At 69.0% G+C, this 44,248-nt stretch carries 46 protein-coding genes, 1 pseudogene and 1 riboswitch; of the genes and pseudogenes, 23 read left to right on the top strand and 24 right to left on the bottom strand.

Annotation, left to right across the window (positions count from 1 at the left end; genetic code table 11):
* Positions 1–856: glycosyltransferase (locus ACE3P2_RS08295; RefSeq protein ID WP_374263293.1), on the bottom strand; the 856-nt coding region annotated here is incomplete at its 3' end.
* A 195-nt stretch (positions 857–1,051) separates the two neighbouring features.
* Here ACE3P2_RS08295 and ACE3P2_RS08290 point away from each other — a divergent pair.
* Positions 1,052–1,231: a hypothetical protein gene (locus ACE3P2_RS08290; protein WP_374263291.1), complete on the top strand. Its 180-nt coding sequence runs from the start codon at positions 1,052–1,054 to the stop codon at positions 1,229–1,231.
* Between the two features lie 45 nt (positions 1,232–1,276).
* Complete coding sequence (locus ACE3P2_RS08285) at positions 1,277–3,460, top strand: phosphocholine-specific phospholipase C (protein WP_374263288.1); 2,184 nt, start codon at positions 1,277–1,279, stop codon at positions 3,458–3,460.
* A 269-nt stretch (positions 3,461–3,729) separates the two neighbouring features.
* Here the strand turns inward: ACE3P2_RS08285 and arfB are convergent, their stop codons facing one another.
* Complete coding sequence (gene arfB / locus ACE3P2_RS08280; protein ID WP_374263285.1) at positions 3,730–4,131, bottom strand: alternative ribosome rescue aminoacyl-tRNA hydrolase ArfB; 402 nt, start codon at positions 4,129–4,131, stop codon at positions 3,730–3,732.
* A 353-nt stretch (positions 4,132–4,484) separates the two neighbouring features.
* Here arfB and ACE3P2_RS08275 point away from each other — a divergent pair, with 353 nt between their 5' ends.
* The gene (locus ACE3P2_RS08275; protein ID WP_374263281.1) at positions 4,485–5,510 is read left to right on the top strand and encodes an RNA methyltransferase; all 1,026 of its coding nucleotides are present in this window, start codon (positions 4,485–4,487) and stop codon (positions 5,508–5,510) included.
* A gap of 125 nt (positions 5,511–5,635) precedes the next feature.
* Positions 5,636–6,172, top strand: coding sequence for a hypothetical protein (locus ACE3P2_RS08270; protein WP_374263278.1), 537 nt, complete (start codon positions 5,636–5,638; stop codon positions 6,170–6,172).
* 225 nt (positions 6,173–6,397) lie between these two features.
* Here the strand turns inward: ACE3P2_RS08270 and ACE3P2_RS08265 are convergent, their stop codons facing one another.
* The 5 genes from ACE3P2_RS08265 to ACE3P2_RS08245 form a co-directional block, all read right to left on the bottom strand.
* Positions 6,398–7,405, bottom strand: coding sequence for a nucleoid-associated protein (locus ACE3P2_RS08265; protein ID WP_374263275.1), 1,008 nt, complete (start codon positions 7,403–7,405; stop codon positions 6,398–6,400).
* 62 nt (positions 7,406–7,467) lie between these two features.
* Positions 7,468–7,665: a hypothetical protein gene (locus ACE3P2_RS08260; RefSeq protein ID WP_374263273.1), complete on the bottom strand. Its 198-nt coding sequence runs from the start codon at positions 7,663–7,665 to the stop codon at positions 7,468–7,470.
* A gap of 256 nt (positions 7,666–7,921) precedes the next feature.
* Complete coding sequence (locus ACE3P2_RS08255) at positions 7,922–8,293, bottom strand: diacylglycerol kinase (protein ID WP_374263270.1); 372 nt, start codon at positions 8,291–8,293, stop codon at positions 7,922–7,924.
* 32 nt (positions 8,294–8,325) lie between these two features.
* A complete protein-coding gene (locus tag ACE3P2_RS08250; RefSeq protein WP_374263268.1) occupies positions 8,326–9,132 on the bottom strand; it encodes an alpha/beta fold hydrolase in 807 nt (268 codons plus the stop codon).
* 14 nt (positions 9,133–9,146) lie between these two features.
* Entirely contained in the window at positions 9,147–9,638 is a 492-nt protein-coding gene (locus ACE3P2_RS08245) for a flavin reductase family protein (RefSeq protein ID WP_374263265.1), read from the bottom strand.
* Positions 9,639–9,761: 123 nt separating this feature from the next.
* Here ACE3P2_RS08245 and mutY point away from each other — a divergent pair, with 123 nt between their 5' ends.
* On the top strand, positions 9,762–10,820 hold the full coding sequence (mutY, locus tag ACE3P2_RS08240; protein ID WP_374263263.1) for an A/G-specific adenine glycosylase: 1,059 nt from the start codon (positions 9,762–9,764) through the stop codon (positions 10,818–10,820).
* A gap of 4 nt (positions 10,821–10,824) precedes the next feature.
* On the opposite strand, the gene ACE3P2_RS08235 is transcribed toward mutY, so the two are convergent.
* Positions 10,825–11,532, bottom strand: a complete 708-nt coding sequence (locus ACE3P2_RS08235) for a uracil-DNA glycosylase family protein (RefSeq protein ID WP_374263260.1) — start codon at positions 11,530–11,532, stop codon at positions 10,825–10,827.
* Positions 11,533–11,551: 19 nt separating this feature from the next.
* Positions 11,552–12,811, bottom strand: a complete 1,260-nt coding sequence (locus ACE3P2_RS08230) for an AmpG family muropeptide MFS transporter (RefSeq protein WP_374263257.1) — start codon at positions 12,809–12,811, stop codon at positions 11,552–11,554.
* Between the two features lie 146 nt (positions 12,812–12,957).
* On the opposite strand from ACE3P2_RS08230, the gene ACE3P2_RS08225 reads away from it, so the two are divergent.
* The 14 genes from ACE3P2_RS08225 (at position 12,958) to ACE3P2_RS08160 (ending at position 25,799) form a co-directional block, all read left to right on the top strand.
* On the top strand, positions 12,958–13,272 hold the full coding sequence (locus ACE3P2_RS08225) for a hypothetical protein (protein WP_374263254.1): 315 nt from the start codon (positions 12,958–12,960) through the stop codon (positions 13,270–13,272).
* Between the two features lie 39 nt (positions 13,273–13,311).
* Entirely contained in the window at positions 13,312–14,577 is a 1,266-nt protein-coding gene (locus ACE3P2_RS08220) for a glycerate kinase (protein ID WP_374263251.1), read from the top strand.
* A 139-nt stretch (positions 14,578–14,716) separates the two neighbouring features.
* Positions 14,717–15,298: a peroxidase-related enzyme gene (locus tag ACE3P2_RS08215; RefSeq protein ID WP_374263249.1), complete on the top strand. Its 582-nt coding sequence runs from the start codon at positions 14,717–14,719 to the stop codon at positions 15,296–15,298.
* A gap of 231 nt (positions 15,299–15,529) precedes the next feature.
* Positions 15,530–16,030 carry a ferredoxin-type protein NapF gene (gene napF / locus ACE3P2_RS08210; protein WP_374263247.1) on the top strand — a complete coding sequence of 167 codons (501 nt, stop codon included), beginning with the start codon at positions 15,530–15,532 and terminating at the stop codon, positions 16,028–16,030.
* Positions 16,027–16,326: a chaperone NapD gene (locus tag ACE3P2_RS08205; protein ID WP_374263245.1), complete on the top strand. Its 300-nt coding sequence runs from the start codon at positions 16,027–16,029 to the stop codon at positions 16,324–16,326. Before napF ends, ACE3P2_RS08205 begins: the two co-directional genes overlap by 4 nt.
* Positions 16,323–18,884, top strand: a complete 2,562-nt coding sequence (gene napA, locus ACE3P2_RS08200; protein ID WP_374263243.1) for a nitrate reductase catalytic subunit NapA — start codon at positions 16,323–16,325, stop codon at positions 18,882–18,884. Before ACE3P2_RS08205 ends, napA begins: the two co-directional genes overlap by 4 nt.
* Positions 18,885–18,940: 56 nt before the next feature.
* The gene (napG, locus tag ACE3P2_RS08195) at positions 18,941–19,864 is read left to right on the top strand and encodes a ferredoxin-type protein NapG (RefSeq protein ID WP_374263240.1); all 924 of its coding nucleotides are present in this window, start codon (positions 18,941–18,943) and stop codon (positions 19,862–19,864) included.
* A gap of 3 nt (positions 19,865–19,867) precedes the next feature.
* A complete protein-coding gene (napH, locus tag ACE3P2_RS08190) occupies positions 19,868–20,743 on the top strand; it encodes a quinol dehydrogenase ferredoxin subunit NapH (protein WP_374263237.1) in 876 nt (291 codons plus the stop codon).
* Entirely contained in the window at positions 20,743–21,222 is a 480-nt protein-coding gene (locus ACE3P2_RS08185; protein WP_374263234.1) for a nitrate reductase cytochrome c-type subunit, read from the top strand. Before napH ends, ACE3P2_RS08185 begins: the two co-directional genes overlap by 1 nt.
* 25 nt (positions 21,223–21,247) lie before the next feature.
* Positions 21,248–21,898 (top strand): NapC/NirT family cytochrome c, encoded by a 651-nt coding sequence (locus ACE3P2_RS08180; RefSeq protein WP_374263232.1) that lies wholly within the window; start codon positions 21,248–21,250, stop codon positions 21,896–21,898.
* Between the two features lie 91 nt (positions 21,899–21,989).
* Positions 21,990–23,267, top strand: a complete 1,278-nt coding sequence (locus tag ACE3P2_RS08175) for a hypothetical protein (protein WP_374263229.1) — start codon at positions 21,990–21,992, stop codon at positions 23,265–23,267.
* Positions 23,268–23,428: 161 nt separating this feature from the next.
* A complete protein-coding gene (locus tag ACE3P2_RS08170; RefSeq protein WP_374263226.1) occupies positions 23,429–23,854 on the top strand; it encodes a cytochrome c in 426 nt (141 codons plus the stop codon).
* 28 nt (positions 23,855–23,882) lie between these two features.
* A complete protein-coding gene (locus tag ACE3P2_RS08165; RefSeq protein WP_374263223.1) occupies positions 23,883–25,259 on the top strand; it encodes a cbb3-type cytochrome c oxidase subunit I in 1,377 nt (458 codons plus the stop codon).
* 228 nt (positions 25,260–25,487) lie between these two features.
* The gene (locus ACE3P2_RS08160) at positions 25,488–25,799 is read left to right on the top strand and encodes a hypothetical protein (RefSeq protein WP_374263220.1); all 312 of its coding nucleotides are present in this window, start codon (positions 25,488–25,490) and stop codon (positions 25,797–25,799) included.
* Here ACE3P2_RS08160 and ACE3P2_RS08155 read toward each other — a convergent pair.
* The 8 genes from ACE3P2_RS08155 to ACE3P2_RS08120 are packed head-to-tail and all read right to left on the bottom strand — an operon-like array spanning position 25,778 to position 34,282.
* On the bottom strand, positions 25,778–27,226 hold the full coding sequence (locus ACE3P2_RS08155) for an AAA family ATPase (RefSeq protein WP_374263217.1): 1,449 nt from the start codon (positions 27,224–27,226) through the stop codon (positions 25,778–25,780). The two genes, ACE3P2_RS08160 and ACE3P2_RS08155, sit on opposite strands and share 22 nt — an antisense overlap.
* A gap of 16 nt (positions 27,227–27,242) precedes the next feature.
* A complete protein-coding gene (locus ACE3P2_RS08150) occupies positions 27,243–28,184 on the bottom strand; it encodes a phosphatidate cytidylyltransferase (protein ID WP_374263214.1) in 942 nt (313 codons plus the stop codon).
* 4 nt (positions 28,185–28,188) lie between these two features.
* On the bottom strand, positions 28,189–28,812 hold the full coding sequence (locus ACE3P2_RS08145; protein WP_374263212.1) for a lysophospholipid acyltransferase family protein: 624 nt from the start codon (positions 28,810–28,812) through the stop codon (positions 28,189–28,191).
* A gap of 5 nt (positions 28,813–28,817) precedes the next feature.
* Entirely contained in the window at positions 28,818–29,276 is a 459-nt protein-coding gene (locus ACE3P2_RS08140; RefSeq protein ID WP_374263209.1) for a hypothetical protein, read from the bottom strand.
* Complete coding sequence (locus ACE3P2_RS08135; RefSeq protein WP_374263207.1) at positions 29,269–30,609, bottom strand: phosphatase PAP2/dual specificity phosphatase family protein; 1,341 nt, start codon at positions 30,607–30,609, stop codon at positions 29,269–29,271. The genes ACE3P2_RS08140 and ACE3P2_RS08135 overlap by 8 nt, the downstream gene beginning before the upstream one ends.
* A complete protein-coding gene (locus tag ACE3P2_RS08130) occupies positions 30,606–32,357 on the bottom strand; it encodes a bifunctional alpha/beta hydrolase/class I SAM-dependent methyltransferase (RefSeq protein ID WP_374263204.1) in 1,752 nt (583 codons plus the stop codon). Before ACE3P2_RS08130 ends, ACE3P2_RS08135 begins: the two co-directional genes overlap by 4 nt.
* A gap of 9 nt (positions 32,358–32,366) precedes the next feature.
* Positions 32,367–32,981, bottom strand: a complete 615-nt coding sequence (locus ACE3P2_RS08125) for a CDP-alcohol phosphatidyltransferase family protein (RefSeq protein WP_374263202.1) — start codon at positions 32,979–32,981, stop codon at positions 32,367–32,369.
* Positions 32,982–33,034: 53 nt separating this feature from the next.
* Complete coding sequence (locus ACE3P2_RS08120; protein ID WP_374263199.1) at positions 33,035–34,282, bottom strand: DUF805 domain-containing protein; 1,248 nt, start codon at positions 34,280–34,282, stop codon at positions 33,035–33,037.
* A 156-nt stretch (positions 34,283–34,438) separates the two neighbouring features.
* Between ACE3P2_RS08120 and ACE3P2_RS08115 the strand changes: the two genes are divergently transcribed.
* The 3 genes from ACE3P2_RS08115 (at position 34,439) to ACE3P2_RS08105 (ending at position 39,137) form a co-directional block, all read left to right on the top strand.
* The gene (locus ACE3P2_RS08115) at positions 34,439–34,678 is read left to right on the top strand and encodes an oxidoreductase-like domain-containing protein (RefSeq protein ID WP_374263197.1); all 240 of its coding nucleotides are present in this window, start codon (positions 34,439–34,441) and stop codon (positions 34,676–34,678) included.
* Between the two features lie 9 nt (positions 34,679–34,687).
* A riboswitch (S-adenosyl-L-homocysteine riboswitch) is annotated at positions 34,688–34,760 on the top strand.
* A gap of 62 nt (positions 34,761–34,822) precedes the next feature.
* Positions 34,823–38,524 carry a methionine synthase gene (gene metH, locus ACE3P2_RS08110; protein ID WP_374263195.1) on the top strand — a complete coding sequence of 1,234 codons (3,702 nt, stop codon included), beginning with the start codon at positions 34,823–34,825 and terminating at the stop codon, positions 38,522–38,524.
* Between the two features lie 31 nt (positions 38,525–38,555).
* Complete coding sequence (locus tag ACE3P2_RS08105; protein WP_374263192.1) at positions 38,556–39,137, top strand: GIY-YIG nuclease family protein; 582 nt, start codon at positions 38,556–38,558, stop codon at positions 39,135–39,137.
* A 37-nt stretch (positions 39,138–39,174) separates the two neighbouring features.
* Here the strand turns inward: ACE3P2_RS08105 and ACE3P2_RS08100 are convergent, their stop codons facing one another.
* The 4 genes from ACE3P2_RS08100 to ACE3P2_RS08085 form a co-directional block, all read right to left on the bottom strand.
* Positions 39,175–39,645 carry a hypothetical protein gene (locus tag ACE3P2_RS08100; protein WP_374263189.1) on the bottom strand — a complete coding sequence of 157 codons (471 nt, stop codon included), beginning with the start codon at positions 39,643–39,645 and terminating at the stop codon, positions 39,175–39,177.
* Positions 39,646–39,760: 115 nt separating this feature from the next.
* On the bottom strand, positions 39,761–40,567 hold the full coding sequence (locus ACE3P2_RS08095; RefSeq protein ID WP_374263186.1) for a CbbQ/NirQ/NorQ/GpvN family protein: 807 nt from the start codon (positions 40,565–40,567) through the stop codon (positions 39,761–39,763).
* Positions 40,568–40,622: 55 nt separating this feature from the next.
* A complete protein-coding gene (locus ACE3P2_RS08090) occupies positions 40,623–40,883 on the bottom strand; it encodes a cytochrome C oxidase subunit IV family protein (RefSeq protein ID WP_374263185.1) in 261 nt (86 codons plus the stop codon).
* 10 nt (positions 40,884–40,893) lie between these two features.
* Positions 40,894–41,493 (bottom strand): cytochrome c oxidase subunit 3 family protein, encoded by a 600-nt coding sequence (locus ACE3P2_RS08085; protein WP_374263182.1) that lies wholly within the window; start codon positions 41,491–41,493, stop codon positions 40,894–40,896.
* 150 nt (positions 41,494–41,643) lie between these two features.
* Here ACE3P2_RS08085 and ACE3P2_RS08080 point away from each other — a divergent pair, with 150 nt between their 5' ends.
* The gene (locus ACE3P2_RS08080) at positions 41,644–42,582 is read left to right on the top strand and encodes a diguanylate cyclase domain-containing protein (RefSeq protein WP_374263180.1); all 939 of its coding nucleotides are present in this window, start codon (positions 41,644–41,646) and stop codon (positions 42,580–42,582) included.
* Positions 42,583–42,591: 9 nt separating this feature from the next.
* Here ACE3P2_RS08080 and ACE3P2_RS08075 read toward each other — a convergent pair whose 3' ends face one another.
* The 3 genes and pseudogenes from ACE3P2_RS08075 to ACE3P2_RS08065 all read right to left on the bottom strand — a co-directional run.
* A complete protein-coding gene (locus tag ACE3P2_RS08075) occupies positions 42,592–43,083 on the bottom strand; it encodes an isoprenylcysteine carboxylmethyltransferase family protein (RefSeq protein ID WP_374263177.1) in 492 nt (163 codons plus the stop codon).
* A 4-nt stretch (positions 43,084–43,087) separates the two neighbouring features.
* A complete protein-coding gene (gene nudC, locus ACE3P2_RS08070; RefSeq protein WP_374263175.1) occupies positions 43,088–43,912 on the bottom strand; it encodes an NAD(+) diphosphatase in 825 nt (274 codons plus the stop codon).
* Between the two features lie 120 nt (positions 43,913–44,032).
* Positions 44,033–44,248, bottom strand: a pseudogene (locus ACE3P2_RS08065) (hypothetical protein); the annotation flags it as partial.

The raw sequence follows: 44,248 nt of genomic DNA, 5'->3' as shown, positions 1-44,248 counted from the left end.
GCTCGGCCAGCGGCGCGCCGGTGCGTGGGCCGGCACAGATCGCCCCCGGCTGGCGCGCGCGCAGGGCCGGCAACGCGGGGCCGTCGCCCACCAGCACCAGACGCGCCCGCGGCTGGCGCGCGCGGATCGCCTCGAAGGCCTTTTCGAGCAGGGCGAGGTTTTTCTCCGGCGCCACCCGGCCCACGTACAGCACCGCCAGATCGTCGGGCGCCAGGCCCCACTGGCGACGCAGGGACTCGCTGCGGCGCGCCGGATCGAACAGCGTCGTGTCGACACCCCGCGACACCACCTCCACCCGCGGGATGCCCTGCCCGACCAGCTCGTCGCACAGGGCACGGGTCGGCACCAGGGTCAGGTCGGCGCGGTTGTGGAACTTGCGCAGGTAGGCGGCGATGGGGCGCTTGAGCCAGCCCACGCCGTAATGGCCGGTGTAGCGGTGGAAGTTGGTGTGGAACTCGCTGATCACCGGCAGCCGGAGCTTGCGCGCGGCGGTCAGCGCCGACCAGCCCAGCGGCCCCTCGGTGACCACCTGCACCACGTCCGGACGCTGAATAGACCAGCGTCGCAGCAGCACCTTCTGGGCCGGCAGACCGAGTTGCAGATTGGCGTAGCGGGGCAGCGGAATCCCCCGCGCGAGCATCTGCTCGACGCCCTCGGCGATCACCGCGCCCTCGTGGGCCTGACGCGGGCGGATCAGATCCACCCGGTGGCCGGCGGCCACCAGCCCGTCCACGACGCGCCCAGTGCTCATGGCGACGCCATTGATTTCGGGCGGATAGGTCTCGGTCACCACGGCCACCCGAAGGGCGCCCTGCTGGCTGACGATTTCCTGGCAGATGAGTCCGGCACGGTCCATGCCGGCAGTGTTGCGGGCCGATGCTGCAGCGATGTGACGGTCAGGTGATGGCTCGGTGACGGCGCCCCCCGCACGCCGGCGGGGTCACACGCCCTTCACGGAAGCGCCTTAATTCGTTCATCCGGGCGACCTAGCATTTTCGGCTTTCCGCCATCCGCCCGACGGATTTTTCCCCTTCCACCCAGGAGCTCCCGCTTGAAATCCCCTCTCACCGCCCGCCCCATCGCCGTGGCGCTGCTGCTGTCCGCCCTGCTCGCCGGTTGCGGCGGCAGCAGCAGCAACAACGACGGCGCCAGCAGCGCCCCCGCCGACGAGAAGACCCCGCAGATGCGCTGCGCCCCGGCGCCCGCCTCCGGCCAGAGCTGCGCCTCCTGAGCCAGCCGCTTCCGCCCATCGACCCTTGAAGACCGAAAACCCAAAATGACCCGACTCAGCAGACGCGACTTCCTGCACAGCGCCGGCACCACCGCCGGCGCCGGTGCCGCCCTCTCGATGTTTCCCCCGGCGATCCAGAAGGCCCTCGCCATCTCCGCCAACAACCAGACCGGCACGATCAAGGACGTCGAGCACGTCGTGATCTTCATGCAGGAGAACCGCTCCTTCGACCACTACTTCGGCACCATGGCCGGCGTGCGCGGCTTCGGCGACCGCTTCCCGATCCCGGTCAAGGACGCCCTCGGCAACACCGGCAAGACCGTCTGGTACCAGGTGAATGACGCCGACCCCGCCAACCCGCGGGTGATCGCCCCGTTCCGCCTCAACACCGTGCAGACCTTCGACTACATGCGCGTCAGCGGCACCCCCCACGCCTGGCTCGACGCCCAGGCCGCCTGGGACAACGGGCGGATGAACGTGTGGCCGAAGTACAAGAACAACCACTCGATGGGCTACTTCGCCCAGGACGACATGCCCTTCCAGTTCGCGATGGCCAAGGCCTTCACGATCTGCGACGCCTACTTCTGCTCGGCCCAGGCCGGCACCAACACCAACCGCCTGTTCCAGTGGACCGGCACCAACGATCCGCTGGGCAAGGGCAACGGCCCGGCCACCTACAACGACTACGACTGGTTCGACGCCGACCACGGCGACGGCGGCTACACCTGGACGACCTACCCCGAACGCCTCGAGGCCGCCGGCATCACCTGGCAGGTCTACGAGAACATGGCCGACAACTACACCGACAACCCGCTGGCCGGGTTCCAGCGCTTCCGCGACGCCTGGTACCAGCGTCCGGGCTACTCCCAGGCCCTGCGCGACCGCGGCGTCAGCACCCGCGACCTGGACAAGCTCAAGGAAGACGTGCTCGCCGGCACCCTGCCGCAGGTCACCTGGATCGTCGCCACCGCCGAAGGCTCCGAGCACCCCGGCCCGTCCAGCCCGGCCCAGGGCGCCGACTACACCGCCAAGGTGCTCGACGCCCTCACCGCCAACCCCGCGGTGTGGAGCAAGACCGTGCTGTTCCTCAACTTCGACGAGAACGACGGCTTCTTCGACCACGTCCCGCCCCCGGCCGCCCCCGCCTACACCACCTGGGACGCCGACCCCGCCAAGGCCGTGCTGGCCGGCGCCTCCACCGTCGACACCACCGGCGAATACCACGAGATCCTGGTCTCGTACCACAACAACGCCCAGGAGCAGCTCGCCCTGCACCGCCCCTACGGGCTCGGGCCGCGGGTGCCGATGTACGTCATCTCGCCGTGGTCGAAAGGCGGCTGGGTCAATTCGCAGGTGTTCGACCACACCTCGCCGATCCGCTTCATCGAGCAGCGCTTCGGCGTCATGGAGCCCAACATCAGCGCCTGGCGCCGCGCCGTCTGCGGCGACATGACCAGCGCCTTCAACTTCAAGGACCCGGACAACACCGAGTTCTTCAAGACCTTCCCCGACACCGTCGCCCTGGCCAACCGTGCCCGCGCCCTCACCAAGCGCACCACCCCGCCGACCCCGGCGCTGCCCACCCTGCCGGTGCAGGCCGTCGGCACCCTGCCGTCCCGCGCCCTGCCCTACGAGCTGCACACCACCGCCAGCGTCAAGTCGGCCAGCCGCATCGAGCTGGTGTTCGCCAACACCGGCGAGGCCGCCGCGGTCTTCCACGTGTACGACCGCAAGCACCTCGACCAGTACCCGCGCCGCTACACCGTCGAAGGCGGCAAGCAGCTCACCGGCGGCTGGGATCTCGCCGCCGACGCCGGCGCCTACGACCTGTGGGTGCTGGGCCCCAACGGCTACCACCGCCACTTCACCGGCAACGCCGCGGCCAAGGCCACCGAGCCGACCCCCGAAGTGCAGGTGTGCTACGACGTGGCCAACGGCAGCGTGTACCTGAAGATTTTCAACACCTGCGGCGTCGCCGCCAGCTACACGGTGGTCGCCAACGGCTACTTCGCCACCGGCCCGTGGACCGGCACCGTCGCCGCCCGCAGCCAGGCCGAGCTGCACTGGCCGCTCAAGAGCAGTGGCCGCTGGTACGACTTCACGCTGACGATCAAGGCGCTGCCCGGCTACGCGCGGCGCTTTGCCGGCCGCGTCGAAACCGGCGAAGCCTCGATCAGCGACCCGATGATGGGCGGCACCGCCATCGGCGAGCAGGCAAAACTCGGCTGATCGCCCCTTCCGTCGCAGCAAGACGGCCCGCCGCTCGCCCGGCGGGCCGTCGTGTTTCCAGCGCCCGATCTGGCGAATGGGGGCCGCGGCGGCGCATCGGGCGGAACAGTGGAATCGTTGCTGACGACGGGCATTGATTCGGGGGACATCCCGTTGGTCGGAACGGACGCGTCTGGCAATCCGGCCACCCGGCTGAAAACGTCACTCAGGATGGAATGAGCCTGCGGAGCCCCGATCCGGACCTGGGCGGCCCCCGATCTCGTCCTACTCTATTCCACCCGCCCGCGCCCGGCCTTCACGGCGCTGCGGCGAGCCTTGCCGTCGAGGCGGCGGGTCACCGACGCGCGGGTCGGCCGCGTCGCACGGCGCGCCTTCGGCACGTGGGCAGCGGCGTCCACCATCTCCTGCAGGCGCCGCAGCGCCTCGGCGCGGTTCTTGTCGAGGCTGCGGAAGGTCTGCGCCTTGATGACGATCACCCCGTCCTTGCCCACCCGCTGATCCCCCAGCGCCAGCAGCCGCGCCTTGACCGCCTCCGGCAGGCTCGACGCACGAACGTCGAAGCGCAGATGGGCGGCGTTCGACACTTTGTTCACGTTCTGCCCCCCGGCCCCCTGGGCGCGGATGGCGGTGAACTCGACCTCGGATTCGGAAACGATGGGAGCGGGGTGCATGGGTGGCACTGTACACCGCCTCCCGGCCCCCGGTTCGGCCTGGACCTGAACAAGTTCAGTTCTGAGCTGCACTTATGCGCCTCCAACCTGAACCTGTTCGCCTCCGACCTGAACTTGTTCGCCTCCGACCTGAATCTGTTCGCTTCCGACCTGAACCTGTTCGCCCTAGACCTGAAAAAGTTAACCTCCAGGCCGAGCCGGTTCCCCCCAAACCTGAGGCACTTCGAATCCCGAGGGAACCTGGCGCCTCGCCGAGACGATCCAGCGCCCTGGCGCCGCAGGCGGCTTCGGTTGGGGGCGCTGAACCTGCCGACTACCCCCTGCCCTGCCCCGGTGCTAGGATTCGCCCCCTCATGCGCATCGAACATCTCCGCCAGCGCCTTGCCGACCTGGGCGCCAAACCCGTGCACATCCAGCGCATTCTGCGCGCCTGGACGCACGCCCTGCCGCTGTCCGCGGGCCCCGCGAAGCGCGGACCGATGCTGCCCCAGCCGGTACTCGACGCCCTGCCCGCGCTCACCGCCGAGCTGGACGGCCTCGCCCGGCTGCGCTCGACGCATCCCGCCGACGACGGCTCCGCCCGGCTGCTGGTCGAACTGCCCGACGGCCAGACCGTCGAGAGCGTGCTGCTGCCCCGCGACGGCCTGTGCGTGTCGAGCCAGGTGGGCTGCGCGGTGGGTTGCGTGTTCTGCATGACCGGCCGCGACGGCCTGCTGCGTCAGGTGGGCAGCGCCGAGATCGTCGCCCAGGTGGTGCTGGCGCGGCGCCAGCGGACGGTGAAGAAGGTGGTCTTCATGGGCATGGGCGAGCCGGCCCACAACATGGAAAACGTCCTCGAGGCGATCGAGTTGCTGGGCACCGAAGGCGGCATCGGTCACAAGAACCTGGTGTTCAGCACGGTAGGCGACCTGCGCGTCTTCGAGCGCCTGCCCACCCTCGCCGTGAAGCCCGCGCTGGCCCTGTCGCTGCACACCAGCCGCGCCGACCTGCGCGCCGAGCTGCTGCCGAAAGCCCCGCGCATCGCGCCGGACGAACTGGTCGAGCTGGGCGAAGCCTACGCCCGCCGCACTGGCTACCCGATCCAGTACCAATGGACGCTGATCGAGGGCGTGAACGACACGCCGGAAGAACTCGACGGCATCGTGCGCCTGCTCACCGGCAAGTACGCGATCATGAACATGATCCCGTACAACACCATCCCCGACCTGCCCTTCCGCCGCCCGGCGTGGGACAAGGCCGCCGACATCGCCCGCCAGCTCCACCGCCGCGGCATCCTCACCAAGCTGCGCAACTCGGCGGGGCAGGATGTGGAAGGCGGCTGCGGGCAATTGCGGGCGCGGGTGCTGGGGGAGCTGCCGGTAAGAATCGTGCCCAGATAGTGCGTTCAGCCAATTCTCAGGAGATGACAGCCATGGACACTCACTTCTGCTTGACGTGCGGAACCCCACGACAGCAAGAAGCCCCCACCGAACGCACTCCATGCCCAACCTGTGGCGGAACAGCCTTGACGTCCACTTCCACCTTGCAGGTATCGTTTGGCCTCTCAAATCAGCTGACGAGCGGGCTGTATCCAGCAACGCAGACCCGAGACTGGCGAGTCCGCTGGAACACAGTTCAAGAAGAGCTTCGCAAGATCGAAGCTCCTCACGTCGGAGTCATGAGTGGACCTGCAATCCACGGCGGCGCCCAGCAACTTTTCTCATTTTTTATTCAGGTATTTCACCTCAGAGACGCACTCATTGCAGTGGAAAAGCTAGCGGGAATGCCAAGCGCCAAGGACGTCAACGAGGCAATCCGCTCCGACCCGCGCCTCAGTTTGATGGCCGACTTGGCTAACTCCGACAAGCACGTGGAATTGACAAGAAAGCCATGGAGTGGACTTAAGCCGTCGGTCGAGAGTTTGTCAGGCGAGGATTGCGATGGTGGATGGAGGCTCCGCGTCAAAATCCTTCATGGCGACAAGCACCTGGACGGGCTCTCGGTCGCGCGTGACGCCATCAACGCTTGGGCGGAAAAACTCAGGAGCTGGGGCCTCGTTTAGTTCGCGTAGGTCGGGTTCGCGCAGCGCACCCGACATCCCCTGCGACAGCCTGCCACCGATCCGTTCCAGTATCGGTTGAGTTCGTCGACGTACTGCACCAAACCGGCCGACTCTGGTCGTGGGCTGGGCTGATCCTGCGCTGTCGTGTTGCGCCCTTCGGGCTAACCCGACCTACCCGACTGCGCCACTCCTGACGCCTCACGCCTTACTCCTCACAGACCTTCCTCAGCCCTCCAGCAGCACCTTGCGCAGGCTCTCCGGCACGTTGGTCAGCACCAGGGTGTTGTTGGCTTCGTCGTATTGAACGGTGCCGGCGCGCAGGCCGCTGCGTTCGAACTCCAGCTTCCAGTCCTCGGCCGCGGCCTTGAAGCGGATCAGCGGGCGCAGGGCGCGCTTGTCGGGGACGAAGCCGGAGGCGAGATCCAGCGCTTCGTCCTGCAGGGTTTCGGCGAGCTTCTGCGGGGCGTCGGGGAAGACCTCGCCGGCGACGGCGGCCAGGTCGAGGGGCGCGCCGCTCTCGTGCATCTGCTCGAGCACCAGGTGGGCGCGCTGCAGCAGTTCGTCGCGGGCCGGGGCCTCGAGCTGCTGGGTGTCGGCGAAGTGGGCCAGCGTCTCGACGAGCTTCTTGGTTTCCTTGAGGGCGATGACCACGTCGGTGCAGCCCAGGAAGCGCTTGAACCAGCCCGCCACGTCGCCGCGGCCCTTGAGGAAGGCGATGTAGCGCTCGGCGCCGGCCTGCCAGGCGGTGATGTCGATGCGCCCGGCCACCTGCAGGCCGCCGAAATCCAGGTGCGGGCTGTCGTGGATCGCCAGCCCGTCGCCGATCACCGAACCGAGGGTTTCCTGCAGCAGGGCCACGTAAAGGCAATCGGCGCCGAACACCGTGGCGCGGGCGATCAGCACGTAGCCGCCCTCCTCCACCTTGTCCTCGTCCACCCGCTGCTGCAGGTGGGCCAGCATCTCGGCCGACAGGGCGGCGAAATCCAGGCTGCCCTCGACCACGTGGCGACGCACCAGCGCCGGCATCGGGAAGTTGCGCTCGTCCTGCTCGAAGTGGCCGTAGCCCTTGCCGGGGCGCTCGGCGAAGTGGCGGCACAGGCGCTCCATCAGACGCACCGCCGCGTCGTCCACCGGGTTGGGCGCCGGGCGCAGGTCGAGCCGCGACGGGCCTTCGGCCTCGCGGATCAGGCGGTGGATGACAAGGGCGGTGATGGCGTGGGTCGACTCGGTCATGGAAGCGTCCGGGCGGAGGAAAGGGCGCGATTGTCGCACGGCAGGCGGGCGCCGGCCGCGCCTCAGAAGCGCATCTTCCGGCGGTTGCCGGGCAACTGCGCGAGCTGCGCGCGGCGCAGCTGGTTGGCCGACGGGCGCGGCACCTTGGCCGGGCGCTCGGCGGCGGCGAGTTCGGGTGGAATGTTGGCGCCGACGCCGCGCGGGCAGAAGCCGGTGGTGGCGCAGGTGCAATTGACGCAGGGTTTGCGGTTGCTTTTCATTCGAGTCGCTCGGGGTGGGTCACTGTCCTTCACGATAGCGGGAGTCGCTGCAGAAATGCGAGCCATTTGTCGAACAGGCGGCTGCGGGAGCACAGCGCGGGCAGGGCAGACGCCGCGCCGAGGGCGCCCCATATGAGGGCCCCTGCCACATCGCCGTTTAAGAACACAAGCGCAGCGAGGGCCAACGCAGCCAGCCCGATGACCGCGAAGGCAATGCGCGCCGCCACCGGTGCGCTCCGCTTACCCGGCCGCGTGCTCATCCGAACAGGACCAGTCCCCAGACGACCACCGCATTCACCAGCGCGACGAACACCGCGGCGCTGCCGATGTCCTTGGCACGCTTGGCGAGGTGGTGGTGTTCCAGCGAGATGCGGTCCACCGCCGCCTCGACGGCCGAATTGACCAGCTCGACGACGATCACCAGCAACACGCAGGCGATCATCAGCGCCTTGCCGGTGCCACTGGCCGGCAGCCACAGGGCAAGGGGGATCAGCAGCACGGCCAGCCAGACTTCTTGGCGGAACGCGTCTTCGTTGCGGTAGGCGGCGGCGAGACCGGCCATCGAGTAGTGGAAGGCGTTCCACACCCGGGTGAGGCCGGTCTTGCCCTTGAAGGGGCTCTCGTTCATGGGACGGGCAAAAATCGGCAAGCCTGCGCGGTTCAAATGACAGGGGTGTGATCGGACGCCAGCCCGGCCAGGAAGGCCCGCACCAGGGCGGCGAACTCGGCCGGCGCCTCGTGGGGCGCGAAATGCCCGGCCTCCACCTCGGCGTAGCGGGCGTCGGGCATACGCGCGGCCATCCGCCGCAGCACCTGCGGGGTGGACACCCGGTCGTGGCGGCCGGCGACGACCAGCGCCGGCAGGGTGAGCGTGGGCAGCGCGGCGCGCGCATCGAAGCCCACCAGCGCCCGCATCGCGGCGCGGTAGGTGGCCGGCGCGATGTCGGCCATCAGGGCCACGGCGTCGCCCACCAGTTGCGGGTCGGCGCCGGGGCCGACCATGCTCGGGATGAGCTCCACCGCCACTTCGCGCATCGTGGCGCCCTCGTCGAGGGGGCCGAGCCGGCGCGCCAGGAAAGCCTGCTGCAGCGCGCCGTCGGTGGCGCCGAAGGCCGGCGTGCAGCACGCCAGCACCAGGCCGGCGAGCCGCCCGGGGTAACGGGCGGCGGTGTGCAGCGCGACCATGCCGCCCATGCTGTGTCCGACCAGCACCGCCTGGCGCAGCCCGGCCAGGTCGAGCAGGCTCCGCAAGGCGTCGGCGTAGCCGTCGAAATCCACCGGATCGATGGGCGCGCTGGCACCGTAGCCGGGCATGTCCCAGGCCAGCGCCCGCCAGCCGGGCGCCGCCAGGCCGGGCAGGATGTCGATGGCGCCGTTGGCGCCGCCGCTCACGCCGTGGAGGAACACCAGACCGCGCGCTGCGTCGGCGCCCGCAGGGCTGAACTCGATCCAGTGGGGGACGGGCATCGCGGGCGATCCGCTCAGGCCAGCCGACGGTAGGCGCCGCCCTGGAAGACCAGCGGCCGCTTGTCGGCGTCGCGGGCGAAGCGGATCACCTCGCCGATCAGCACCAGGTGGTCGCCCCCCGGGTGAGCGGCGAACGGCCGGCACTCGAAGCTCGCGCAGCAGCCGGCGAGCAGCGGCACGCCGCCCTCGCCCTCGGTGAAGTCGAGCCCGGCGAACTTGTCGTCGAGCCGGCTGGCGAAGCGGTTGGAGAGTTCCTGCTGGTCTTCGGCGAGCACGTTGATCGCGTACACTGGCGCACTTTCGAAGACCGGCACGCAGGGCAGGTGGCTGGACAGGCTCCACACCACCAGCGGCGGCGCCAGCGACACCGAATTGAAGGAGCTGACGGTGAGGCCCGCCAGGCGGCCGTCGGCGGCGCGGGCGGTGATGACCGTCACGCCGGTCGGAAACATGCCCAGCGTGTCGCGAAAGGCGCGTACCGCCGGGTCGTTCTTGGGAAGACTCATGATGAAATCGGAATGGCCGGGCGTCCGCACGCGCCGGCAATCAGTTGGGGGAGGCGCGATTATCGCCCTGCAACCCATGAGCGTCGAGGGGCAGCCCGCCGCCGCCGCGCGGAGGGCCGGTCGGTGAGCGCCTTCGCCGACACCTTGATCCGCTGGCAGCGCGAGCACGGCCGCCACGATCTGCCCTGGCAGACCCGCGACGCCTACCGGGTGTGGCTGTCGGAGATCATGCTCCAGCAGACCCAGGTGGATACCGTGATTCCGTACTACGGTCGCTTCCTCGAACGCTTCCCGACCCTCGCGAGCCTCGCCGCCGCGCCGGTCGAGGACGTGCTGGCGCTGTGGAGCGGCCTCGGCTATTACGCCCGCGCCCGCAACCTGCACAAGTGCGCCCAGGCGGTGATGACCCGCCACGGCGGCGCGTTTCCGGCCGACCCGGCCGTGCTGGCCGAGCTGCCGGGCATCGGCCGCTCCACGGCGGCGGCGATCAGCGCCTTCAGCTACGGCACGCGGGCGGCGATCCTCGACGGCAACGTCAAGCGGGTGCTGGCCCGGGCCTTCGGCATCGAGGGGTTTCCCGGCACCAAGGCGGTGGAAAACGCCTTGTGGCAGCTCGCCGAGGAACTGCTGCCGGCAAGCGACGTGGACATCTACACCCAGGCCCAGATGGACCTGGGCGCCACGGTGTGCACCCGCGGCCGGCCGGCCTGCCCGCGCTGCCCGCTGGCCGGCGACTGCGTGGCCCTGCGCGACGGGCGCGTCGCCGAGCTGCCGACGCCGCGGCCAAGAAAGGCCGTACCCGAGCGCCACGGCCGCTTCGCGGTGATCGTCGCCGACAACGCGGTACTGCTCGAACGGCGCCCGCCCAGCGGCATCTGGGGCGGCCTGCAGAGCCTGCCGGAGCTGCCCGAGGACGCCGACGCCGCCGACTGGGTGGCGCGGCGCTTCGGCGTGACAGTGCAGGCGGTGGCGCCCCTGCCGGGCCTGCGCCACGTCTTCACCCACTTCGTGCTGCACCTGGCGCCGGAACGCGTCGCGGTGATGCGGGCCGCCGCGGGCCGGGCCGAAGAAGGCGGCGCGGTGTGGCAGCCCCTCGACCGCCTCGCCGAGGCCGCGCTGCCGACGCCGATCCGCCGCGTGCTGGAAAACCTCGCCGCGCCGGCGCAGGCCCGCCTGATCTGAGGCCTTACCAGACGCCCAGCGCCACCAGTTGCTTCGTCGCCGCCTCGCTCCAGCCCCGGTTGGCTGCCGGGCTGGCCGGGCTGGGGTGAAGCACCCGGCCGAACTTGAGCGGCAGCCCGGTCAGCGCCTCCCGGGCGCGCTGTTCGGCCCAGGCGCCGACGCCGATCACCCAGTCGGGCGAGAGCGCCTCGGCCACGCTGCGCAGATGCGCGTCGCAGGCCGCCAGCAGCGGGCCCTGCTCGGCCGCCGGGAGCGTGTCGGGCGTCAGGTTGCGGCCGTTGTCGAAGAAGGCCAGCGGGCAGTAGTTGGCCACGAAGTGATCGGCAAAGAAGGCCTCGGCACTGCCGAAACGCTCGGCGAACAGCCCCCACAGGCGCCGCCCGCTCACCTCGGAACGCGGGCAGGCGAAGCCTTCGATGGGGCGCTTGGGGTTCTCGGTGGCGGGCTTCGTCACCGCGGCCTCGATGCCCATCCAGTCGCGCACGGCGGCGATCTCGCCGAAGGGCACGCCGGTCTGAACCATGCCGAAGGGGCCGGGGTTCATGCCCACGAAGATCACCTTCTTCTTCCCCTGGCCGAAGCGCCGCAGGTAGAGCGCATTCGGCGCCCAGGCGTAGTCGAGGGGGTTGTAGACGTGGGTGACCGGCGCGGCGAAGCGCATCGGGTCGAGGGTGTCGCACAGGGCGCGGGCGGCGGTTTCGAGGGGCGTCATGGGGGGCATGGATGGGAAATCAGGCGGCGGCCGGCGTCTCGCGCCACGGCGCCACCTTGAACAACAGCAGCATACCGGGCACCGCCAGCACGCCGCACAGCAGGAAGAAGTCGAGCCAGCCGAAGTATTCCACCAGCCAGCCTGCCGAGGCATTGATGAAGGTGCGTGGCACCGCCATCAGGCTGGTGAACAGCGCCAGCTGGGTGGCCGTGTAGGCCGGGTGGGTGGTGCGCGCCATGTAGGCCACGAAGGCCGTGGTGCCGAGACCGACGCCCAGCGCCTCCAGCCCGATCACCGCCGCCAGCACCCACAGTCGCCCGGCGTCGGCCTCGGCGGGGCCGAGCCAGGCCAGCCACGCAAAGCCGAAGATCGCCGCCCACTGCACCACCCCGAACACCCACAGGGCGCGGTTGATGCCGAGCTTCACCATCCACAGCCCGCCGAGGATGCCGCCGATCACGCTGGGCCACAGGCCGGCGTTCTTGGCGACGAGGCCGATCTCGGTCTTGGAGAAGCCCATGTCCAGGTAGAAGGGCGTGGCCAGCGCGGTGCACAGCGAATCGCCCAGCTTGTAGAGGAAGATGAAACCCAGCACCAGCAGCGCCGAGCGCAGCCCGTGGCGGCCAAAGAACTCGCGGAAGGGCTCGACCACCGCGTCGCGCAGGGTGCGCGGCGCACCGGCGGCGGCCAGCGGCTCCTTGACCAGCAGGGTCATCGCCAGCCCCGGCGCCATGAACAGCGCGGTGACCAGGAACACCTGCTGCCACGGCAGATGATCCGCCAGCACCAGCGACAGGCTGCCCGGCACCAGCCCGGCGAGCTTGTAGGCATTGACGTGGATGGCGTTGCCGATGCCCAGCTCCACCTCGGGCAACAGCTCGCGGCGATAGGCGTCGAGCACGATGTCGAGGGTCGCCGAGAGAAACGCAATCAGCGCGGTGAGGCCGATCACCAGCCCGAGCTGGGCGTTGGGGGACAAGGTGCCGAGCCATGCGATGGCGCCCAGCAGGAGCAGCATCGTCAGCGCCATCCAGCCGCGCCGGCGGCCCAGCAGCGGCAGCGCGAAGCGGTCGAGGAAGGGCGACCAGACGAACTTCCACGTATACGGAAACTGGATGAGCGCGAACGCACCGATCGCCTTCAGCGATAGCCCCTCGGTCTTCAGCCACGCCGGCACGAGGTTGAGGAGCAGGTACAGCGGCAGGCCGGACGAAAAGCCGGTGAGCACGCAGATCAGCATGCGGCGGTTGGCGAGGGCGCGCCAGGGGGATTCGGTCATGGGCGGAGCACGGGGTTTGGCGGCGGGAACGGAAGCGGACCACGCCGAGCCGGAGGTTCCCGCGATGATAACAATCGGTTACTTGATCTTGCCGCCGCCCGACCGAAAAATGCGGCGCGACAGGGAAAAATAACGAGGAGACCCGCATGTACACCGTCACCGTCGTCTTCCGCGCCGACCGGGAATACGAATTTCACGTCCACGGCGAAGACATCGCCGAGCTCACCAAGACCAGCGCCCAGGCCTGGCTGCACCAGGAGTTCGAAGACCTGGAATGCACGCCCAGCAACCCGATGGGCAAGGTGCTGATCCTCGACGTGATCCTCAACGTCGCCAAGTACGGCGGCGAACCGCGTTTCGCCCAGGGCGGGCCGTGGGCGCGCAGCTACGCCGCCTGCGTCGCGGTGGCCCTCGACCGGCCGAGCGTGCGGGTGGACGTGCCGGGCTTCGTGGTCGGCTAGCATTTCGCCCTTCGCCCTGCCGATCCGCCCGCCGCCGCCATGTCCGTCACCCCGCCCCGCGCGCTGCTCGCCCGGATGTTCGACGCCGCCGTGGGCGCCGCCCAGCCGGCCCGCTGCATTCCGCCCCACCTGCCCACGCCACCCCGCGGCCGCACCGTGGTGATCGGCGCCGGCAAGGCGTCGGCGGCGATGGCCCAGGCCCTGGAGCGCCACTGGCCGGGCGCGCTCTCGGGCCTCGTCGTCACCCGCTACGGCTACGCCGTGCCGTGCGCGCGCATCGAGATCGTCGAGGCCGCCCACCCGGTGCCCGACGCCGCCGGCCTCGCCGCCGCCGGGCGGATGCGGGCGCTCGTCGCCGGCCTCGACGCCGACGATCTGGTGATCTGCCTGATCTCGGGCGGCGGATCGGCGCTGCTGCCGCAGCCCGGCGAGGGCGTGACGCTGGCCGACAAGCAGGCCATCAACCGCGCCCTGCTCAAGTCCGGCGCGTCGATCAGCGAGATGAACTGCGTGCGCCGCCACCTTTCGGCGATCAAGGGGGGCCGCCTCGCCGCCGCCTGCCACCCGGCGCGGGTGGTCAACCTGCTGATTTCAGACGTGCCCGGCGACAACCCGATCGACATCGCCTCGGGCCCCACCGTGGCCGACCCGACCACCTGCGCCGACGCGCTGGAGATCGTCCGCCGCTACGCCATCGACCTGCCGGCGGGCGCCCGGGCGCTCCTCGAAAGCGGCCACGGCGAAACCATCAAGCCCGGCGACGCGCGTCTCGCCGGCGTCGAGACCCACCTGGTCGCCACCCCGTGGATGGCCCTCGAAGCCGCCGCCGCGGTGGCCCGCGCGGCGGGCGTCACCCCCGTGCTGCTGGGCGACCGGCTGGAAGGCGAGGCCCGCGACGTGGCCAAGGTCATGGCCGGCATCGCCCTGCAGGCCCGCCAGTACGGCCACCCGGCGGCGGCGCCGTGCGTGCTGCTGTCGGGCGGCGAGACCACCGTGACGGTGCGCGGCAACGGGCGCGGCGGGCGCAACGTGGAATTCCTGCTGGCCCTCGCCGTGGCGCTGGACGGCGCACCGGGCATCCACGCCGTGGCCGGCGACACCGACGGGGTGGACGGCCAGGCGGAGATCGCCGGCGCCTTCGTCGCCCCCGACACCCTGGCCCGTGCCTGGGCGCAGGGCATCCGCCCCCGCGCTCGGCTCGACGACAACGACGGCCACGGCTTCTTCGAAGCCCTGGGCGACAGCCTCGTTACCGGCCCCACGCTCACCAACGTGAACGATTTCCGGGCCATCCTGGTCGTCTGAGCGCCCCGGCCCGCAGCGCGGGATTGCACTTTCGGCCAACCGGGGTGCCATTTCCGCCGACTTGCAGGGCCACCGGCGCGCAGCCGGGCGGCACGCCCTACACTGGCGCGCCCAACCCAAAAAAGACAGGAGACAACCGATGAGCCCGCTTCCGATCAGCCGCTATCCCGTTCCCGAACTGGCCGACCTGCCCGCCGACATCCGCGAGAAGATCCTCGCCGTGCAGGAAAAGGCCGGCTTCGTGCCCAACGTGTTCCTCACCCTCGCCCACCGCCCCGCCGAGTTCCGTGCCTTCTTCGCCTACCACGACGCGCTGATGGAAAAGGACGAGGGCCTCACCAAGGCCGAGCGCGAGATGATCGTCGTCGCCACGTCCGGCGCCAACGAATGCCTGTACTGCGTCGTCGCCCACGGCGCGATCCTGCGCATCCGCGCCAAGAACCCGCGCGTCGCCGACCAGCTCGCCACCAACTACCGCAAGGCCGAGATCACCCCGCGCCAGCGCGCGATGCTCGACTTCGCGATGAAGCTCGCCCTCGATTCGGCCGCCGTCGGCGACGCCGACATCGACACCCTCAAGGCCCACGGCTTCGACGAGGAAGCGATCTGGGACATCGGCGCGATCACCGCCTTCTTCGCGATGAGCAACCGCCTCGCCAACCTCACCAACATGCGCCCCAACGACGAGTTCTACCTGATGGGCCGTCTGCCCAAGGCCTGATCCAGACCGACGCATCCCGCCGGCCGGGGGCGCGAGCCCGGCATCCGGCGGACCGACACCGCGTCCGGTCCGCCGCGCCCGGCCCAGCCCGGCACCCCGCCTGAGACGCCCGACAGCGTGTCCGCCGTCACATCCGGCACCAACCGGCGCCATTCCTTCGCATAGATCAAGGTTTCGGAACGGACCGGGGGCTAGCATCGCCCCCAGTCCTGCCATAACCACGAGCCCATCATGGATGTTTCCCGCCGTCGTTTTCTGGGCGCCAGAGCGCCTGGCGCGGCGCCGTTCCGTCCACCCTGGAGCGTGGCCGAGACCGATTTCCTCGATCGCTGCCGTCGCTGCGACGACTGCATCAAGGCCTGCCCGACCGGTCTGCTGACCCGTGGCGACGGCGCCTACCCGGTGGCCGACTTCGCCGTGGCCGCGTGCACCTTCTGCGGCGACTGCAGCCGCGCCTGCCCGAGCGGCGCCATCGGCCGCGACACCGATACCCGGCCCTGGTCCTTCGGGGTGGTCATCGGCGAAGGCTGCCTCGCCGCGCAGAACGTCGAATGCCGCGTCTGCGGCGAAGCCTGCGACGTCGGGGCGATCCGTTTCCGGCCGCGCATCGGTGGCGTGCCGCTGGCGGCGGTCGACCTGGACGCCTGCACCGGCTGTGGCGCCTGCATCGCGCCGTGCCCCGTCGCCGCGGTGACGCGCACGCCCCCCTCTTCCACCCAGGAGCCCGCATGAACATCGTCAGTCTCGTCCTGCGCATCCATCCCGAAACCCGCGCCGAGGCCGAAGCGGCCCTGACCGCCTACCCCGGCGTCGAATGCCACGGCATGTCCGCCGACGGCAAGCTGGTGGTCACCGTCGAGGATGCCGAAGGCGCCGCCATGTCCGACACCCTGATCGCCCTGCACCGGGTACCGCAGGTGCTCGCCGCCACCCTGGCCTACGAGCACAGCGGCGCCCTGCTCGGCACCCCGACCGTTTCGAATCAACCGCAAGCATCGAATTCCCCCTGCGAGGAGGCTCAATCATGACCATCAACCGACGCGACTTCATCAAGACCCAGGCCATCGCCGCCGCGGCCGCCACCGCCGGCATCTCGGTGCCCGCCCTCGCAGCCAAGAAGGAGGACGCCCCGGCCCACGCCGCCGACAACGCCGCCGCGGTGCGCTGGGACAAGGCCCCGTGCCGCTTCTGCGGCACCGGCTGTTCGGTGCTGGTGGGCGTGCAGAACGGCCGTGTGGTGGCCACCCAGGGTGACCCGGACGCGCCGGTCAACCGCGGCCTCAACTGCATCAAGGGCTACTTCCTGTCCAAGATCATGTATGGCGAGGACCGCCTGACCCGCCCGCTGCTGCGCATGAAGGACGGCAAGTACGACAAGAACGGCGAGTTCACCCCGATCAGCTGGAACCAGGCCTTCGACGTCATGGCCGAGAAGTGGAAGGCCGCGCTGAAGGCCGAAGGCCCGGGCGCCGTCGGCATGTTCGGCTCCGGCCAGTGGACGATCTTCGAGGGCTATGCCGCCTCCAAGCTGATGAAGGCCGGCTTCCGCTCCAACAACCTCGACCCCAACGCCCGCCACTGCATGGCCTCGGCGGTGACCGGCTTCATGCGCACCTTCGGCATGGACGAGCCGATGGGCTGCTACGACGACATCGAGCAGGCCGACGCCTTCGTGCTGTGGGGCTCCAACATGGCCGAGATGCACCCGATCCTGTGGACCCGCATCACCGACCGCCGCCTCACCAAGACCGATGTGCAGGTGCACGTGCTGTCCACCTTCGAGCACCGCAGCTTCGAGCTCGCCGACAACGGCATGGTCTTCGTGCCCAACACCGACCTGGCGATCCTGAACTACATCTGTAACTACATCATCCAGAACAACAAGGTCAATCAGGACTTCGTCAAGAAGAACGTCAACTTCAAGATTGGCGAGACCGACATCGGCTTCGGCCTGCGTCCCAACAACCCGCTCGAGAAGGACGCCAAGTTCAACGGCTACCCCGGCGCCGACGGCAAGCCCAAGAACAACCCGAGCGACGCCCGCCCGGCCACCTTCGAAGACTTCAAGAAGTTCGTCTCGACCTACACCCTCGACTACACCGCCAAGCTCTCCGGCGTGCCGAAAGAGCGCCTGCAGAAGCTCGCCGAGCTGTACGCCGACCCCAAGAAAAAGGTCGTCAGCTTCTGGACGATGGGCTTCAACCAGCACACCCGCGGCACCTGGGTGAACAACATGATCTACAACGTCCACCTGCTGGTGGGCAAGATCTCCACCCCGGGCTCGGGCCCGTTCTCCCTCACCGGCCAGCCGTCGGCCTGCGGCACCGCCCGTGAAGTGGGCACCTTCGCCCACCGCCTGCCGGCCGACATGCTGGTGACCAACCCCGAGCATCGCCACCACGCCGAGGAAATCTGGCAACTGCCCGAAGGCACCATCCCCGACAAGATCGGCCTCCACGCCGTGGCCCAGAGCCGCGCGCTGAAGGACGGCAAGCTCAAGTGCTACTGGACCAGCACCACCAACAACATGCAGGCCGGCCCCAACGTCAACCAGGAGATCTACCCGGGCTGGCGCAACCCCGCCGCCTTCGTTGTGGTGTCCGACGTGTACCCGACCGTCTCGGCCCTGGCCGCCGATCTGATCCTGCCGTCCGCCATGTGGACCGAGAAGGAAGGCGCCTTCGGCAACTCCGAGCGTCGCACCCAGGTGTGGCGTCAACAGGTCAAGGCGCCGGGCGAGGCCAAGTCCGACCTGTGGCAGTACCTCGAGTTCGCCAAGCGCTTCAAGATGGAAGAGGTGTGGCCGGCCGAGCTGCTCGCCAAGAAACCCGAGTACAAGGGCAAGACCCTCTACGACGTGCTCTACGCCAACAAGGTGGTGAACAAGTTCCCGAAGAGCGACGTGCAGAAAGTGAACGAGCACGCCATCAAGGGCTACACCAACGACGAGGCCGAGGCCTTCGGCTTCTACGTGCAGAAGGGCCTGTTCGAGGAATACGCCCAGTTCGGCCGCGGCCACGGCCACGACCTGGCCAACTTCGACGTCTATCACAAGGCCCGCGGTCTGCGCTGGCCGGTGGTCGATGGCAAGGAAACCCTGTGGCGCTACCGCGAAGGCTACGACCCGTACGTCAAGGCGGGCGAGGGCGTGAAGTTCTACGGCCACAAGGACGGCAAGGCGGTCATCTTCGCGCTGCCCTACCAGGATCCGCCCGAGAAGCCCGACGCCGAGTTCGACATGTGGCTGTGCACCGGCCGCGTGCTGGAACACTGGCACACCGGCACGATGACGCGCCGCGTGCCCGAGCTGCACAAGGCCGTGCCGGAAGCCCAGGTCTTCATGCACCCGGACGACGCCAAGAAGCGCAACCTGCAGCGCGGCATGGTGGTCAAGGTCCAGTCCCGCCGCGGCGAGATGACCGCCCGCCTCGAAACCAAGGGCCGTAACAAGCCGCCGGTCGGTCTGATCTTCGTGCCCTTCTTCGACGAGTCGAAGCTGGTCAACAAGCTCACCCTCGACGCCACGTGCCCGATCTCGAAGCAAACCGACTTCAAGAAGTGCGCCGTCAAGGTGGTGCGCGCCTGAGGCAGCCCGCCTGGCGCGTCGCATCTTGGCGCGCCAGGCCCCCACGACACCCGATCATGACCACCGGCAAGCAATCCGCCCGCCCCCCCGCCCCAGGCGCCGACACTCCGGCGTCGGCGGCGCGGCGCAAGTTCATCAACAGCGTCGCCGCCGCTGCCGGTGGCGGCTGCCTGCTGGCGCTGGGGGCCGGACTCTATTCGCGCAGTGCGTCCGCCCTGCCGGCCGCAGCCCTGCGCCCGCCGGGCGCCCTGCCCGAAACCGATTTCCTGGCGGCCTGCGTGCGCTGCGGCCTGTGCGTGCGCGACTGCCCCTACGACACCCTGCATCTGGCCGACCTGGGCGACCCGGTCGTCGCCGGCACGCCCTACTTCACCGCCCGCAAGACGCCCTGCGAGATGTGCGAGGACATCCCCTGCGTGAAGGCCTGTCCCACCGGCGCGCTCGACCGCAGCCTCACCGACATCAACAAGGCGCAGATGGGCCTCGCCGCACTCGTCGACCACGAAAGCTGCCTCAACTTCCTGGGCCTGCGCTGCGACGTGTGCTACCGGGTGTGCCCCGTCATCGACAAGGCGATCACCCTCGAAACCCAGCACAACCCGCGCTCCGACCGCCACGCGATGCTGCTGCCCACGGTCCATTCCGACGCCTGCACCGGCTGCGGCAAGTGCGAGAAATCCTGCGTGCTGCCGGTCGCCGCGATCAAGGTCTTCCCGCGCCAGCTCGCCCAGGGCGCGCTGCCGGCCCACTACCGCAAGGGCTGGGAAGAAAAGGCCCGCCACGGCGGCTCGCTGATCGGCGACCAGGTCGAACTGCCGATCCGCGGCTTCGACGGCTCCACCGCCGGCCGCAGCGCCACCGAGACCGTGACGGCCCCCGCCGCCCCGGCGCCCGATCTGCCGCCCCACCCGGCGGCAGCCGGCGCCCCGGCTCCGCGCCCGAAGGCGCCCACCGGCATCGACTCCCACTGGAAGCCGTAGATCATGGCGACCCTCACGCACGCCTCCGCCAAGCCGGCCGACGCCGCCTGTGCCCCGCCGCGCAGCCTGTGGCAGCGCCAGCGCTGGCTGATCCTGCGCCGCGCCAGCCAGCTCCTGATCCTGCTCGCCTTCCTGGCCGGGCCATGGTTCGGCGTGTGGATCGTCAAGGGCAACCTGTCCTCGTCGCTCACCCTCGGCGTGCTGCCGCTCACCGATCCGCTGCTGGTGCTGCAGACCCTCGCCACCGGCCATCTGCCCTACGTGGCGGCGCTGAGCGGCGCCGCCATCGTCCTCGCCTTCTACCTGCTGGTGGGCGGCCGCATTTTCTGCAGCTGGGTGTGCCCGGTCAATGTGGTCACCGACGCGGCCGCCTGGACCCGCCGCCGCTTCGGCATCAAGACCGGCCGCGTGCCCGACGCCAACACCCGCTACTGGCTGCTCGGCGGCATCCTGGTGGCCGCCGCCGTCACCGGCCGGCTGGCCTGGGAATGGGTCAACCCGGTTTCCATGCTGCACCGAGGGTTGATCTTCGGAACGGGCGGCGGGCTGTTCGTGATCGCCGGCATCTTCGTCTACGACCTGCTCGTCGCCAGCCGCGGCTGGTGCGGCCACCTGTGTCCGATGGGCGCCTTCTACGGACTGCTCGGCAAGAAGGCGCTGGTGCGGGTGTCGGCCAGCCGGCGCAGCGCCTGCGACGACTGCATGGACTGCTTCGCGGTGTGCCCCGAGCCCCAGGTGATCCGCCCCGCCCTCAAGCAGGTCGGGCAGCAAAGTCCCCTCATCCTGGCCTCAGACTGCACCACCTGCGGCCGCTGCATTGATGTGTGCGACAAACACGTTTTCAAAATGACCCATAGGTTCGATCAAAGGAGCGAGTGATGAACAAGCCGACCTTCCAATCCACCCGCCTGCGCGCGGCTGCACTGGCCCTGTGCCTGGCGCATACCTTCCTTGCTCCCGTTGCCGCCGTCGCCGCTGGCGAGCCGGCCATCAAGCTCATGACCCTGCGCGGCGCCGACATCCAGGCCAGCGATCCCGAGGGCGAAGGCACCCGCTACGGGCGCGACCAGCCGCCGCTGCCGCGCGACTTCGTGCAACAGCCGCCGCTGATTCCGCACACCATCAAGGGCTACAACATCACCAAGAACTTCAACAAGTGCCTGGATTGCCACGCCTGGGCCCGCGCCAAGGAAACCGGCGCCACCAAGATCTCGGTGACCCACTTCAAGACCCGCGACGGCGAGGAGCTGTCCAGCGTGTCGCCGCGCCGCTACTTCTGCAACCAGTGCCACGTACCCCAGAGCGACGCCAAGCCGCTGGTGGGCAACACCTTCAAGCCCGGCACCGGGATGCGCTGACGCACAGATTAGGGAGTTCGGACAAATGGATACCAACAACAAGGGCCTGATCGGACGCATCCGGTCGATGGGCTGGGGCTTCGCGGCGATGCTGTTCGTCGCCGGCATCCTGTTCTGGGGCGGCTTCAACACCGCCATGGAATGGACCAACCGGGAAGAGTTCTGCATCTCGTGTCACGAAATGAAGGACAACGTCTACCAGGAATACCGCAACACCATCCACGCCTCGAACCGCTCCGGCGTGCGGGCCACCTGCCCCGACTGCCACGTGCCGAAGGCCTGGGGCCCGAAGATGATCCGCAAGATCCAGGCTTCCAACGAAGTCCTGCACAAGATCCTCGGCTCCATCGACACGCCCGAGAAGTTCAACGCCAAGCGCCTCGAACTGGCCAAGCACGAATGGGAACGGATGAAGAAGACCGACTCCCGCGAGTGCCGCAACTGCCACAACTTCGACAGCTTCGACTACGCCGAACAGGGCCGCCGCTCGTCCAAGATGCACCAGACCGGCCTGAACGAAGGCAAGACCTGCATCGACTGCCACAAGGGCATCGCCCACCAGCTGCCGGAAGTCGAACAGGCGATCGGCGCACCGAAGGATGGCGCCACGCCGGAAGAATTCCACCCGACGACGCCGAAGCCGGAAGAACCCAAGGCCGACGCCGCGAAGGGCTGATCGCGAGGTCGAGGAGACCGCGACGCCGGGCGGGACACGCCCGGCACGGGGAGTTCGGGGGCCGCAGACGCGGCCCCCGCGCTTTTGCGCCATGGCTACAGTGGCCGGCCCGGCGGTCGTTATCACCTTCGTCATGAGCCTGCTGAGCCACCTTTTCACCTATCACGCCACCCAGGCCCGCAGCCCCACCGAAGACTTCCTCACCGAAGCCTTCGCAGAGTGGCTTCGTCTCGCCGGCGCCGCTGGCCTGCTGCCGCGGGTACTCGACGAACTGCTGGCGCTGCCGCCCGGCCAGCGACTCCCCGCCGGCGACGACGGCCGGCGGGTGCGCTGGAGCACCCAGCACGTGATCGGACCGGGCTATCGCGGCACCGGCCGACGCCCCGATCTCGTCGGCCAGGGGCCCGGCTTCTTCCTGATCATCGAGAACAAGATCGGCGCTGCCTTCACGACCCACGAAGACGCCGCCGGCAGCACCGGCCAGCTCGAGCTCTACCTCGACTACCAGCAGCGCCGGGGCGAACCCGGCGGCGGCGTGGTCTTGCTGACCCATCACACCGACGCGCCCGCGGGCTGGCGGCAACCGGTGATCGGGTGGCCGGCCGTCCATCGCTGGCTGGTCGCCCTGCAGCCGGACCTGGCCCGCCGCCGCGACAGCGACGTCCTGCGTTACTGGAGCGGCCACCTCATCGCCTTCCTGGAGGATCACGCCATGAGCGGAACCCGCATCAACCTGTCGGACATCATCGCCCTGCCAGCCTTCGAACGGCTCCAGAGCGGCATGCAAGCCCTCGGCGAGCTGGGCCGCAAAGCCCTCACCGGCTGCGCTGGCGGCGACGCCTGGGCAGGGCTGCGCGTGCCCCGCGGCTGGACCTCCGGCGACTTCGTCGAGCCGGCCTTCTACGGGGCCCTGATGACCCCGGGCGGCGTGCGCGCCCACAGCGCCGACCTCGTGCTGTGGTGCGGCGTGCTCGCCGGCGAGGCCTATGTCGTCGCGCCGCACATCGGCGGCATCCCCGAACTCTCGGTGGGCCTGGCCCTGTGGGCGCCGACAGCCGGTCCGGACGACGCGGAGCTCACCGCGGTGGCCAGCACCCTCGCCGCCACGCTCGCCGAGGCCACCCCCAACATGACCTGGCGCATCGTCCGCCAGCCCAATCCGGCCGACGACGCACTCGGCGTGCTGGTGGTGCAGACCGACCTGTCGCTCATCGAACTGCACCGCCTCGCCGGCGAGGACTTCTGGGACGAGCCGGCGCGTGGCTTCTTCGTGGCCGCCACCGACGCCCTGCTCGCCGCGGCCGCTCCGCAGTGGCCCCGACTCCACGCACTGATCGGGGACGCGACAGCCGCCCCGGCAGACGCTTGAGCCCGCCCCGACGCCGCCTTACAGCCACCCGGCATGGGCCGGACGCCCCCCGAAACGGGGCGCCTGCCGTGCCTTGACCGCCATCAAGGACTCGCCCCCCCTCGCCGTCGCACCATCCCGCCCAAGCTGCGCCGTGCAGCGAAGCCATTCAGGGAGGTTCCATGAGCGGGACATTCACAAAATCAATGGCGCGAAACATCTTTTTCGGGGGCACGGTTTTCTTTGCGCTCCTGTTCCTCGCGCTGACCTTCGATTCGATGCAGACCCTGCCCAAGCGGGACAACCGGGCCAACCTGACGCCGGCTGTCGCGGCGGGCAAGAAGGTATGGGAAGTCAATAACTGCATCGGCTGCCACACCCTGCTGGGCGAGGGTGCCTACTTCGCCCCCGAACTGGGCAACGTCTACAAGCGTCGCGGCCCCGAGTTCATCAAGGCCTGGATCCAGGCCCAGCCCACGGGCGCCCCGGGTCGTCGCCAGATGCCCAATTTCCACCTGACCGAGCAGCAGTTGGACGATCTCGTCGAGTTCCTGAAGTTCACGTCCGAGATCAACACCGCCAACTGGCCGCCCAACATCGAAGGCTGATCGCCGATCTGAAAGGGAGCTCTTCACCATGCAATATTCCTCACAGTCGGTCGCGAAGCCATACTTCATCGCGGCCATCGGACTGTTCGTCGGGCAGATCCTGTTCGGCCTCATCATGGGCCTGCAGTACGTCGTCGGCGACTTCCTCTTCCCCGCCATCCCGTTCAACGTGGCGCGGATGGTCCATACCAACCTGCTGATCGTGTGGCTGCTGTTCGGCTTCATGGGCGCGGCCTACTACATGATCCCCGAAGAGACCGAGACGGAGCTGTACTCGCCGAAGCTGGCGTTGCTCATGTTCTGGGTCTTCCTCGTGGCCGGCGCGGCGACCATCCTCGGCTACCTGCTCGTGCCCTACGCCACCCTGGCGAAGTTCACCGGCAACGACATCCTCGAGACGATGGGCCGGGAATTCCTTGAACAACCGCTGCTGACCAAGATCGGCATCGTGGTCGTCGCGCTGGTGTTCCTGTTCAACCTCACCATGACCATGCTCAAGGGCCGCAAGACCTCCATCAGTCTCGTGCTGATGCTGGGTCTGTGGGGTCTGGCGGTGTTCTTCCTGTTCTCCTTCTACAACCCGTCCAACCTGGTCATGGACAAGTTTTACTGGTGGTGGGTGGTGCATCTGTGGGTAGAAGGGGTGTGGGAGCTGATTCTCGGCGCGCTGCTGGCCTTCGTGCTGATCAAGGTGACCGGCGTGGATCGGGAGGTGATCGAGAAGTGGCTGTACGTGATCATCACGCTGTCGCTGATCAGCGGCCTCATCGGTACCGGCCACCATTACTTCTGGATCGGTGCGCCGGAATACTGGCAGTGGTGGGGTTCCGTGTTTTCCGCGCTGGAGCCGATTCCGTTCTTCGCGATGACCGTCTTCGCCTTCAACATGGTGAACCGCCGCCGCCGCGAACATCCGAACAAGGCTGCGACGCTGTGGGCTCTCGGCACCGGTGTGATGTCCTTCCTCGGCGCCGGCGTGTGGGGCTTCCTGCACACCCTGGCTCCGGTGAACTACTACACGCATGGCACGCAGATCACCGCCGCCCACGCTCACATGGCCTTCTACGGCGCCTACGCGATGGTGGTGCTGACGATCATCAGCTACGCCATGCCGATTCTGCGCGGACGGGCCGCCAACAGCGAAAAGTCGCAGGTGCTGGAAATGTGGGCGTTCTGGCTGATGACCGTCGCGATGGTGTTCATCACCCTGTTCCTGACCGCCGCCGGCATCCTGCAGGTCTGGCTGCAGCGCTACAGCGCCACGCCGATCCCGTTCATGGCCGCGCAGGACCAACTGGCCATCTTCTACTGGCTGCGTGAAGGCACCGGCGTGATGTTCCTGGTCGGCCTGCTGGTCTACATCGCCAGCTTCTTCGTGGGCGGCAACGAGAAGCGCGCGGCCTGATCGAACAGCGTCACTCCGTCATATCCGAAACCCGGCGCAAGCCGGGTTTCGTGCTTTGTGGCGCACCAGAACGCAGCGGCAACGCCCCGCCGTGGTGCCTTCGAAGCCTGCTCGAGGCGGCCACCGGCCACCGCACCCGACATGACGAAGCGATTTCCCCGCCATCGGCCGGCGGGCATGACATTTGCTGCAGGTGCACAACCCCATCCCGCGCCAGAAGGAATCGCCATGGAATCCGAATCGCTCATTCTCGGTCTGCTCGGCCGCATCCACGTGCTGATGCGCCGGCAGGCGAACCGCATCACCGACGTCGAGTACATGCGGCACAACAAGGATTACGCCCGCGAGATCGTGCGTCTCGCCGACGCCACCGGCCACGCCGAACTCGTCGAACTCTGCGCGCGCCTGCGCCTGGCCATGCAACTGGACCCGCCGGTGGAGCCTGCCCCGGCACCGCGCGCCGGGCTGCTGGAACGGCTGCGGGCGGCCCGACCGACGGCCACCCACCCGGTCGAGCGCTACGTCGGCAGCCTGCGCTGAGCGTCCTCGGGCCCGGCGCGCGCCGGGAGCTCGTCCGCGTCGAGGTTTTCGAGCCAGTCGAGTTGCCGGTCGAGCACCTCGACTGTCGCCTCGGAGGCATCGCCGTGACGGGCCAGCAGACGTCGGCGCAGTTCATCCACTGGCGCCGAGCAGGCCAGGATCTCGAACGGGGCGCCGTGCACCGCGGCCAGCCGGCGGAAGGATTCGCGCTCGCTGCGCTTGAGAAAGGCCGCATCCACCACCACCGACCAGCCGGCGGCCAGCATCCGCCCAGCCCACGTTTCCATCGTCGCGTAGGTGCGGCGCGTGGCGTCGGCGGTGTAGATGCCGCCCGCCACCTCGGCGCTGCTGCGGGCCAGCGGCGCGAGGCCGAACAGACGCTTGCGCTCCACGTCCGAGCGCAGACGCAAGGTGGCGGCGTCGCGGTCGGCGCGCAGCAGCGCCGCACTGGCGGTGGTCTTGCCCGATCCCGACAGGCCGAAGGTGATCGTCAGCCGCGGCGGCGGCGGGCCGGCCATCGACATTGCCAGCGTCAGGTAGGCGCCGGCCCGGGCCGGCGCACCATCGAGAGCCGCCACTTTGGCGCGGACCAGCGCCCGGTAGACGGCATAAAAGCGCAGCACGTCCACCGCGTCGAAATCGCCGGATGCCGACAACCATTCGTTGAGCCACCAGGCGGCGAGCGCGGGCTGCCCGTGATCGAGCAGATCCACGTAGGTGAAGGCGATCTCCGAAGCCACGTCGATCCAACGCAGATCGGCGTTGAACTCGATGCAGTCGAAGGGCGTCACTCGCCCGTCGAGCAGGACCAGGTTGCCCAGGTGCAGATCGCCATGGCATTCGCGCACCCGCCCCGCCGCCTTGCGGGCGGCCAGGGCCGGGCCGATGCGGGCGAACTCGCACCGGGTCCAGTCTTCGAGCCTTGCCAGCGGCACCGCGGCATCTGGCAGCAAGGTACGCAGCGCGCGGAAGTTGTCGAACGCCTGTGCCCCGACCGCCGCCGGCGTGCCGAACGGCGTATCGACCCCGGCGACGGCCGCGTCGGCATGCCAGGCCACCAGTCGGCCGGCCAGTTCGGAGAGCTGCCCGAAGCCGAGCTCGCCACGGGCGCAGACGTGGTCAAGCCGCTGCGCCTCGGGGAAACGGCGCATCTGCACCGCCCACTCTTCGGCGTCGTCACCGGCCGGCACCGCCGTCACACCGAGGTAGAGGGCGGGTGCAAAGCGCCGGTTCAGGCGCAGCTCCTCCTCGCAGCAGAAGCGCCGCTGCGCCGGCGTGCCGTAGTCGAGAAAGGGCAGGCTGAGCGGCCGCTTGAACTTCCAGACGCGATCGCCGGCCAGCAGCAGCCACGAGATGTGGGTTTCGACGACGGTCGCGCCGAGCCGCGTGCGCAAGGCCTCGAGCCAGGCGGGAAGCGTCGGGTTCATGGACGGCACGGCCTCCTCAGGTCCACCAGTAGCGCACGATGTGGAAGAAAATCGGCGCCGAGAAGCTGATCGAATCGACCCGGTCGAGCATACCGCCGTGGCCCTCGATCATCGCCCCCCAATCCTTCACGCCCCGGTCGCGCTTGATGGCCGACAGCACGAAACCGCCGAAGAACCCCATCACATTGACGACCAGCGCGATGACGCCGGCTTCGAGCGGGGTGAATGGCGTGATCCACCACAACGCCGCGCCCACCCCGGTGGAGGTCAGCACGCCGCCGACCAGACCTTCGACGGTCTTCGACGGCGAGATCGCCGGCGACACCTTGTGCCGGCCGAGCAGCTTGCCCCACACGTACTGGAACACGTCGCTGGACTGCACGGTAAGCACCAGGAAGACGATCAGCAGCATGTTGCGCCCGGCGTAGCCGTCGATGTCGAGGATCAGGAGCGCCGGCACGTGGGACAGGCAATAGACGCAGATCATCAGCCCCCACTGCACCTTGGCCGCGCGCTCGAGAAAACGCGTGGTGTCGGCGCCCAGCGAGGCCGAGATGGGCAGCAGCAAAAAGGCATAGACCGGAATCAGGATCGCGAACAGGCCATACCAGTCGATGGCGACCAGCGCGTACTGCGCCGGCAGGAACACGAAGAACACCCACAGCAGGGCACGATGGTCGCCCAGGCGGGTGTGGGTGAGGGAGATGAACTCGCGCAGGGACTGGAACGAGATGAAGGCGAACAGCGCGATCACACCGCCCCTGCCTGCCCAGATGGCGACGGCGATGAGCAGGATCATCGCCCACCAGGCCTTGATGCGCGCGTTGAGGTTGTCGATGACGGCATGCGGCGCGCAGGCGGCGACACGCCACTTGAGCGCCGCGCCGATGGCGCTGAAGACGGCCAGCAGGCCGAAGATGCCGCCGAAGACGGCGATCAGGTCGGAGTTGGCGTTCATGGGATCAGTCGGCCGGCGGGGCGAGTTCGAGCAGGGCGGCGCGGGCCCGGGCGAGGAAGGCGTCGCGGCCCTCGCCGTCGATCTGCGCCAACGCCGGGCCGAAAGTGAGGGAGCACAGCAGCGGCACGGGAATCAGGCTGCCTTTGGGCATCACCCGGCCGAGGTTCTCGATCCACACCGGGATCAGCTCGGCCTCGGGGTGGGCCCGGGCGAGGTGGTGGAGACCGCTCTTGAAGGGCAGCAGCGCGTCACCCAGGTTGCGGGTGCCCTCGGGGAAGAGGATCAACGATTCGCCGGCGGCGAGGGCAGCACCCATCTGATCCACCGGATTGGGGCCATGGCGCTCGGGGCGGCGGTCGATGGTCACACCACGGAACACCCGGTTGATGAGAAAGCGTCGCAGCGGCGAGGTGAGCCAGTAGTCGGCCCCCGCCACGGGGCGGGTGAGACGACGCAGGTGCGGCGGCAGCACGGCCCAGATCAGCACGAAATCGCCGTGGCTGCGGTGGTTGGCGAAGTACACCCGCGGGCGGGCCAGGGGCTCGCTGCCCAGCCACAGGGCGCGCACGCCGGTGAGCAGCTTGGCGAAGCCGCACATCAGGCTGGCGGTGAGTCGGTCGAGGGTCATCGGGTTCATCCGGTGGATAACAGACGCAGCACGATGGCGGCGATCAGGCCGGCCAGTTGCACCAGCAGCGCGGCGAGCTGGTGGCGCAGGAGCCGCAGGGCGCCGGCCGCCCGCTGCGCCACCGGACGGAGGCTGCCCGCGACGGCGCGCCCGGTCAACTGCGCGAGGGCCGCATCGAACGCCGCCAGATCGTCGCCGGGAGCAGCGCCGGGCTGCGCCCAGGTCGCGCCCCAGCGGGCGAACACGCGGGCGTCGAGCGCGCAGCGGAAGGCCAGATAGCGCTGAACCAGACCCGCCGCGGCACTGGCCCCCAGGCTGACGCCGGGTGCGTCGCCGATGCCGCCGAGCAGACCGCCGACGCTCACGAGGAGCAGCCCGAGGCTGAGCAGATCGAGCCCGCGGCCCTGACGCAGGAGATCGGCGGTCAGCGCCGCCATCGCCGCGTCGTAGCGGACGTCAGGCACCGCCGACGGTCTCCGGTGGCGGGCTCAGACGGGCCAGGGCCTGCCGCAGCGCAGGACCGACGACGACGCACGGCCGGGCCCGGCGCAGCAGCGCGACGGCTTCGTCGGCCGATGCGCAGCGGCCACTCACGATCAGCCACGCCGCCACCGCGCCGGCGCTGCGCGAGTAGCCCAGGGCGCAGGCCACCAGCAGCGGACCGCGCCGTCGCAGGTGCTCGATCTGCGCCGCGGCGTGTTCGAGCCGCCGGACCTCCGGCGTCACCAGATCAAGCCACGGCAGGCCGGCGTAGGCCCAGTCGCCACGCGGCGCGGGGAGTTCGGCGGTGAGGTCGACCAGCCCGCGGAAGTTGCCGTGCGCCATCGCGCGGGCATCCGGCAGGCGCCCCAGCCAGACGCCATCCACGACGGGATCGGGCTGAGGGTGACGACGCGTCCACAGGCGCGCATTGGCCCACGCGAGCAGGGTGTAAGGGGCCAGCAGCAGCGCCGCCCCCAGGCTGTGACGCCCGTCGTACTTCTGGAAACCGGCCGGACCGAGCAGGCCGTAGCACAGCGCCACCAGCAACAAGGCCAGCGCCAGCCAACCGAGCCACAGGCCGGCCCCGCCCACGGCGTAACCCAGCGCAGCGACAGCCAGCGCGGCTGTCAGGTAGCACGCAGCCAGGCGACGGCGCTGGGGTGAAGCGGTCAGCCGGGCGGCCACCCACGGCGCCGGCCCCGTCTCGGGCCACAGCCACAGGCACAGCAGGCCCGCCATCGCGCCGGTCGGCACGTCGACAAAATGATGCTGGTAGGTGGTGAGCACCGACATCGCGATCAGCAGCGCCCAGACGTGCACCACCAAGGCGCCCGCGCCACGGGCCGCACCGGCGAAACGCGCCCACAGGATCACCAGCAGGCTGATGTGCAGCGACGGCGCCTGGTTGTAGGGCTTGTCGAAGCCCGCCAGCGCATCGAAGAGTGCGCCGAACAAGCCATCGGTTTCGGGCCGGACAAAGCTGTAACGCAACGGGAACAGCACGAAGCAGGCCACCGACACGAGCTGGGCGGTGAGCAGACGCAGGGCGTGCAGGTCCACCGCACGCGGGGTTCGGCAGAGCAGAAAGGACAAGCCGTAAAGCAGATCGATGGACCAGTAGGGCAGGATCGTCCAGGGCACGAAGGGAATGCGCCGTTCCCAGTCGAACACCACCGCGGCATCCACCTGCCCGCGCGCCGCCAGGCTGTTGGCGAAGCCGTAGCTGAGGAAGAAGAACGGCCCCAGGAACAGCAGCCAGGCCACGCTGCGTTGCCACGGAACCGGGGCGGCACGGGCCAGGCGGGACGAAGTCATGGACGCCGCCGGGCCAGCGAGACGGTGAAGATCCCCCACTCGTCGATACGCTGTGCGCATTTCTCGAAGCCGGCCTCGGCGACGAGCTGATCCATCTCGGCCTGACTGCGCCGACGCATCACCCAAGCCTGTCCGCCCCGGTGGCTGGTGAGCGCGCGGGCGATCAGTTCGAGCTGGGGGTGCCAGGGCTGACCGGTGTAGAGCAGGAAGCCACCGGGCGCGACCGCATCCGCCATGCCGGCCAGGGAGCGACGCACCAGGTCGTTGTCCGGGAACAGCTCGTAGAGGCCCGACACGATGCCGACGGTCGGGCGCGGCGTCACGCCCGCGACCGCCGCCCGGTCGAAGGCGTCGCCCTGCTCGAAGCGGGCGATGTGGGTCAGGCCCTTTTCGCGGATCAGCGCGGCGCCGTCCTGCACGTTGAGCGCGGAGAAATCCCGCAGCAAGACCGATTCCGGCAGGCGCGCGGCGCCGGCGAGCGCCTCGAGCACGTAGCGCCCGTGGCCGGCGGCGATGTCGAGCACCCGCAGCGGCAGCCCCTCGGCGTCGAGGTGGGCCAGCGCCAGACGCAGCAGTTCCTCGAGGTGCAGCTTGCGCTGACGAATGCCACGCCAGCCAATGGCATCGAGATAGTTGCGGTCGATGATGCGGCCGAGCGGTCCGCGGCCGCTGGCGGTATTGCGATAGACGTAATCCAGGGTGCTACCGGAATCGAAGCCCGTGCGGTGACCGAGGGCCACCCCGTCGGACAGCAGGCCGCCCAGACGCAGGCTGGCGCGGTAAGCCGACCAGTACAGCCCGCGCGGGCTGAGGGGCGCGAGGGGTTGGGCCAGCGCATCGGCTTCGTCGCGGGTGGCGCCGTGGCGGTGGGCCTCGCACAGGTCCACCGACGCGGGCGGCGCGGCGAACTGACGCAGCACGAAATCGCGTATCCGGTCGATCGCGGACTTGCGATCCTTTTCGCCGAGGGTATCGTGGTAGAAACCGTCGAGGACGTGCTTTTCCTTGACCGCCGCCCCCAGCCGCGCGAAGAACGCGTGCTGCGGCGCGTGGTGGACGACCCAGTCGGCCCCCGAGACGAGCAGCTGGGTGGGCAGGGTGATGGCCTGGGCGTCGGCCACCACCCGCTCGGCGGCGTCGTAGAGACCGAGCAGGATGTTCACCGAGATCGCCCGGGCGATCAGCGGATCGGTGTCATAGCTCGCTTGACGCTGCGGATCGTGGGTCAGGAACTTCGACTTGACGTAGCTATTGACGAAGAAATTGCCCCGCAGCTTCTGCATCAACGCGAGCCCGGCCCGCGCGAAGGGAACGTAAAGCTTGACCTTGAAGGCCGGCGAGGCGAGCACCAGGCAGCGCACCGGGGGCGCGTAGTCGTGGGCCCAGGTGGCCACCAGCACCGCCCCGACGCTCTGGGCCAGCACCGCCATGTCGGCCTGGGCGATGGCGTAGCGGTCGCGGACGTGGTCGACGAAGGTCTGCACATCGCGCACCGAGGTACCGAAGCTCGGCGAATACCCCCGTTTGCCAGGGGACAGGCCATGCCCACGGGCATCCCAGGCGAAGAAGTCGAAATCGGGCAGATCGAGTTCGTCGACGAGGTGCGCCATGCGTCCGCCGTGCTCGTGACCGCGGTGGAACATGATCACCGCCCCGCGCCGGCTGCCCTGCGCGGGCCAGTGGCGGTAGCTCAGCGATACGCCGTCGTGGGTGGTGAAGAAATGCTGGGCGAAGGAGCGGGGTTTCACGGGGGGCCCTCAGGGACGCGGACGGGCCTGGGCAACCCCGGCACGGATTCGATTGACGATGTTTGCGAGCATCGCCAGCGCGGCGATCGGCAGGATCCACAGCGCCCATGCCGGCAGGCTGCCGGCCAGACCCAGCCACAGGCCGAGGGCGCCAAACAGGAAGGCACGGTCGCTCTTGCCCATCGGACCGGCGTACTGGCGCGGCGCACCGACCATCGGCCCGAGGGCGCCGGCCATCTCGGACACGACGGAGAGGAAGATCACCGCGCCGACGCTGCCCCAGCCGAAGGGCGCCACCCACACGAAGGGCAGATACAAGGCCGCATCGGACACCACGTCCGACAGTTCATTGAAATAGGCGCCGAGGGCCGACTGCTGGCCGAACTCCCGCGCCAGCATGCCATCGACCGCGTTGAAAGCCATGCGCAGAAACATCCAGACGGGCAGGAGCAGGAAGTGCCCGCTGGCCTGCGGGTCGAGGCACAGGGCGACGCCGAGGGCGATCGACACCGCCATCGCCAGCAGGGTGACCTGGTTCGCGGTGACACCCGCGGTGGCGAGACGCCGCACGAAAGGACGCAGCAATGCCTGGAAGCGGGGCTTCAGCTGATAGATACTGACCATAAAAACAGCCCTGCAACAAAAGCGGCGCAGGCTATGACAACCGTATCACCACGTCAACCGCGCCGACGCATGAGGTAGTGGCGCATGGTTGCCAGATCGGGATTGTTGGGCAGCAGCGTCCCGTTGACTTCGATGATCGGCGTGCCGGTCGCGTCCAGCGGCAGGCCGGCGCGGCGCATGGCCTTGTCGAGGCGTCCGGCGGCGGCCTCGTCGGTGTCCAGCACAAACTCGGCGAAGTGCACGCCGAGGCGTTCGAAGGTCTGGCGCTTTTCGGCGCAGAACTCGCAGGCGCTGAGGGAATACATGACGATCCGGTCGCGCCGGGCATCGTAACGGGCGCGGAAATCGGCCTCGGCATCCCCGCTCGCGGCGCCGTCGAGCGCGCTGCGGGCATGCTGGCGGGCAACCGGCGCGGCCAGGGGCAGCGCCACGAGAAAGGCCACCGCGGTGAGCGCGAAGGCGCGCCGCGAGACCCGGCTCGGACGCAGCGCCCCCCAGCGGTTCTCGCCGTCCTGGCCCGGCCACAGCCACAGCTTGAAGCTCACATACAAGCCGGCCAGCGGAACGAGCTGGGCGGCACCCATCCAGCCGCGCCAGCCCAGGTCGTGGCAGCGCTTCACGGTGACACGCAGCAGCAGGAAGCTCGCCAGCCCCAGCGCCACGAGCAGCGGCAGCGTGCCGTGCCGGCTGATCGCCGGCATCGCGGCCAGCATCAGCAGGGTGGCGGCGACCAGGTGGGTCTGCGCGAACAGGCCACGGCCACAGCGCCCGTCGAAATCGACGCCGAGCAGATTGACGTCCTGACGCCCGGAGAACTCGACCGACGAACCCTCGGCAGCCCACGCCCGGAGCGGCGCCTGGGCTGCCGTGCCGTGCGCCTGCTCGGCCTTGGCGCGCTCGGCGGCGAGAAAGCCGGGCATATTGACACCACACGCCTGGCACAGCGTGCGCCGCGGCTGCCTGGCACCGCAGGCGGGGCACAGCACGAGGTCTTCGGTCGCGACGGGCGACGACTCGGCCGGATCGTCGAAACTGACGGTGGTGATGTGCATGTCCAGCGGATCGGGCGGGAGCGGCGGATCGATGACGACCTGCAACCCGATGCCCTTCATGCGCAGCTGGTAGCGCTCGGCCTCGATGGCGCTGAGCCCCTTGCGCAAACCCACGCGCTGCCCCGAGAACACCCCGTCGATGGTCGCCGACGAGCACTTGAGCAGCGCCTGCAACTGACGGCGGGCGGCAACCCGGTCGTAGCCCGGGAGGGTTTCGCCAAAAAAGACGATATTGAATGCGGGTTCCAAGGCGGCGCTCCGGTCGTCGGCTTCGGGTCACCGAATTTTACGGATCAAGCCCGTCGCGGGCAATGACAACCGGGTCCAAGGTGCAGATTTTCGTGACATCCGCACTTTCGGCGCAGATGCGAAGGTGGTAAGAATGCGCCCCCGCCGGAGAAGCCCATGACCAGCACGCCCTTCGACCACCGCCCCGCCAACCTGCCCGAAGCCGAGGCGCAGATCGCCGCGATCCAGGCCTTGCTGACCGGCGCCGGACGCGCCCACCGCAAGCCGCCGCCCCCGCCCGAGGCCTGCTGCGGGCGCGGCTGCAACGGCTGCGTCTGGGAAGGCTACTACGCGGCCCTCGGGTGGTGGCGCGAGGACGCCCGCGCCCTGCTGGCGGATGCGCCGAAAGCCTTGTAAAATCCGTCGCTTGCCGAGGAGCGTTGCGACCTGCTAGATCAGCGGGCCAGGCTCGGCAACCGATCAACGGCGCTCACAAACCTTGCCAGGTTTGTCGCGCCGTTTTTCTATTGCGCGCCCCGGCCGATTTTTCAAGGAACCGCCATGCAGCCCGACCGTACCGCCGAACTCCAGAACCAACTGACCCACCGCATCCTGATCCTCGACGGCGCGATGGGCACGATGATCCAGCAGCACAAGCTGGGCGAGGCCGACTACCGGGGCGCGCGCTTCGCCGAGCATGGCAAGGACCTCAAGGGCAACAACGACCTGCTGGTGCTGACCCGCCCGGACGTGGTCGGCGGCATCCACCGGGCCTACCTCGAGGCCGGCGCCGACATCATCGAGACCTGCACCTTCAACGCCACCCGCGTGTCGCAGGCCGAATACGGCCTGGCCGAGGTGGCCTACGAACTCAACGTGGAAGGTGCCCGCCTGGTGCGTGCGCTGTGCGACGAATTCACCGCCGCCAACCCGGCCAAGCCGCGCTACTGCGCCGGCGTGCTCGGCCCCACCTCGCGCACCCTGTCGATCTCGCCGGACGTGAACGATCCGGGCTACCGCAACATCAGCTTCGACGCGCTGGTGGACGACTACTACGATTCAGCCAAGGGCCTGCTCGAAGGCGGCGCCGACATCCTGCTGATCGAAACCATCTTCGACACCCTCAACGCCAAAGCCGCGGTGTTCGCCGTCGAGAAGCTGTTCGCGGATCTGGGCAAGCGCGTGCCTGTGATGATCTCCGGCACCATCACCGACGCCTCCGGCCGCACCCTCTCGGGCCAGACCGCCGAGGCTTTCTGGAATTCGCTGTCCCACGCCCAGCCGATCAGCTTCGGCCTCAACTGCGCGCTGGGCGCGAAGGAACTGCGCCAGTACGTGGAGGAGCTCTCCAACGTCTGCGACACCTTCGTGTCGGCCCACCCCAACGCCGGCCTGCCCAACCCGCTGTCGCCCACCGGCTACGACGAGACGCCCGAACAGCTGGCGAGCGAGATCGTCGAGTGGGCGCGTTCGGGCCTGGTGAACATCGTCGGCGGCTGCTGCGGCACCTCGCCGGCGCACATCAGGGCGATCGCCGAGGCGGTCAGCCTGGTCACCCCGCGCAGCATTCCCCACGTCGAGAAGAAGCTGCGCCTGTCCGGCCTCGAGCCCTTCAACGTCGGCGCAGACTCCCTGTTCGTGAACGTCGGCGAGCGCACCAACGTCACCGGCTCGCGCGCCTTCGCGCGGATGATCCTCGAAGGCCGCTTCGACGACGCCCTGGCCGTGGCCCGCCAGCAGGTCGAGAACGGCGCCCAGGTCATCGACATCAACATGGACGAGGCGATGCTCGATTCCATGGCGGCGATGGAGAAGTTCCTCAAGCTCATCGCCTCCGAGCCGGACATCTCCCGCGTGCCGATCATGCTCGACTCGTCCAAGTGGAGCGTGATCGAGGCCGGCCTCAAGTGCATCCAGGGCAAGGGCGTGGTCAATTCCATCTCGATGAAGGAGGGCGAGGCCGAGTTCCTGCGTCAGGCGCGCCTGTGCCGCCAGTACGGCGCGGCGGTGATCGTGATGGCCTTCGACGAGAAGGGCCAGGCCGACACCTTCGCTCGCAAGACCGAGATCTGCCAGCGCGCCTACGATCTGCTGGTGGGTATCGGCTTCCCGCCCGAAGACATCATCTTCGACCCGAACATTTTCGCCATCGCCACCGGCATCGAGGAGCACGACAACTACGCCGTGGACTTCATCAACGCCGTGGCGTGGATCAAGGCCAACCTGCCCTACGCCAAGGTGAGCGGCGGCGTCTCCAACGTGAGCTTCAGCTTCCGCGGCAACGACCCGGTGCGCGAGGCGATCCACACCGTGTTCCTGTACCACGCCATCAAGGCCGGCATGAGCATGGGCATCGTCAATGCCGGCATGTTGGGCGTCTACGACGACCTGGCGCCGGAGCTGCGCGCGAAGGTCGAGGACGTGGTGCTCAACCGCCATCCGGGCGCCGGCGAGGCGCTGGTGGAGTTCGCGCAAACGGTGAAGGAAGGCAAGGCCAAGGACGCCGGGCCGGATCTTTCCTGGCGCGAGCAGCCGGTCGAGGCGCGCCTCAGTCACGCGCTGGTCAAGGGCATCACCGATTTCGTCGTCGCCGATACCGAGGAAGTGCGCGCCAAGCTGGCCGCCGAAGGCAAGCCGCCCCTCGCGGTGATCGAAGGCCCGCTGATGGCCGGCATGAACGTGGTGGGCGATCTCTTCGGCGCCGGCAAGATGTTCCTCCCGCAGGTGGTCAAGTCGGCCCGCGTGATGAAGCAGGCCGTGGCCCACCTGATCCCCTTCATCGAAGAAGAAAAGGCCCGCACCGGCGCCAGCAGCAAGGGCAAGATCGTCATCGCCACCGTGAAGGGCGACGTGCACGACATCGGCAAGAACATCGTCGGCGTGGTGCTCGGCTGCAACGGCTACGACATCGTCGACCTGGGCGTGATGGTGCCCTGCGACAAGATCCTCGCCGCCGCCCGCGAGCATGGCGCCCAGGCCATCGGCCTGTCGGGCCTCATCACCCCGTCGCTCGAGGAGATGAGCCACGTGGCAGCCGAGATGAAGCGCCAGGGCTTCGGCGTGCCGCTGCTGATCGGCGGCGCCACCACCAGCCGCGCCCACACCGCCATCAAGATCGCCCCGCACTACGACCAGCCGGTGATCTACGTCCCCGACGCCAGCCGCGCCGTGGGCGTGGTCACCAGCCTGCTCTCCGCCGAGCAGAGCGCCGGCTACGCCGCCGAAGTGGCCGCCGACTACGAGAAGATCCGCGCCCAGCACGCCGGCAAGAAGGGCGTCACCCTGGTCAAGCTCGAGGCGGCCCGCGCCAACGCGTTCCAGTGGAACGGCGACCCGGCTTACACGCCGGTCAAGCCCGCCCAGCTGGGCATCCAGGCTTTCGACATCGACCTCGCCGAGCTGGTCGACTTCATCGACTGGGGCCCGTTCTTCCAGACCTGGGACCTGGCCGGCAGCTACCCCAAGATCCTCGACGACGAGATCGTCGGCGAGACCGCCCGCGAACTCAAATCCGACGCCGAGGTGATGCTCGCCCGCATGGTCGCCGAGCAGGACACCAACCCGTGGATCAAAGCCCGCGGCGTGATCGGCCTGTTCCCCGCCAACGCGGTGGGTGACGACATCGAGTTCTACGCCGACGAATCCCGCACCGACGTGAAGATGACCTGGCACGGCCTGCGCCAGCAGCACGAACGCCCGGCCGGCAAGCCCAACTACTGCCTGGCGGATTTCGTGGCCCGCAAGGAAAGCGGCGTAGCCGACTACGTGGGCGCCTTCGCGGTGACCGCCGGCCTCGGCATCGAGGGCCGTCTCGCCGCCTACGAGCGCACCCATGACGACTACCACGCGATCATGCTCAAGGCGCTCGCCGACCGCTTCGCCGAAGCCGCCGCCGAATGGCTGCACACCCGCGTGCGCAAGGCGTTCTGGGGCTACTCGCCGGCCGAAACCTTCACCAACGAAGAGCTCATCAAGGAAGCCTACCAGGGCATCCGTCCGGCGCCCGGCTACCCGGCCTGCCCGGACCACACCGTCAAGGGCGACCTCTTCAAGCTGCTCGACGTGCCCGCCCACACCGGCATGGGCCTCACCGAGAGCTTCGCGATGACGCCCGCCGCGGCGGTCTCCGGCTTCTACTTCGCCCATCCGGACAGCCACTACTTCGCGGTCAGCAAGATCGGGCGGGATCAGCTGGAGGATTGGGCGCAGCGCACCGGGATGACGGTGGCCGAGGCGGAGCGCTGGCTGGCGCCGCTGCTGTAAGCGATCGACCAGGGGCCGAGGGGATTCGACCATGAGCACGGATACGTCGTACTACGTCTATGCCCTGAAAGACCCCCGGCAGTCGCCGGCCCTGCCGTTCTACATCGGCAAGGGCACCGGCACGCGCGCCCACGACCACCTGGTCAATCCTGACGACTCGCCCAAGGGGCGGCGGATTCGGGAGATCGAAGCCGCCGGGGCCAAGGTGCTCGTGGTCAGGCTCGTGGATGCGCTGACCGAGGCGCAGGCGCTCAGAATCGAGGCCGAACTGATCGCCGCCTTCGGGACGATCGAAACCGGCGGCTCACTGACGAACGCCGTCATGCCGTCGGGGCTTGCCCGGAAGGCCCGTGCGGCGGTGATTGTCCCCACGGGCGTCCGCGAAAAGGCCCAGATCGGCCTGGCGCTGCTGAAGGATGCGGTGCTCGAGCTGGCAAAGGCCAACCCCCAGGGGATTTCCAACTCAGACGCCGCCAGTCTGCTGGGTTTGCGCAGCGACTATGGCGGGGGCTCGAAGGACTATCTCTCGTACAGCATCATCGGACTGCTGATGCGCGACGGTAAGCTGGCGCGCACCCCGACGGGCCGGAAGCACGTGGCGCAGGTGGACTGATGTTCGCTCCGGCGCCCATCGCCGGGATGGGCCGGTCTCAACCGGGCGTTTTGGTCGGCGCTTCCAGCGTCTTGCCTTCGGGCAGCAGCGTTTCCAGGTAGCGTCGGCAATCGGCGCTGGCCTGACCGTAACCCACCGCAGTGTGCATCGCCGCCAGCAGATCGAGGGCCGCGGGCTGGCCGTGGCCTTCGGCGAGGGCCGACAGGTTGTTGAGCGCGGCGATGTACATGCGCTGGCGGATCGCCGCGTCCCGACAGGCGGCGGCGGGGCCTTCCGGCGACTCGCCGAAGACTTTTTCCACCCGCAGGATCAGCGCGTCGCTGTCCCGTTCAGCGGCCATCCGTGCCGCCTGGGGCTTCTTGAACCACAGCCGGGTTGCGTCGATGGGCTTGACGATCTCGCCGTAAAGGGCGCGCAGCGGCTTGAGGCCAAGGGGCTTCACGAGCGCGGGCGCGGTGTCGGCCGCCGTCGCGGCGGCGGCGGCGATCGACAGCAGGGCAAGGGACAAGCAGCGTTTCATCATCGTCGAGCGCGGGTGGAGGGGGCGCAAGCCTACCGCCTCGGAGCCCGTCGCAAAAGGGCTTCCGCCACATTCAAACCACAAAGAGCGTTGCCGCCCGCACTTACCGGCCGAAGGTCGCCCGCACCACTTCGAGCAACGCGTCGGCCACGTCGGCGTCGTCGGTGAGGCTCTCGACGAGCGCCGAGCGGCAGGCTTCGATGGGGTCGAGGCCAACCTTCACCAGCTTGGCTGCGTACACCAGCAGGCGGGTGGAGACGACTTCCTCGAGATCCACGTCCTTCAGACTGCGCAGGCGGGCGGCGATGGAGACGAGCTGCCTGGCCAGCATCGGGTCGCAGGCGGCTTCGCCGAGGAGGATGGCTTCCTCCCGCGCGGCGTTGGGGAAATCGAAGCGCAGGCTGATGAAACGCTGCCGGGTCGACGGCTTGAGACCCTTGAGAAAGTTCTGGTAGCCGGGGTTGTACGACATCACCAGCATGAAGTTGTCGGGCGCATTGAGCAGTTCGCCGGTGCGCTCGATGGGCAGCACGCGGCGGTCGTCGGCCAGCGGGTGGATCACCACGGTGGTGTCGCGGCGGGCCTCGACCACTTCGTCGAGATAGCAGATGCCGCCTTCACGCACCGCGCGGGTCAGCGGGCCGTCGCACCACACGGTCTGGCCGTCGCCCAGCAGGTGGCGGCCCACCAGATCGGCGGCGGTGAGGTCGTCGTGGCAGGCCACGGTGTACAGCGGCAGGCCGAGGCGGGCCGCCATGTGGGCGACGAAACGGGTCTTGCCGACGCCAGTGGGGCCCTTGATGAGCAGCGGCAGGCGGTTCTTCCAGGCGTGCTCGAAGATGTCGAGTTCGTTGCCGGAGGCTTCGTAGAAGGGAATCTGAGTGGCCATGGTGGTCCGGGGAGCGTTCATCCCCGTGCCGCCGGAAGGCCCGGAGAGGCCGAACGGCACGGAGCGTGGGAGGGGGTCATTTGAGGGCGATCCAGTAGGCGATGGCGATCAACGCCGAGACCAGCAGCAGCCAGCCCAGCAGCAGGCCGCGCCAGAAGAATTTGACCCCGCGCAGGCCCATGAAGTCCAGCACCACGAGGCGCCCCTTGACGAAACCGATCGCCAGCAGCGCGGCCATCGCCGTCGGGCCGGCCACGCCCCGTTCACCGATCTCGAAGGTGGCGACGGTGGCCAGCAGCAGCACGACCAGCACGAAGTTAAGATGTCGGGAGTTCATGTCCGGACCCTCAGCGCATCACGTAGACCAGCGGGAACAGCACGATCCAAACCAGATCGACCATGTGCCAGTAGGCGGCGCCGCTCTCGATACCGTTCATGTTGTGGGGGCCGTAGTCGCCGCTGCGGGTCTTCCACCACAGGGCGACGAGGATCACCAGCCCGAGGATCACGTGCATGAAGTGGAAGAAGGTGAGCGACAGGTAAAACATGTAGAAGGTGTTGGTGGACAGGTTGATGCCCGCCCCGAACTTGGCCGCGTATTCGAAGCCCTTCACCACCAGAAAACCGCCACCGCAGAGGATGCCGCCCGCCAGCCAGCGGGCACCGGTGGCCGAACGGGCGCGCCCGGTGGCCTCGACGGCGCGGGCCACGCACCAGCTCGCGGTGATCAGCAGCGCGGTATTCACGGCGCCGGCGGACCGGTCGAGGGTTGCCTGCATGGTGTTGAACAGCGCGACGTTGTGCGCCCGTGCAAAGGCGTAGGCGGCGAAGAAGACGCCGAAGGCGAGCAGCTCGGCGAGGATGAAGAACCAGATCGCCAGATCGCCGGGCGGCGCGGCGGCCGGGCCGGCGTGCGGGGGAACGGAGGTTTCGGCTGGGCTGTGCATGGGGCGAGTTTCGCCGCGCCGGCGCGGCCCGCGCCTTGATCTGGCCCAAGTGTTGGATCATTTCGGAAAACCCTAGGGCCTCTCAACTTCCGGGGCCGCCGCGCGATAATATGACTTTAGTCGTAGCCTTCGACGCACGGGGAGCGGGACATGCGCATATTGCTGGTCGATGACTCACGGTCGGTCACCGCCATGATCGGCGCACGACTCGTCGAACTCGGCTATCGCCTGGTCGTCGCCGAGAACGGCAAGGTGGCGGTCGAACGCTTCCAGGAGACCTCTCCCGACCTGGTGCTGATGGACATCGAGATGCCGGTCATGAACGGCTTCGAGGCGGCCCAGCGGATTCGCGCCGTCGAGGCCACCCAGCGCTGGGCATGGACGCCGGTGATCTTCCTGACCGGCTCCGATACGCCCGAGAACCTGGTCACCGCCATCGAGGCGGGCGGCGACGACTTCATCGCCAAATCCGCCCCGGAGGCCGTGCTGCAGGCCAAGATGAAGGCCATGACGCGGATCGCCGCGCTGCGGGCCCAGCTGTCCCGCGCCAACCTCAAGCTCGAGGCCCAGGCTAGCCAGGACGGCCTGACCGGGCTGTTCAACCGCCGCTACATGGACCAGCACCTGGACCGCCTGTGGGACGACGCCAGCAAGAGCGGCGCACCGTTCGGACTGCTGATGGTGGACGTGGACAACTTCAAGCGCTTCAACGACCACTACGGCCACCTGGCCGGCGACGACTGCCTGCGGGCGATCGCCGGGGTCCTCGCGCAGATCGCCGACAAGGCCAATCTCGCCGGCATCGCCCGCGACGCCATCGCGGCCCGCTACGGGGGCGAGGAATTTGCGTTGCTGCTGCCCCGCTGCACCCAGGAAGGCCTCGCCGCCGTGGCCCGGCGGGTGGTCGAAGGCGTGCATGGGTTGAGCATTCCCCACTCCGCCAACGAGGCCTGGGGCGTGGTCACCCTGTCGGTGGGCGGGGCCCACCTGCCCCGGGCGGACGGCAAGCTCGGACCGCTGTTCCGCGATGCCGACGCACGGCTCTACCGGGCCAAGACCTGCGGCCGCAACCGCGCCGAGCTGGGCTGAGGCCGCCGCTCAGTAGATGAAGGGCAGCAGCTTGCGCACCCGGCGGCGGTAATCTGCATAGGCCGGAAAGCGCGCCAGCAGCCAGCGCTCCTCGCGCCGCGACTTGATGTCGAAGAACACCAGCAGCAGCACCGCCCACAGCAGCGTCAGCCAGCCCTGCTGAAGCAGCGCCCAGCCGAAGCCACCGAGGATCAGGCCGCTGTAGATCGGGTGGCGCACCCAGGCGTAGGGGCCACTGTCCACGAGCACGCCGTCGTCCTTGGGGTGGGGCAGCGGGGTGAGGTTGCGCCCCAGGCGCAGCACCGCGGCCAGCGCCAGCACGGCCCCCAGCACCAGCAGCGCACGGCCGGCCCAGGTCGCCGGGCCGACCAGCCCCGCCGGCCAGGCCGGCAGCGCCCCGGTGCTGCGCGGGCCAACCGCCAGCAATCCCAGGAGGGCGCCCTGCGCCACCACGTACCATTCGCCGCGGGCGCCCTTCCACCACGGAGTCGGCGTGTTCATCGGCTCAGGCCGGCTCGGGCCAGTCGCGCCCATGGCGCTGGCAGAAGTCGCGGATCAGCCAGTACGACAGGGTTGACGGGAAGCGGAAGGTTTGCGGCAGGCGGTCCACGTGGAAGAAGGCCGCGTCCTCGATCTCGTCGGGGGCACAGACGATCTCGCCGCCGTCGTAGGTCGCCTGGTAACCGAGCATCAGCGAATGGGGAAACGGCCACGGCTGGCTGGCGAAATAGCGCAGATCGCGGATGGCGAGCCCGGTTTCCTCGAAGATTTCCCGGTGGGCCGCGTCCTCGGCGCTTTCGCCGGCATCCACGAAACCCGCCAGCACGCTGTAGATGCCCGGCGGAAAGTGATGGGAGCGGCCGAGCAGGATCTCCTCGCCCCGCTCGACGGCGACGATCACCACCGGCGAGACGCGCGGGAAATGCTCGCGCCGGCAGGCGTCGTTGGTGCAGTGGCGCACGATGGCCGCCGCGCGCTGCTCGGTGGGCGCGCCGCAACTGCCGCAGAAACGGTGGCTGCGGTCCCATTCGAGCACTTCGAGGGCCCGCGACAGGGCGTTGCGGGCACGCCCGGCGAGGCTGTCGTAGAGCCGCTTCGGATCGCCGAAGAAAACGCCGAACGGCGCCTCGGGCGGCAGTGCCACGGCGTAGCAGGGCTGGCCGTCGAGTTCGCCGACGGCCAGCACCGGCAGCGGATCGAGTTCGAACAGCGGGCAGGCGCCGAAGGGCAGCCCACCGTCGGGGCCGAGCAGGATTTCGCGCCCGCGCTGGACGATCCACCAGCCGCGGGTGGTGGCGAGTTGCCAGGTGTCGAAGGGAGTCGATGTCATCGGACATTCCGGATAGGCGGAGCGCCCGATTGTAGGCGCAGCGCGCCAGCCCGGTAAATCGCCGGCTGACGCGCCCCCCGGGCGACACCCGGCGGGCCGCGTCAGCGCCGGCACCGGCGATCAGGGCAGACCGAGCGCAGCACGAATCCGGGCCGTATCGCGAAGGTAATCCACCCCGTCGAGCCGCCCGTCGCTCAGGCGCAGCAGGGTGACCGCGCCGCGCTCGCGGGGCAGCTCGGCGAGGCTGGCGGCATCGCGCGCGAGCCCCACGCGGCACGGCAGCGCGCGCAGCGCCGGCAGGGCGAACAGCCGGGTCACCAGGGCGGGCATCGCGCT

It is taken from the genome of Zoogloea sp., assembly GCF_041911615.1.
Lineage (GTDB): Bacteria > Pseudomonadota > Gammaproteobacteria > Burkholderiales > Rhodocyclaceae > Zoogloea.
This window is presented reverse-complemented; position numbering and strand designations above follow the sequence as displayed.

Coding starts and splice junctions, on each gene's coding strand:
- ACE3P2_RS08285 (WP_374263288.1), top strand. CDS start 1,277: ATGACCCGACTCAGCAGACGCGACTTCCTGCACAGCGCCGGCACCACC.
- arfB (WP_374263285.1), bottom strand. CDS start 4,131: ATGCACCCCGCTCCCATCGTTTCCGAATCCGAGGTCGAGTTCACCGCC.
- ACE3P2_RS08275 (WP_374263281.1), top strand. CDS start 4,485: ATGCGCATCGAACATCTCCGCCAGCGCCTTGCCGACCTGGGCGCCAAA.
- ACE3P2_RS08265 (WP_374263275.1), bottom strand. CDS start 7,405: ATGACCGAGTCGACCCACGCCATCACCGCCCTTGTCATCCACCGCCTG.
- ACE3P2_RS08260 (WP_374263273.1), bottom strand. CDS start 7,665: ATGAAAAGCAACCGCAAACCCTGCGTCAATTGCACCTGCGCCACCACC.
- ACE3P2_RS08255 (WP_374263270.1), bottom strand. CDS start 8,293: ATGAACGAGAGCCCCTTCAAGGGCAAGACCGGCCTCACCCGGGTGTGG.
- ACE3P2_RS08250 (WP_374263268.1), bottom strand. CDS start 9,132: ATGCCCGTCCCCCACTGGATCGAGTTCAGCCCTGCGGGCGCCGACGCA.
- ACE3P2_RS08245 (WP_374263265.1), bottom strand. CDS start 9,638: ATGAGTCTTCCCAAGAACGACCCGGCGGTACGCGCCTTTCGCGACACG.
- ACE3P2_RS08235 (WP_374263260.1), bottom strand. CDS start 11,532: ATGACGCCCCTCGAAACCGCCGCCCGCGCCCTGTGCGACACCCTCGAC.
- ACE3P2_RS08230 (WP_374263257.1), bottom strand. CDS start 12,811: ATGACCGAATCCCCCTGGCGCGCCCTCGCCAACCGCCGCATGCTGATC.
- ACE3P2_RS08225 (WP_374263254.1), top strand. CDS start 12,958: ATGTACACCGTCACCGTCGTCTTCCGCGCCGACCGGGAATACGAATTT.
- ACE3P2_RS08220 (WP_374263251.1), top strand. CDS start 13,312: ATGTCCGTCACCCCGCCCCGCGCGCTGCTCGCCCGGATGTTCGACGCC.
- ACE3P2_RS08215 (WP_374263249.1), top strand. CDS start 14,717: ATGAGCCCGCTTCCGATCAGCCGCTATCCCGTTCCCGAACTGGCCGAC.
- napF (WP_374263247.1), top strand. CDS start 15,530: ATGGATGTTTCCCGCCGTCGTTTTCTGGGCGCCAGAGCGCCTGGCGCG.
- ACE3P2_RS08205 (WP_374263245.1), top strand. CDS start 16,027: ATGAACATCGTCAGTCTCGTCCTGCGCATCCATCCCGAAACCCGCGCC.
- napA (WP_374263243.1), top strand. CDS start 16,323: ATGACCATCAACCGACGCGACTTCATCAAGACCCAGGCCATCGCCGCC.
- napG (WP_374263240.1), top strand. CDS start 18,941: ATGACCACCGGCAAGCAATCCGCCCGCCCCCCCGCCCCAGGCGCCGAC.
- napH (WP_374263237.1), top strand. CDS start 19,868: ATGGCGACCCTCACGCACGCCTCCGCCAAGCCGGCCGACGCCGCCTGT.
- ACE3P2_RS08185 (WP_374263234.1), top strand. CDS start 20,743: ATGAACAAGCCGACCTTCCAATCCACCCGCCTGCGCGCGGCTGCACTG.
- ACE3P2_RS08180 (WP_374263232.1), top strand. CDS start 21,248: ATGGATACCAACAACAAGGGCCTGATCGGACGCATCCGGTCGATGGGC.
- ACE3P2_RS08175 (WP_374263229.1), top strand. CDS start 21,990: ATGGCTACAGTGGCCGGCCCGGCGGTCGTTATCACCTTCGTCATGAGC.
- ACE3P2_RS08170 (WP_374263226.1), top strand. CDS start 23,429: ATGAGCGGGACATTCACAAAATCAATGGCGCGAAACATCTTTTTCGGG.
- ACE3P2_RS08165 (WP_374263223.1), top strand. CDS start 23,883: ATGCAATATTCCTCACAGTCGGTCGCGAAGCCATACTTCATCGCGGCC.
- ACE3P2_RS08160 (WP_374263220.1), top strand. CDS start 25,488: ATGGAATCCGAATCGCTCATTCTCGGTCTGCTCGGCCGCATCCACGTG.
- ACE3P2_RS08155 (WP_374263217.1), bottom strand. CDS start 27,226: ATGAACCCGACGCTTCCCGCCTGGCTCGAGGCCTTGCGCACGCGGCTC.
- ACE3P2_RS08150 (WP_374263214.1), bottom strand. CDS start 28,184: ATGAACGCCAACTCCGACCTGATCGCCGTCTTCGGCGGCATCTTCGGC.
- ACE3P2_RS08145 (WP_374263212.1), bottom strand. CDS start 28,812: ATGACCCTCGACCGACTCACCGCCAGCCTGATGTGCGGCTTCGCCAAG.
- ACE3P2_RS08135 (WP_374263207.1), bottom strand. CDS start 30,609: ATGACTTCGTCCCGCCTGGCCCGTGCCGCCCCGGTTCCGTGGCAACGC.
- ACE3P2_RS08125 (WP_374263202.1), bottom strand. CDS start 32,981: ATGGTCAGTATCTATCAGCTGAAGCCCCGCTTCCAGGCATTGCTGCGT.
- ACE3P2_RS08115 (WP_374263197.1), top strand. CDS start 34,439: ATGACCAGCACGCCCTTCGACCACCGCCCCGCCAACCTGCCCGAAGCC.
- metH (WP_374263195.1), top strand. CDS start 34,823: ATGCAGCCCGACCGTACCGCCGAACTCCAGAACCAACTGACCCACCGC.
- ACE3P2_RS08105 (WP_374263192.1), top strand. CDS start 38,556: ATGAGCACGGATACGTCGTACTACGTCTATGCCCTGAAAGACCCCCGG.
- ACE3P2_RS08095 (WP_374263186.1), bottom strand. CDS start 40,567: ATGAACGCTCCCCGGACCACCATGGCCACTCAGATTCCCTTCTACGAA.
- ACE3P2_RS08090 (WP_374263185.1), bottom strand. CDS start 40,883: ATGAACTCCCGACATCTTAACTTCGTGCTGGTCGTGCTGCTGCTGGCC.
- ACE3P2_RS08085 (WP_374263182.1), bottom strand. CDS start 41,493: ATGCACAGCCCAGCCGAAACCTCCGTTCCCCCGCACGCCGGCCCGGCC.
- ACE3P2_RS08080 (WP_374263180.1), top strand. CDS start 41,644: ATGCGCATATTGCTGGTCGATGACTCACGGTCGGTCACCGCCATGATC.
- ACE3P2_RS08075 (WP_374263177.1), bottom strand. CDS start 43,083: ATGAACACGCCGACTCCGTGGTGGAAGGGCGCCCGCGGCGAATGGTAC.
- nudC (WP_374263175.1), bottom strand. CDS start 43,912: ATGACATCGACTCCCTTCGACACCTGGCAACTCGCCACCACCCGCGGC.